Origin of the sequence: Vibrio sp. 10N.261.51.F12 (assembly GCF_041471725.1) — a bacterium.
Taxonomy (GTDB): domain Bacteria; phylum Pseudomonadota; class Gammaproteobacteria; order Enterobacterales; family Vibrionaceae; genus Vibrio.
The window spans coordinates 1-57,671 of the sequence record NZ_JBFROV010000024.1 but is presented as its reverse complement, the minus strand read 5'-3'; the positions used below and the strand labels follow the sequence as shown (position 1 = coordinate 57,671).

Below are 57,671 nucleotides of genomic sequence, written 5' to 3'. Positions count from 1 at the left end.
TACTATCTTGAGGCTGCGAGACCTGGTTGTAGCCTACATGCGGTACTTTCAATGACTTAGATGTGAATTTTTCCACACAACCATCAATAAAACACAGGCCATCGTTGTAACCACTTTCTGTACTGCTCATACCCAAGATTTGCATTCCCAAGCAGATACCCAAAATTGGCTTTTTCTGTTCAACCACTAGTGATTTTAGAGTGTCATTTAAGCCAAGCTTATCTAGCTGTAATGCTGCTTCGGCGTAATTGCCTACTCCAGGCAAAATCAGCTTGTCTGCTTGCTGCAATACCTTATAGTCATAACTGATTTCAACGTTATCATAGCCAAGGTAGTTAAGTGCACTTATTAAGGATGAAATATTTCCCATCCCATAATCGATGATTCCTATCTTCATACTTCGAAATCTTCGCCAACAACGAACTTAGGCTGCCAAATACCATCAATTTTCTCAAACAGGTCTTTATTGGCATACTTATCTAGAACAGCGTCAAACTCTTCTTTAGTCATCTCGTAGTAGTCAAGATACAAATCAATGAAATCATGAGGGTATTGGTTATCAAACGCATTAACTAGGTTTAGCGCTTGATCACGAGTCATCGCACCACGTCGGATTTCAATACCTGCATCTTGCGTTGCGCGCCCAAAACCAAACTTAAGGTACATTAGGTATGCATGCAGAGAGTATAGCGCTTGGTCGTTTTGAGCGAAGTTAGTAAATGTGCCTGCTGTACCTTCTTCTTTCTCTTTCAGCCCACAGTGTTCTTTAGCTACCACATAGTTACGGTATGAATCCCAAGCTTCAAAGTATGACCAGTGTGTAAACGCAAGTTCAGATTCTTGAACTTGTTCATCACTTGGAAACTGCCAAAACGCAAGATGCTCTTGTTTCACGCCATCTTGCTTAAGAACTTCTTCAAATACTTTGTCGTAACCACCTTCAAAGTAAACTCGCTTCATGTACTCAATATCGTATAGAGGATTATTCTTACTTTCTGTTGAACCACCATACTCTACTTCACCATCTTCACCGTAAAAAATCAGTGGAATACCAAAGTTCATAGCCGTTTGAATAACGGCTGTTTTAATTGCAATTAACCAACCATAGTAAGGGAACCCCTTCTCAATAAAGCCCAGTTTATTGAGCTTCTGCATCACATTCGCATCCGGAGAAATATGGATGTGGTTGTAGCCTGAAGCAATAAAGCTTGCCAAGTTTTCATCACCAAGCTCTAAGCTCAAAGCCGGCCTGATAGTAACGGCAAGAGGGTTCATACCGTATTTGTGTTTTAGTGTGTACGCAACGTAAGAGCCATCTTTACCACCACTTACTGGAACAATACAGTCAAAACCTTGACCATTAGATGAGCGATACTTGTCTAAAAGCTTAGTCAGCTCTTCTTGCCTCTCATCCCAGTTCAGTGTTTTCTTTTCTTCCTTCCACGTACAAGCATTACAACTGCCATTTTCATCAAACGAGATACGTGGACGAGTTGACATATTCAGACATGTCTTACACCAAAAAATTTTATTCATCATGATACCAATGTTTCTTTTAACTGCATTTTAGTTAAATAACCATGTTCATCTCAAAAAACCGGATTCACCGTTTGAGAGTGATAATTGACTTAATCCTATCACCTCACAGGGGCCAGGCATAGCATCAGTAGAGAATGAAGGATAACTACAAACTGAACCCATCATCGACAATAATATTTTGCCCAGTCACGTACCTAGATTGTTCTGACAATAAGAATAGTACGGATCCAACCACTTCTTTAACATCGAGCATACCTGCACCGTGCGTTTTCGACTTGTATGCATCCAAGAATGGTTCAGGTTGGTGATCAAAAATACCACCAGGACTCACGCAGTTGATGCGGAAACGGCTGTCATTCACATAAGAAGCGGCATACTTGCTTAGGTGCTGAATCGCAGCTTTAATTGCAGCGTATTCAACTGGCATCGTCATCGGCGTGTTGTCATATATCTCAAATCTTGGTGCTACTACACCATAGATTGACGATATGTTAACTAGCGATAGCGGCTGTTCCGTACGTTTAAAATAAGCGGCCGCTTGCTGCACAAATAAGAAAGCACTACCTAGATGTAGGGACATGTTTTCATTGAAACTAGTCCCCGAGACATCGAAGAAGTGTTTACCGTACGTTTTGTTTCTTGGGTATGTCGTATTCACTGCTCCATCAATGATTCTGTGACTTTTATCGAATAGCGCCTTTACGGATTCTTCTTTCGTAATATCAAGCTCAACGAGTGACAGAGCGCTGTTGGTTGTATCAACACCAACCCCTTCCAAACTCTGCTTCATACCTTCTAAATTTAGGTCGGCAGCAATCACAGTTGCACCTTGTTCAAGAGCTGCAGGGACAATTCGTGAACCAAGTAAGCCACCAGCACCAGCAATTAAAATCGTTTTACCCATTAATAGCGCATTCATTATTCGTCACCCATCACAATGGCTTCTGCCAGCTTGAAATCATAAATATCATCAATGTCGACTGCTCGGTGCTTTGGCACCTCGATGCTTGTCACCCTTCCACTAAAGATACCGTAATTTTGCAATACAAACTGAGGTGTTGTCGTGTAAACAACAGTGGTAATATCGAATACTTCCGGCGCATCTTGGCGACGAGCTACTTCACCCTCAGGCTTATTAACCAACTCAACAGTGCCTTGCTTTGTTCTCGTTACCATATTAAAAAACGGGCTGCGATTCGCTGGGGTTACTGAAATGCAGATATCTGCCCTATCTTGCTCTAAGCGTACTAATGATAATTCGACGTCTTCTACACTGCGTAAAGGACTTGTCGCTGGTAAGCTAATAAAATGGTCGAAATCACCATATTGGCCTTGTACCCAACTAATCGCATGACGCCAAGAGTGCCACTCTGCACTTGTATCTGTAGCTAGTTCGCCCGGTCGTTCGATCAACTCTGCACCTGCGGCAACGGAGACGTTTGCGATATTGCTGTCGTCGGTAGAGACAAATACCTTAGAGATAGATGGGCACGCTTTCGCTGTTTCAATTGAATACTCAAGTAACGGTTTGCCGGCCAGTGGTTTGATGTTTTTCCCTGGTAACCCTTTAGAGCCACCACGTACAAAAATAAAGGCATAATTTTTCAAAAAAACTCCAGTTTCTTATCGGTGGTTTGCACCACTTTTAATAGTTTCAATCAGCTCGATGGTTTTTGCCGCCTGATGAAGGTCTACACAAGCGCTTTCTTTGCCTCTAGTTTTAGCGATAAAATCCAACACCATATTGAGGTACATTTGATTTTTATCCCAATCAGGCTCGCTGTAGATGACAGAGAGATCAGTCAACAGCGTTTGTTTGACTTCATTTTTGATCAAATCCCATTCAATCGTCCCTTGCGAACCGACAAAACGGCATCGGCGGTATGCCTGACGCTGCAAAAAGTCGAGATGAATACTTACAACCGTACCATTGTCAGTTGTGGCAATGGTGTCCACCAAATCTTCAACTTCAAGACCGAGCTGAGTCGACGAGCGTAAATGGGCAAATTGGATACCTAAATCACCCAGTAGCCACTGGGTATAATCTAGCTCATGACTGAGTTCTAGCAGAGCTCCACCTCCAAGGCTTTCTTTAGCCGAAACCGTTTCTCTATAGTCCTTTGTAGGTCGCCAATCTGGAAGATACTGGCCGATTTCAACTTGTGCGTTCAGCAATTTGCCAATGCTCTGTGATTCGAGTAATTGCTTCACGACTTGGCTTGATGGTAAGTATCGTAAACAGTAGCCTACAGCTACGGGCGTCTGAGTATGTTCAGCTATTGCGATGAGTTTTTTTGAATCTTCAAAACCAGCGGTCACTGGCTTCTCAATCAACGTAGGTATGCCAGCCTCAAGAAAAGGAATGGCATGCTGGGCATGAAAAGGAGCAGGAGATGCAATAATCACCAATTCAACATCTTGTCGAACTACCTCTTCAATACTAGAGAGGACCTCATCGCAATCTGACACGCTTTCATCAGGAATGCGTCCACTTGCAGACATCGCGAGTAATCGGCTTTCAGGGAAAAGATGTTTTAGGTTTCTTCGGTGCCGGGTTGCAATATTACCCAGCCCAATAACAGCAACAGTCTTCACAATTAATCCATACCTAACGTGTGAATATCGGCTTGAGCTCGGTTAAAGTCATCCAGACGACCAATATCTAACCAATACTCATGTATCGGAAACATTAACACATTGTCTCGCTCATGCATGTGTTGCTCTAAAAGCGTCGGCATGTCGATATGGTGGTTCATAGGAACGGAGGAAATGACGCTCGGAGAGACCACATAGATACCTGCGTTGACGAAGAAGCGCTGGATTGGTTTTTCAACCATACTGCTTATCTTGTTCCCTGTACCATTGATCACACCGTAAGGAATTTGGTAATCGTACTCACGGACGCACATGGTCGCATCTGCGCCGCTTTCTACATGGAAGTCAAGTAAACGTTGAAAGTCGACTTTAGTCAGAACATCACCATTCATCATGATAAGCGGTAAACCTTCTGGTAGATCTTTAGGAAGTAAACCTAACGCCCCACCAGTACCAAGCGGGTGTTCTTCATGAACATAGTTAATATTGACGCCCAATTCACTCCCATCACCAAAGTGAGCTTGGATTTGCTCTGGCATGTAGTGAGTGGAGATGTAGAAGTTCACAAAGCCTGCTTTGATAAAGCTGCGGATTACCGTCTCTAGAATAGGTTTATTGCCAATGTGAAGCATCGGTTTGGGGCAAGTATCAGTAAGAGGTTTTAAGCGAGTGCCAAAGCCACCAGCCATAATAAATACTGGGGTTTGCTGTTTGGGTTGATGAAGTGCCTCATGTAATGTTTCTAAGCCAACAAGTTTTCCGTCTGAGTCCAACAAAGGAACAGAGAGGATGTCTTGGCTATCCATCAATCTGATTAGCTCTTCACGTGATGTCGCTTTAAGTGCAGTTGTGGGCTGGGTATTCATAACTCTCACCACTGACTCAGTTAGTGGTAAGTTGTTCAATAAGCCACGGCGAATGTCTCCATCCGTCACGACACCAATTAAGTTCTGTTGTTCATCGACAACAAGAGCTACCTTTAAAGCCTCTGTATTAATTATCTCTAAAGCATCACGAATCGTGTTTTGAGGTTTAATTAACACGTTTTTCCAACAGTGAATCATTACTCACCTTTATGTTTTTATTTCTCTATCTAATTTAAAGTTAGGTATTAATACAGCTTAACCACACTTCTTACAGGATAACATATGCTACGAGCATCGAGCGATTGTGTCACTATAGTACCAGCCCCCACAATCACATCTTCCCCTAAATCAATAGACTGTATTACAGTCGCATTAGCCCCAATATAGGTTCCTTTGCCAGTAGTTACTTGCCCACATAACGTTGCCATGGGAGCAATATGGTTATAAGCGCCTATTTTACAATCATGCTCAACCAAAGCACCCGTGTTGATTGTACTATGGCTACCAACTATTGACCCAGGCTGAATAACCGCCATAGGTAAGACCTGGGCGCCGGTTTCGATTTTGGAATAAGGTGAGACGAATGCACTATCGGCAATAACCGACTCAAATTGGTAGCCTAAAGAAAGAAAATATTCATTAATTTTTTGCTTGAAGACCGATTTGGGCATCATCCCAATACCGTTGATCAAAAGTACCTTGTCTTTGTCAAAATTGAGAATATCTTCGTCCTTTTCAAGGATGGTAACTCCCTTAAATACAGAACGCTGACTGACATCTTCAGGACTTATCACGGCAAGAATTTCTCTTCCCTGAGTAAGCAATATTTCAGCAAGAACAGAGGCGTGACCGCCTCCACCAATCATTACAATAGGAAGCATAGTCTCATCACTCAATGATCAGCTCTCCGGCTTTATATCCTTTGCTTGCCTTACTGCCAATAAGCTCCCAATAGCGATAAGGGGACAAACCAGTACCAGGACGCTTAATGGTAAAGTTTGATGTTGTTAATTCTTCACCCTCTTCAATATCCACTGCTGCGACTAAGCTCTTTCGCGCGACTGATTTATTCTTCACTTCAGACACGGTTGGGGTTTTTACGCTTGAGCCCAAGGCAACTTCAATCTGACGGATGGCTTTAACCATTGCCTCTAGCTCTTGTGGCTCAAGTGAGGCTTTGTGATCTGGGCCTTCCATGCTTTTATCTAATGTAAAATGCTTCTCGATCAAAACAGCGCCACGAGCAACAGCTGCAATTGGAATCGTTATTCCTTCACTGTGATCCGAATAGCCTGCCGTTAAATCAAATGCTTGCCCTAGCGTATCCATTGCTCTCAGGTTAATTTCTTCCATTGGTGCGGGATACTCCGTCGTACAATGAAGAATGGTGACTTTTTCTTTTAGGACTTTTTGACCAGTTTCTGACGCATAAGCTTCTTGGAAAACTAGCATGGAGGGCTCTGCTGTTTCATTTGCTGTATAGCCGAAAGCAATCACTCCGAGAGCCGTCTCAATTTCAGAAAGTGTTGCCATACCTGTTGAGACAATAAGGTCACAACCAGTACGAGCATGAGCCAATACAAGAGGAGCATTAGTTAATTCACCGGAAGGCAGCTTCAAACGCGTTAAACCAAGATCATTGACTAAGAAGTCTAAACTTTCCAGATCGAAGGCTGTTGATAGAAACTCAATACCGATCGACTCGCAGTATTTTACGAGCTCATAGTGAGTCTCGTAAGACAACTCTAAACGGCTTAACATCGCTAACTGAGACTCTTGCTTCTGAGTATTTGTTACTTGATATTCGGCTTGTTTAGCTTCTTCGGTAACTAGGTTTTTGGCTTTAAAAGTTTGGAACTTTACTATATCCGCTCCGGCGTTGTGAGCAGCATCGACCAAAGCAAACGCTAACTCTTCTTGACCGTTATGGTTTACACCCGCTTCAGCAATAATCAAAGTCATTATTGTCTCACTCTGCTGTCTTATTAATGTCAGGTTCAATGTTTACATCATAAAAAGACTTACAAGGTTCAAAATCTAGCCCTTTAATCATATCTATGACTTGTTTGCTGCTATCGCCCTGACCATAAGGGTTAACAATATGTTCATCTTCCAATTTATACTCTCGACTCACAGCGAGAGCAATCGCGTTGCTGATGGACCCTTTCGTGGCCGCTGCGTTTAGAACACTTTTCGCAGCCAAACGTCCCTTTTGTCTCGAGCCAATATTCACTGTAGGGACATCAAAGGCTGGCGCTTCAATAATACCACTCGACGAATTACCAATGACTGCAGCCGCGTGTTTCACCGAACTCAGATAACGTACTTGCCCAAGTGATGGGATCACCAAAACACGGTTTGGTCGGATTGCCGCATAAGCTTCTAGCATCGGAATAATACGTCGTCCACCGTCATCTGCATTAGGGTAAGTCAGTATGACTTGATGATCAGGGTATTCATCCAATGCGTCTAAAAGTGATTGAAAGCTTTCTTCTGGAGACTCATCACCCAAGGTAACAGGATGATAGGTAACAATAAAATAAGGCACCTTGAGTTCAAAACTTAGTGATTCACTCAACTCAGAAACCGTCATAAAAGACGCACGATTTAGGTGGTCTAAGCCAATGGCACCAACATTTTTTACACGTGCTGGAGATTCACCGAGCTGGATGACTCGGTTTCGATATTCGTCTGTTGATGTCCCATGAAGGTAACTCAACTTAGTAATCGCATGACGGATCGCATCGTCGTAAGCGCCTTCCGTGATCTCACCACCATGAAGGTGAATAATCGGAACACGAAGTATCATGGCAGTTTGGGCTGCAGCAAGTGCTTCAAAGCGGTCCCCAAGAATAACAAGGACATCTGGTGATAGTCGCGACAATGCATCGGTAAAACCTAAAACCCCTAACCCCATACTCTTCGCGGTACCTACTGCTGAATCAGAAGACAACAAAATCTCTATTTTCTCATCGATATTGAAGCCATCTTTTTCAATTTGTTTGTAAGTATCACCAAACTCTGGTGACAGGTGCATACCGGAAACAAGCAATTGAAGTGTTAGCTGAGGATCGTTTTGTATGTCCCTTAAAAGCCAAAAGAGCAGACCATACTCTGCTCTTGTGCCAGTAAAGACCGCAACCTTTTTATGTGTCTGCGTCATGTATGTCTTGAACCTACTTAGTTTTGAATGTCCACTGGGGTACTTGGAAGGTTGATTAGGTGCGCTTCTATAAACTTAGAGTAAGTTAAGTCATCACGTATTGCACTCTCAAACATAGGTAATCTATGCATAAGCTGCCAAATGGGTCGAGTCATCACACCGGAACCATTTGTGCCTGCAAGTACCTCTTTTCGGCTTTCTTTATCCGGGCAAATGACTGCATTCAACCAATAGTTTGACTGTGCATATTCTGGCTCAGTCACAAATTTAAAATCGGTTCCGTTAAAGAAACTCTTGTAGCTTTCTGCAAGCAGCCTCTTCTTTTTCAGGTACTTCTCGATGACTTCCATCTGAGCACACCCTAGAGCCGCATTCAGGTTTGGCATACGGTAGTTGAACCCAGGCTCATCATGATAGAACTCATAAGGATGAGGTACTTTGGCAGTCGTAGTGACATGCTTAGTACGCGCCCCTAACTCTTGAGTCTTACATAGCACCATGCCACCACCACCAGTGGTAATGATCTTATTGCCATTAAAACTGACAGCACCAAAGTCACCAATTGTGCCAGTGTGTTTACCCTTATAAAACGAACCGAGGCTTTCTGCGGCGTCTTCAACCAGCGTAAGGTTCCACTTCAAACATACGGCAACCAACTCATCAAGTTCTACGGGGTGACCGAAGGTATGCATTGGTACAACTGCTTTGATTCTTGTGCCCGTTTTTTTGTGGATACACCCCGCTCCTGTGACGTCAGCATTATCCTCTAAAAATGCATCCACAGCTTTAGGGCATAACCCTAAACTCACTGGAGATACATCTAAAAAAATAGGCTTAGCGCCCATATGATAAAGTGCATTGCAGGTTGCAACAAAAGTCAAAGCTTGCGTGATAATTAGGTCGCCTCTTTGAACATCAGCCATATACAATGCAGCGTGCAATGCTGCTGTACCATTAACCGTTGCTACCGCTTTAGTCGAACCAGTATAAGTCTCGATTTTTCTTTCAAAATCATCAACAAACTTACCGACGCTAGAAACAAATGTACTTTCAATCGTTTCCGTTACATACGTTTTTTCGTTGCCGTCAAACGTTGGTGCGTGTAAGGGAATAAACTCGTCGGTTTTGTAAGTCTCTCTCACAAATTCAACAATAGATGTCGCTTTCATTGAATGCTCCACTTACATCTTGCTATCGAGGTATTTACCCGTCTCTTTGTGTCCAAAGTCAGGGATCATGGTAAAGAACAGTTCTACAATTTGCTCTTTCGTCCACGCTCGCTGATCTTTCATCTCAGAAATGCTGTTTTCGAACAAGGTAAGAAGCTCTTGCTCATAAAGAGGAGCATTTTTGATGATGCCTAGATTTTCGAATCGAGACATATCCAACTCTTCTTTATCTGTGAAGAACTCTTCAAAGTCTTTTTCACCCGTTGTATCGCTTACAGTGAACAAGCTCGGCCATTTACCTTGCTCTGGCAGGGTATGTGCAAGTTGACGAGCCTCCTCTTCCGAATCACACAAGTGAGGCTCGTAACCACGTTGTTCTAGGTACTTCACTGCAATATCTGCAAAAGAAATAAGGTGCAAAGCTTCGCTCAGTTTCGGGAAGAAAATGTCGCGATTTTCACCGAAAATACACGACATTAAACATAGCTCACCTGATTCTTGAGGTGTAACAAAATATCGTTTGATATCATTTGGAGCCACAATAGGTTGACGCTTTTGAATGCGTTGGTTAAACCCATGCAACAATGAACCGTCCGAAAAGGCCACATTAGCAAATCGAGCGGTTGAAATAGTGATATGCTCGCTTTTTCTCATCAGAAACATTTCCATGATTCGCTTTGAAGCCCCCATCATATTGACAGGGTTAGCCGCTTTATCAGTGGAAACGCAAAAATACTTCTTAACGCCAGCATCAATCGATTGCTGAATGGTTTTATCAGTATTGAACACATTCACGTCAATCATTCGCATCAAGGTAAAAGGATCTTTTTCACTGCGAACATGTTTAAGAGCCGAGAGATTTAACACATAATCATAATGCCCATCAGATTGGATAAATGCATCATACTCAACTGAACCAATATCAAGTGCAAGAGTTTGAAAATCTCCCTCAATGTACCCGTGTGAACTTCTTAGATCACGTACTAGTTCAACCAAATTATTTTCACTAATGTCTACGACATGTAATTTCTTAGGCTGACGCTTAAAGATCTCTTTTGTGACAGCTTGACCAATAGAACCAGCGCCCCCTAAAACGAGAAAGCGCGATTTTGATACAGTTTTGCGTAATGTAACTTCATGCTCAGCAATATCATAGCTAAAAAGCTCTTTATCACGGCCTATTAATGGAAGAGTCTGGTTCATAAGTACATTCCTAGCTTAATTTACTTATTACTGCATGTTTGGAATCATGAAGCCAAACATGCAGGTAGCGATATTGTATATCTCTATAATTTACAACTTACATCGAATTTTTTTTGCTGGTATTCCAGCCCATACTTCGCCTGCTGGGATATCACTTCTTACAACACTGTTAGCACCAATTATACTGCCATTTCCAATGCTCACCCCACCAAGAATACGTGCACCCACGCCGACTATAACTTCATCGCCAACCGTTGGCATTACATCTTGTCCGCCCACACTTGCATTACCAAATGTCACATTATTAAGGAAATAACAACTATTTCCTATTGTAACCTCTGGTCCGATAACAATGCCCATATGATGGCCGACTTTGAAAGGTACTCCTATTGTCGCCTTTGGGTGCATATCGGTACTATATTTCTTCTTTGAAAAACAATATAACACCGTGGATAATCGCTCGAAGCCAGCTCGATAAAGATATGAATTAATACGATAGCTCATTACTACCCTGAATTCGGGAGAAATGAGCATTAGAAAGATAGTTTTAATACTCAGTTTTTTTTCTTTGACATTCAATTTCTTCGCTGAAAAAGCCATGTCTTGCACGATTGTTCTAAAGAGTGAATGATTAGACATTAGACTTGACCACTTTATTTGACTCCTTAATCACATAGATGACCATAATAACGTTAGCCATGATCGTTGCGTATGGAACATACAATATACTTACATTGGTCAATACAAAAAGTAAGAACACATATACTAACATTGACAAGACATTGATAATCATCAGTACTTTAGTTTTACCAAAGAAGCTCAAAAAGGGTACATATAAAAAGTATATTGCATTCACACCAAAAGCAAAAAGGAATAACGATACGTAACTAGGAACTCCATTATACCCATCACCAATTATGAACGTATAAAAACCTTCAGAAAGAACAAGAGACAGTAAAAATGGTAAAAAGCATAAAGGAGAGTATTTTAAACTTTTCTTCTTAAATGAATGAAAATCAAAATTACTTTTTTTCAAAAGACCATAAACATATGGTTCATATGCTCTATAACCAGCAATTGTTAGGACCAAAAGAATTGAAGCAAATTGATAACCTACAGAGTACACCCCTAACTCAGCACTATTGTAACTTCCAGAAAGTAATACTCTATCGAACTGCCCCTTAATAAAAGAAGATAGATTATTAAATATTAAAGGAGAGCAAAAGACCACAATGTAATTAACATAAACAAAAGCCTTTCGTAATGAAAAACGATTTTTTTTCGAATTTTTTGTAGAAGCACATATTGAGCGGGATAATGTAAAACTAAAGAATAACGCCAGCATATTTGCCAATATAATAGCTACCACTCGCACTTCTGGGTTTTGAGCTAAAAGTTCAAATAGCATCAAAGTAACAATTACAGAAAATAAGCTAAACGATACTTGGACTAGCATGTAGTCACGTGCTCGTTGCAAGCCCTGCATCTCGGTTAAACGTACTTTCAAAAAAGCTTGTGAACTAGAACATAACACAACATAAAGTAAAAAATCGTCTTTCAACATTAGTGCAATGATTGAAAGAACAACTGTCATTAAACCAATGTAAATGTATCCTACGCTTAATAGGTGCTTTAAGCCTCTCTTACCGTAATAAAATATGTACCTTATTATCGCAGCTTCCTGTGCATAAGAGATAAACACTAAAGCTAGAACACTCCATGCGTGATAAAGCGCTAAGTCACCATACCCGTCAGCACCAAGCTGGCGAGTTAAATATGGCATGAAAGCAAATGGCACTACTTTTGCTATCATCTCACCTAGAATGTAATACAACGTATTTTTCTTGTTCATTACTTAACTTTTGTTAGTAAATACGAATCGATTCCTACTTTCTTAACACTGACACTTTCGAAATCAAATAGCTCTTTAAGCTCCTGAATTTGTTCGTATATTTCTTTCTTTGATAGAGACGTAAACTTGGTTCGATGATAGTACTCTCTGAGATTTAGTTTATGCAAATAGAAGCGTATTAGTTCCTTTAAATCAAACGATACTTTATCATCAATAGCAGTCCCTTTAGAGTTAGACTTTGCCAATTCCAATATTTCTTTAGCGATAAGATTAAAAGAGTACTCTTCATCCGAGAAAAACACCACTTCATTGAGGCGACTAATCCGTTGATGATTGTCAAATAAACTAATATCTCCAGCTAACAAATTAATAACTTCAGACGTATTTTTGACTTTGACGCCAATATTGTTGGCATAAATAAGATCGAACGTATCATTTTCTACTGGGACAAAACTAATCACCGGTTTACCAATTGCCGTCGCCTCAATGGCAGTCGTACAGCCATTGTGAATCATTACTTCGCAGGCATGTAGCCATGACGCAATCTCAAAATCAGAGTTTACAATGACATTTTCCATACTACTCGTTAATTCTTGCCATAGTTCATGCCCCTCAGACGGGTGAGGTCTGATAACCACAATATGATCATCCAGATTTTCAGACAATATTTTAGGAACATCTAACAGTGCATCAAATATCAATTTTGAATGGTCGTAAAATCCATAGAAAAATTTTTCCGACTCTTCATCATCAATATAGCCGTTGTCATTCAACAGTTTCAAGTAGTCAAGGCCTTTTGCTGGGTTAACATCTCCAAACCTAGACACTATTAGTATTATTTTCTTACCCGCTACTAATTCATTAATTTTTGCTATGCTATCCTTATACAGTGAACTTGTGTTGCTCTTGTAAAAATCAAATCTGGGATTTCCTGTATAGACAAGTTTAGGCGAATTTCTAAACTCTTCTGGCATAGCCTTCAATTCTAGTGGTCCATTAATGAAAATGCGGTCTAACATTTCCAATAATTTGGAGGAAAATCTCGTGTTCACGGATGGGTCATTAAGCGGAGGCAGCACGCCTTCTTCGTCAAGTGAGAGTACAATATTACCTTTCTGCTTTAACTCCCCAACCAAGCGGCTTTCGAATGATGCTGCACTTTTTAGTAATATTACTCCTGGGGCGTGTAAGGCTCTTTTGATTATTTCCTGGTCTCTACCAATACATACACCATTAATTTCTTCTTGCAAGCAAGCGAGTCCAACCGCCAACCTAGATTTATACTCTCTTTTCTTGACCTCAACTGGTAAATATAAAACCGTCAATTATGCCACCTCAACTATAAAAACTATAAAAACTATAAAAATGAAACCCATATCAAACGAAACTATACAATACTGAATTTAAATTTATAAATCATCATAAGGCAAGGAAATAGACTGACTTAGTAATAGCCCATTTTCATCCTTTTGAGACAGTTTAGGTTTTAAATTATTTGGCCATTCAATCCCAATATCAGGGTCATTCCAGGCAATCGAGTGCTCTGCTAACGGGTTGTAGTAATCCGTACACTTATAAACAAACTGGGCCTCATCACTGGTCACATAAAATCCATGCGCGAACCCTTCCGGCACCCATAATTGACGCTTGTTATCCGCCGATAGATACACACCAACCCATTGCCCAAAGGTCGGCGAATCTTTACGAACATCCACTGCCACATCAAACACCTCACCAGACACAACACGCACTAGCTTGCCTTGCGTATTGTCAGTTTGATAATGCAAACCACGCAGAATGCCTTTGCTTGATTTAGAGTGATTATCTTGCACAAACGTCGTTGCTTTTCCTGTAACAAGCTCTTCAAATTTCTTTTGTTGCCACGTTTCCATAAAGAAACCACGCTCATCGCCAAAGACTTGAGGCTCAATAATTTTAACTTCTGGGATATTGGTATCGATAACTTTCATGATGACTTACACCTAGCAATACGCTTTTATATTTTTTAGAGCCTGACTCCAATCACTCGGTTCTACACCAAACACCGATCCAATTTTACTGCAGTCGAGGCGGGAATTTGTAGGACGTGGCGCTGGCAACGGATATTGGTCTGCGGTAATTTCATTCACTGTCGGAAGCGCGTTTAAAGCACCATGTTCACCGGCCGCAGTAAAGATCGCCTTCGCAAATTCATACCAGCTCACATGTGGCGAACCTGAGAAGTGATAAATACCAGAAATATCAGGTGTACCGCATTGAAACTCATCCATCATCGTTACTAATGCCGTCGCGATATCACCCGCATACGTTGGGCCACCAAATTGATCGCCAATAATGCCCAGTTCAGGACGCTCATGGCCTAATCTAAGCATCGTCTTCACAAAGTTATTGCCATGCTCACCAAACACCCAAGCGGTACGTAGAATCGCATAGCGTGAACATGTCTCCGCCACGGCTTGCTCGCCAGCCAGTTTACTTTGTCCGTAAACACTCGGTGGGTTCGTCAAATCACTCTCAACGTAGGGCTCTGACTTAGTACCATCAAACACATAATCTGTGGATATGTGCAGCAACGCCGCGCCACAATTTTCAGCAGCTTGTGCCAGATATAACGGACCATCGCGATTAATCGCATAACTGAGTTCGACTTCGCTTTCGGCTTTATCGACGGCAGTGTGGGCAGCAGCATTGATGATCACATCGGGTTTAACGGCTTGGACAACGGCGTTAACTTGCTCTGAACTCGTGATATCAAGCTCAGCTCGATCGTAGGCAACCACTTCAACATCCGTTCTTTGTGACAATTGTTCAACTAAACAATGCCCAACTTGACCATAAGCACCAGTAATTAAAGCCTTTTTCATCTTCACGGTCATTGTGACGCCTTCTTACGTTTCTCTTCAACCAAGCGAGCTAGATACTGGCCATATTCATTTTTCATCATTGGCGACGCAATGCTGATAACTTCATCATCACTTAGCCAACCATTACGCCAAGCGATTTCCTCAAGACAGGCTATTTTCAAGCCTTGAATATTTTCGATGGTCTGCACAAAAGACGAGGCTTCATGCAAGCTTTCATGGGTCCCCGTATCTAACCACGCAAAACCACGGCCTAGCAGTTCAACATTAAGAGAGCCATCTTCAAGATACATTTGATTTAATGTGGTAATTTCTAGCTCGCCACGCTCTGAAGGTTGAACCTGCTTTGCCCACTCCACGACACGGTTGTCATAAAAATACAATCCAGTCACGGCATAATCAGATTTAGGCTGTACCGGCTTTTCTTCAATCGAAATAGCTTTCATGTTGTCATCAAACTCAACGACACCAAATCGTTCCGGATCCTTCACTTGGTACCCAAACACACTGGCACCATACTCACGACTTGCCGCATTTTTTAGTGTTTTCGAGAACGATTGACCGTAATAAATATTGTCGCCTAGCACCAAACAAACCGAGTCATCGCCAATAAAATCTTCACCAATAATAAAAGCCTGCGCTAGACCATCAGGGCTTGGTTGGGTCTTATATTGCAAATTAATGCCATAATCCGAACCATCACCTAATAACCGTTGAAATCCAGCCTGGTCTTCAGGTGTGGTGATCACTAGAATATCGCGAATCCCCGCTAACATTAGCGTCGATATTGGATAATACACCATCGGTTTATCGTAGATAGGAAGTAGCTGCTTAGAGGTACCACGAGTCAAAGGATACAAACGAGTACCTGAGCCACCAGCGAGGACAATGCCTTTCATGGAAAATTCGATCCTTGGTTCTTGGTGCTAGGTCCTAGGTCCTAGGTCCTAGGTCCTAGGGACGAACCTTAATACATAGCACTTAAATGAGTGAAGTTAGTTTATTGTATTCCTAGGCGCTCGCCAGAATAAGAACCGTCTAGAACACGACTCCACCATTCACGGTTGTTCAAATACCATTGCACCGTTTTGCGGATGCCAGATTCGAATGTTTCTTCTGGCGTCCAACCAAGCTCACGCTCAATTTTAGAAGCATCAATCGCATAGCGCACATCGTGCCCAGGGCGGTCTGTCACATAGGTGATCAAATCTTGATATTTAACAATGCCTTCAGGTTTATTCGGAACCAACTCTTCCAGTAGCGCACAAATGGTTTTCACAACATCAATATTAGCTTTTTCATTATGGCCACCGATGTTGTAGGTCTCACCTATCACGCCTTCCGTCACTACCTTATAGAGCGCACGCGCATGATCTTCCACAAACAACCAATCACGGATTTGCATGCCATCACCGTAAACGGGTAATGGTTTACCTTCCAATGCATTTAAAATCATTAAAGGGATCAGTTTTTCAGGAAAATGGTATGGACCGTAATTATTGGAGCAGTTAGTCACCAGTACAGGGAAGCCGTATGTTCGTCCCCAAGCGCGAACTAAGTGATCGGAACCTGCTTTACTTGCCGAGTACGGACTGCTTGGTTCGTAAGACGTCTCTTCTGTAAATAAATCATCGGTACCTTCTAGGTCACCATAAACTTCATCTGTCGAGATGTGGTGGAATCGAAAGGCGGCTTGCTTCTCGCTAGCCAAGGTTTTCCAATATTGGCGAGAGACTTCCAACAAGTTAAACGTCCCAACCAAGTTAGTTTGAATGAACGCGGCTGGGCCATCAATAGAGCGGTCAACATGAGATTCTGCCGCCAAGTGCATGACAGCATCTGGTCGATGTGTTGTGAACACACGCTCTAATGCGGCGAAATCACAAATATCCACATGCTCGAAGTCATAACGATCATTTTCCTGACGCTGCGGTATCGATTCATTGTTACCGGCATAAGTAAGCGCATCTACATTCACGACATTGTCTGTTGTATTGTCAAGAATATGCCTAATTACCGCACTACCAATGAAGCCGGAGCCACCTGTTACCAATATTTTCATGACCCACCTTGCGCTTAACTTATATAGTTATTTAAACACGCTACCGCCCTTAGGTCACACCCCCAAAGGCAACTAATCCAGCTATGTTATAAACCGTACACTCTGTATTACCCAGCGCCAAAGTACTCGACAGCACTAGCACCTTCAAACTCAGAGAAAATAGTGGAAATTGTACCTGAGATAGCGGCCAAGCGCGAACCCTTCTCACGCTGACTAATGACAAGCTTAATCAAGCATCTAACTGGTAAGTTTAGTCGATGGAAGAATGCGAGTCACTTCCTTAATCAGTGCTTGCTTACTCCTCTCTTCACCATGAATCAAATGCAATTGCTTTAGCCCCATATCCAAACCTTTGACAAAGTTAACCAAATCACTCTGACCAGCGTGCGCAGAGTAGCCCGACATCGTATGGATACTCGCATTAACCGTTATTTCGCTTTCATCAATCAAGACCGTTGAAGCGCTTTGTTGTAATGATCTTCCCAACGTTCCCTTCGCCTGATAACCAGTAAATATGACGTCCGTTCTCGCGTCTGGTAACAGCGCTTGCAAGTAGTTCATCACTCGTCCGCCTTGGCACATACCCGATGCAGCAATGATAATGGCTGGCTCCCCGGTTGAGGCCAGTCGATTAACCAGTTTTAGGTGTGCTCGATGGTCATCAATAACTACGTGTTGTTTAAAATTAAGAGGGTGACGTCCCTGCGCATGCTTTCTTTTGGCTTCTTTGCTCCACAGTTTCCGATACTGTTTGTACGCGTTGGTAACTTTGGCAGCCATGGGAGAATCGATAATAATAGGCAGCTGTGCATTCAAGTTGTGAGAATGCAGCAAAGACTCAATATCAAACAGCAATTCTTGCGTACGACCGACACTAAAAGCAGGAATAATAATCACACCGCCGTTCTGCAAGCTTTTGTTAATCAAAGTAAGTAATCGCTCACTTCGAGTGGCAATGCTTTCATGGTCTTTGTCACCATAAGTACTTTCCAAAAACAGGTAGTCGGCTCGCTTGGGCGGTACTGGGTCCGGTAACAAAGGCGTATTACTTGGCCCCAAATCACCTGAAAATACCGCAATCTCATGGTTTGGGAGTTTGACCTCTACGTACGCACTCCCAAGAATATGGCCTGCTGGGTTAAAGCGAAGATAAGTGAAATACGCACGGTTTGGGGCTTTCACTGGTATCCATGTGCCATAACTCACTGGGTATAAGTGCTTACTAACAAGATCGAGAATGCGCGTTCTTTGATAGCGGTTTAGCCCTAATTGAAGTTTTAGGCCATCCTCTAGCATTAAAGGCACCAAGTGAGCCGTTGCTTGAGTGCAATAAATCGGACCACGAAACCCAGCGGCCAATAACCATGGCAGCCGCCCGATATGGTCAATGTGGGCGTGAGTAAGCACTAACGCTCTCACCTTTTTTATGCTGAACTCAATGTCTAAACGTTTTCCACCAGCGTCTTCACCTTGAAATAAACCACAATCAATCAGTATGGAATCTTGCCCTATCATCAGCTCATGACAAGAGCCCGTCACGGTGTTTTTTCCGCCATGGTGAACCACGTAAACATCGGGAGCTAACTGAATAGGTTTGTCTGTTTTTTGCATCGGTGTCCCTTTCATCGGCTTAACATTAGTTGGTACTTTCTCGCATATTCAAATCAACTCAATCCAAGGCACAACGCTATACGTACTCGATCGCAGTTCCTCATACTAAAATTCAACTTTCCCACGCAATGATCAAAGCTCCAACTGATCTCCACAACCTCATCCCTCCTACAACACAGCCATTCACCACACCCTCGTCATTCCTGCGCAGGGATAACAATAAAAAGAGAGGTGAGCGTTGATATAGAAATGAACATTGATATAAAAACGAGCATTGAGCTAGAAGTGGCGGCTGATATGCAAGCAACCAGCTTTAGATAGGTCACGGTCAGTACATAGATAGCTAAGCGATAAGCAATAAGCGATAAGTAAGAGTACCAACTAGCAAGGGTGAGTAAGACGACGGAAGTAATATGCAAAATCACTATAGCTAGACAACACGAAACAAACACGATAAATTAACAAAATAGCAACATCACATTATAACCACAATATTGCACTGATGACTTGCTTGTCACAGATGCTTTTAAGTTACTGCTATCAAGGAAGATTTATGGACTGCAGCTCTCTGACACTTTGGCTAGAATTGCCTGACACTCGCTTTGCACTCGCTTTGCCCTCGCTTGGGGACCAATACAAACGTTGGCCGCTTCAAAAAATCAATGGCAACACACCACCGCTGCAAAAGCTCAAGGGCAATATTCACTAGAGTTAAAAACCAAGAATAAAGTCATCAGTAAAGCTGTCGACGATTTAGAAGTCAGGCAAATTTTAGCAAACTGGCAGACGATACCTGAACACGAACAAAGCACATTAATCGGTCAGGACCTCGACTTGCATTGGTAACAAACAGCCTAACAACTCAAATAGAAATTGGGCACTTATCCGCCCTTTTCTGTAATGACCACATAAAGTCAGGCTTCACTTTAGCGTTCATCCGATGAAGCACGTTATCTTCCGCGTAACTGAGGTGCTTCCGTTCTTTTCGTATATCCCAAACTTATTAATAAGTTTTATTATGCGCACTCACACTTATTGATAGCCTTGTAAATTAGAGCTTCATTCCACTTTTAAAATCCGCATTTAATAAAATTATACTCCCTGCCGTATCCTTATAATGTTCATTATGAATAACCAAGTAACTTGATCAAAGATTAAAATAGACAGACCTCAAGGATAAGCGGTCGTCATCAATATTGGGAATGTAACTAATATGGGATTGTCACTCACACTTCGCTACGCTTCATTTCGCCATAAAAACAAAGGTGCTGGCCGCTTTGTTGAATTTATCGTCATAGCCTTGGCCCTCGCTGCCATTGCCATGCTATTGGTCACGGAAAATATCCAAATTATCCTAGCTTCGCTTTGCACACTTTTCTTTTGCTTAGGATCATTTTGGTTTTTTAAGAATGCAGATCAAATGCGACGAGCGATGCCAGACTAACGGCGCCTTTCAAGGTAGCCAAAACCACTTAAAAAACCAGACATTAACCCATCGGTGAACAATGCATGGTTAGGGGTAAATGACTAGGACGCGAATAAGGTCCTAGTCAATCATCAAGTCGCTGGCTTTTATCACCACTGACTCGACCGGTTTTTATCGCCTCAAACATCGTCTGAATAATTAGGCTGATATTGCCTTTCTTATCGGTTAAAAAGTAGCTATGCCCAGCAGGGAAATCAAAGCGATTATTAAAACCATCGCAGTCAAACTCGTACACCTTTTTCGGCAATAGCGATAAATTTTCTGGCCCTGTCATACCCAAACGGCGTGAGGCAGTGATATTTTTCAGGTTAGCCACTTTCGATGCCGACATCGCCAAGTCATCACTGGCATAAAATACGAGTACATTTTTGCTCGCATCGACAATGTGCCGACCAGGTTCCTCTTCTTGCAAGCAGTGGTTTTCCACATCCGCTGCGACCATAAATACATTTCTAAACAATTGTGGCATCCCCCCTAATCGCTCATCCTCTACCCATGACGCCATGGCGTTTTTTAATACGCGATTACCCATAGAGTGCGCCAATACATTCATGCGCTTCAAACAGGGAAACTGTTGCTGCACACTGCTTCGGCGCCACGCATCAAATTTATAAAATAAACGCGCAAAAGCAACACCTGAATGATCGGCCGCTTTTTGGTCATCCCAATAATCATCCACTATGGCAACGCCATGATCATCGTCACACGGCCAAATAATCGGCACGACCAAGACTAAGCCTTTTTTCTGCTTATCGAATACCGCTTGCAGTTCGGTTGCTCGCTCAAAAACTTCCGGCTCCATGTTGTTATTAAACCCATGTAAGTAAAATAATATCTGAGTCTCATTGGGTAGTGCCTTGAGCTTGGCAAACAAGGTTTCTGATAATACTTCCACATAGTCCCCGCTGCCGCGACGCTCACAAAAGTAGAGCCATTTAGAGATGTCGGTATTTTGATAATTAAAAGAAATGGCACGATTCTTTTTAGAACGTGCAGATTGATTGGGGATTCGATTGGTAATAAATAGCATAGGGTTCCTCTCACAATGGTATTCATCAAAGGTTAGTTAGGAAAACCGCTTTAACATGAGAGAACTCGCTAGCTGCGAGTGAAGAAGCATTTTGCTGTTACCACCGCATTTAAAGTTGCAGGGTTCTGCCTTATCGTCCCGCCGCCCCATAACAAAGTTGTACTTAAACAAGTACGTAATATATTGAAGTGTGTTTTAGCAAAAGAGAAGACCAGTATGATGTGTAATGAATTACTCAGAGGTACGCTCAAACCTTAAGAATGTTTGCGATTAAGTCATTAATGACTGCGATACCAACTGTACTAGAAAATCTATCTGAAAGTAGAAGTTAATTACGTGGGTGGGTCAGTTTTACTTCGGCGATAACGTCGATAAGTGGGTCAATTTTAAACTGGCGTTGACACTGGATTTAAATCGACATATGCCATACAGCTAAGCAACGCTTTTTCATCCAGCAAGGCTTGAGACTTAAAGCGCCCTTCCCAGAACCGGCCTTTACAGCCCTCTTCTTTATTGGTCTCACGTGCGACATACTCATTAAGATTACGCATAAACCAAGAGATATCGCTCAATCGGTCACGCCACTCATCTATGAGTTCGAGCGTTTTGCGCGTTTCAGCTTTGGACTTTAACTCGCCTTTGAGCCAGCGAGTAACTAGCATGGGTGCTTTATATAACGTAGTCCAACGCTGAGCCACCTCTTCATCACTCCAAGACTTTGCGGTAGCGGTATCGACATGCCGTACTAAATGGTAGCGTCAATTATATGGGTATCCAATTTATTCTCGTTTATTCTGCTCTTCTAATAAGGCTTAATAATGGTAACGACAGGAAATTATTGTTACTGCGTTATCATCGATTGCGTACACAAGCCGATTAGTGTCATCAATACGGCGAGACCAAAAACCAGATAAGTTCTCTTTTAACGGCTCTGGTTTACCAATACCCTCAAATGGAGAGCGCTTAACATCATTGATGAGTGTATTGATGCGCTTAAGCGTTTTCTTGTCTTGCGTTTGCCAATACAGGTCATCATCCCAAGCGTCGTCAGTCCACGACAGTATACGCTGCCTACTACTCATCAATTAACCCTCGTGCTGTTGTTGCACCTGCACGGTACTGTTCTATCGAGCGGTTTAGATGCTCAGCGTTTTTAGGAGAGCGTAGTAAGTGCACAGTCTCCATAAGGCTATTGTAGTAGTCTAAAGACATCACCACTGCATCTTCAGAGTCACGACGTGTAATAACTGTTGTATCAGCATCGTTAACGACACCGTCTAAAACGGCTTTGAGACCATTTCTAGCTTCAGTAAAAGATACGATTCTCATAAGAACCTCCACATGTACATTTAATGGAACAAGTGTAGTCTTTATCACTCTACTTGTACAGTGAGTTGAACATACGATTTTTTTGGAAAATTGGGAAATCTATGGCTGTCCTGTATTTTTTTTTCTCTCAATCAACTTTGAAAAACAGAATGTCGCTTAACCGAGTGTCCAGTGTTGCAGGGGCAGAGCAAGCATGACTAAATATCGAGGGAAGGATAGCAAGTTTGGTGATAGAAGCTAAAGTAAAAGCCACAAACAAAAAAGGCAACCTGATGAGAGGCTGCCTTTGGGTTTTATGATGCTTTCGCTAGTTTTATAACACTAGGTTAATAACGCTATGTTTATAACACTAGGCTTTTTGCACTATCACACTATCATCAAAGTCGATCACATTATCTTGTCGCTCAACTTGCCTTGATACCCAAACTTTATCGCTAATGCCATCTGACGGGGCAAAACCCGTGGGGGCATCTAACAATAATTGGCGAATTAGCTCGTGGTTCATATCATGGCAAGCGTTGTCTAGGCGCTCTAACAGGCAATCATACTCAGCAAGCGGTAAGCGCACCTCTTTTGCAGTCATAATCCGTGTGTGCGCGGTTTGGCTAACGTTGTCGCCAATCAGCAACTCTTCATACAGTTTTTCACCAGGCCTTAACCCTGTGTACTGAATCTCTATGTCGCCGTCCGGGTTAGCCTCATCTTTCACTTCCATCCCCGACAGGCTAACTAGGTTTTTCGCTAAATCGGTAATTTTAACTGACTCACCCATATCAAGCACAAACACGTCGCCACCTTTCCCCATGGCACCGGCTTGTATCACTAACTGCGCCGCTTCAGGGATGGTCATAAAGAAGCGGGTAATATCTGCGTGAGTCACCGTGAGCGGGCCACCGTTGGCGATTTGCTTTTTAAACAAAGGAATCACTGAGCCAGATGAACCCAGTACATTACCAAAGCGCACCATACAAAAACGGGTACCGTTTTCTTTTTTCGCTTCTTCTTCCGCCAAGGCTTGCAGGCCAAGTTCCGCCATGCGTTTCGTTGTGCCCATCACATTGGTTGGACGCACGGCTTTGTCGGTTGAAATGAGCACGAATGATTTCACATTAGCGGCAATCGCTGCTTTTGCGGTGTTGTACGTGCCGTAGATGTTATTACGCACGCCTTCTATCACATTGTATTCGACCAACGGGACATGCTTGTACGCTGCGGCATGATAAACCGTGTCGACTTTAAAGGCTTCTAGTGAGGTTTGCAGGCGATGAAAACGTTGAACCGAGCCCAATAATGGAATAATCGCCACGCCGAGATCTTCACTGTCGTTAATTTGCGTGAGCTCACGATCGATTTGATACAAGCAAAATTCAGACAGCTCAAACAAAATAAGCGACTTCGGTTTTTGCAATAAAATCTGTCGACAAAGTTCAGACCCAATCGAGCCCCCTGCGCCAGTGACCATTACCACCTGATCACGAATATTTTGCTCCATTAACACCGACTGAGGCGCAACGGCGTCTCGCCCTAGCAAGTCTTCAATCGGCACGTCTTTTAGCTCATCAATGGTCGCTTTACCCGACACGATGTCTAACATGTCTGGCACGGTTAATACTTCTGCTGGTAACGGCGCCAACTTTTCAATAATAACCTTACGACGTGCGCGCGACGCACTAGGTACCGCCAGCAATATCTGTTGCACTTCGTGTTTTAAGATTAAGCGGTGCGCATCATCCATAGGGATTACGGGCAAGCCTAGTATGACGGTATTGGTGAGGGTTCTGTCGTCATCAATGAACGCGCGCACTCGGTATTGCTCGGAGCTTCTTAGCGCCAGCGCTAACTGCCTACCGCCAGAGCCTGCACCGTAAATCACCACTTCTTTGCTGCTGCGGGTATTTCTGGTGGCAAACAGTGAACGCACCATAAGCCGTGGCGCACCGCAAAAGAGTGCTAAGAATGCGCCGTAGATAATAGGGACGGTTCTTGGGACTTGTTCTTGGAAATAGAACGCAAGCACCGCTAGCACTATAGCTGACAAGGTTGCGCCTAATGTCACCACAAAGAGGGCATGAAAGGTAAGATAACGCAGCACCGCTCTGTATAAACCCAGTTTAGTGAAAATAATGATCGTCGATACAATAACCAGTACAGATATTAGGTCATAGTCGGTATTTTCGAGGTAACTGAATTCGCCTAATCGTGTCCACATTGCTAGGTGCAAGGATATAAAGATTAATACGGCATCAATGAAAACACTGATCAGTCGTTTCTGCCCGCGCGATAGTTGCCATATAAAATGGATATGCTGCATAAGTTTTCTCTTCGCCAACGAATGTTTATTTTATAATAATGAGCATCGTCAGCCGCGATTGGTTAACGATGGGATTATAGAGTAGAAAGTACCAGAAAGGTACAGCGGCTCTGATGTTAAGCCGACATCAGAGCCGATATAAAAAACTGCTCACGCTATTGTTAACGCTGTGCTTGTTGTAAGACGCTCTTAATGGCGTGACACATTTTTTCTACTTCTTGCGACGTTAACGTCGGGTGAACTAAAAACATTAAACTGGTTTCTCCTAGCGCCACTGCATTAGCTAAACGCTGCTTTGGTCGCCACGGCGTGCCATCAAAGGCTTTTTCTAAATACACTTCTGAGCAGCTACCTTGAAAAGCCGGTACGCCTAGTTCCACAATAGCATCCACAATTTTGTCGCGTGTCCAGTCCTCTGCAAGCTGTTGCGGCTCAACGAACAGGTAATGCTTATATTCCGCATGCTCACTGTACTCCGGCACCTGAACGCGACGTACCACTTGTAAATCAGCCACCGCATCATCAATTGCTTTGCCATTCGCTTGGCGCGATGCTGTCCATTCAGCCATACGAGTAAGCTGTATGCGACCAATCACGGCTTGCATTTCGGTCATGCGCCAGTTGGTGCCAAAGCTTTCATGTAGCCAACGAAAACCCGGTTCGTGTTCACGGTTATAAATAGCGTCATAGCTCTTGCCATGATCTTTGTAAGACCACATAAACGACCATAAGTCTTTATCATTGGTGGTGACCATGCCACCTTCACCACCTGTAGTCATGATCTTATCTTGGCAGAAAGACCACGCACCAATGTGTCCGATAGACCCGACACTGCGGCCCTTGTACTTTGCGCCATGTGCTTGGGCGCAATCTTCGATCACGTAGAAACCGTACTGTTCAGACAGCGCCATAATGGCATCCATCTCTGCTGGCATTCCTGCAAGGTGAACCACGATTACCGCTTTGGTTTTTGGCGTTAACACCGCTTCAATGGTTTCTGCGGTAATGACCTGGCTATTTAAATCCACATCCGCAAACACAGGGCTTGCACCCGAGGTGACAATGGACGAAGCAGACGCTAGGAAAGTACGTGATGTAGTGATCACTTCATCACCCACACCAACACCTAGCGCTTTAAGCGCGACATCTAACGCAAGTGTGCCATTACCTAATGCAATGGCATATTCACAGCCTGCCCAAGCCGCGAATTCTTTTTCGAACTCACGACCTTCTTGGCCGGTCCAATAGTTTACTTTATTTGAAAGTACAACCTTACTTACGGCGTCCGCTTCTTCTTGAGTAAAGCTAGGCCATGGAGAAAAATTTGTATTTAGCATGAATATTCCAAAGAGAATAAGTTCTGGGTTTGGATCCAGAAAGACAATTTATGACTATTTATGTAACGGTTTTGCGGGAGTACCCACAACCATTTGATTATCAGGTATATCGTTTATTACTGTACCGCCAGCCCCCACAACAACGTGAACGCCAATATTAATCAGCTGTTTTACCTGGCTACCAATACCAATCCAACTGCATTGCCCTATTGAAACTGCACCAGCTAAGTTAGCTCCAGGGCTAATATGTACCGCGTCTCTAAGAACACAGTCGTGGTCAATGGATGAGTTAGTGTTAATAATGCAAGCATTCCCAATAGATGCAAACGGGTTTATTGAGGCGTTAGCCATTACCACAACGCCCTTTCCTAGCTTAGCAAGCTCGCTTACTGCAGCTGAAGGGTGAATTAAGTTTACTAGCTGCGCTCCTAATGCGCTTAGCTGAGCAAACTTTTCAAGGCGAATGGCATTGTTGCCTATAGCTATCGCAACACCATCATAGTCACCTAATTGTCTTATCAGCGATTCGGTATTACCGACAACTTGCCAATGCTCGAGTTGAGCAATATTTGGCCATGCATCATCAAAAAAATGGATATGGTGAAATCCATTTAATACTGCAAGCTCTGCAATTACCTTACCGTGACCGCTGGAGCCTAAGATGGCTATATTAGTCATTAGGTTTACTCGGCTCTGGCGTACCTTTGAATGGCTCTATGGTTACATGCCCGTCCGCTGAAATGTCTGCTTTAAATAATACTTTTTTTACCGTTAAAAGCAGTATTTTCATATCAAGCCAAAGGGATTGGTTTTCTACATACCAAGCATCGTATTCAAACTTTTGCTCCCAGCTAATGGCGTTACGTCCATTCACCTGAGCCCAGCCAGTAATACCAGGGCGAACATGGTGGCGAGTAGCTTGGCGTTTGTTATATAAAGGTAGATATTGCATTAACAGGGGACGAGGTCCTACTAGGCTCATATCCCCTTTCAGTACTGACAGTAACCCCGGAAGCTCATCCAAACTTGTTGCACGAAGTTTTTGACCAAATGGCGTTAAGCGGTCTTCATCGGGGAGTGAATTACCGTTGCTATCCACTCCATCTTTCATACTGCGGAATTTAAGCATGTTAAATGGCTTTCCATTTAGACCTGGTCTCTGCTGCTTAAACAATACTGGGCTACCTAGTTTCTTTTTTATCTGCCAAGCGGTAATAAGCATAATTGGCGATAATAAGATAAGGGCTAGTAGTGAGGCGGAAAAATCGATTAAGCGTTTCATTACAGCATATCCATTGTTGCTAGCATTTTATGGTTAACGTTATGTACATCAAACTTCTGCTCTGCCATCTGTCTTGATTTAGCGCCCATTTTTATTATTAGTTCTTTATTTTCAACAAACTCAACCATACATTTATAAATGGCATCGCTATTTTGTACAGGGACTAAATAGCCATTCTCTCCATCTTTAACGGTTTCTCTACAACCTGGTGCATCAGTGGTTATAATTGGTCTGCCCATTGCCATTGCTTCTAGAACAGTTCGTGGTGTCCCCTCACGATAAGAAGGCAATACATAGACATTACATTGCTCGATAGCAGGCTTCACATCGCATTTTCTGCCCAAAAAATCGATATAGCCACCATCAACCCACTCATCAAGCTCAGTCTGCTTGATAGCATCTGGATTATCATCAATCCAACCCACTAAGCGACAGGTTGCCTGTGGGTGAGATAGCTTTAACTGTTTGGCAGCTTGTGCATATTCCCGAACGCCTTTATCGCCAAGTAAACGTGCTATCAGTAAAAAATCACAAGTATCACTGAACGGAGCAGTACTAAAACTGCACACATCAACTCCTGAACCATTCACGACTGTTGGGTTAAGTGTTTTTGGACTCAAACCGAGCTTTTTAAACAGCGCTTTATCATCACTATTTTGGAAAAACACTTGTTTATTCGTACTTAATGCCACTTTATACATGCCATGTAGAACCTTCTGAATAATTTTACGTTTACCAGTAGCCTCACCAGTAAAGGCATATCCGAGACCCGTAATTAACGAATATATTGAGGGTACGTTAGCCAGTTTGGCAGCGATGGATCCGTAAATTACCGGTTTGATAGTATAAGAAAGCACCTTTTCTGGTTTGATTTTGTTAAGCAATGTTGCAATAGAAAAAAGGGAGGCTAAATCTTTTAAAGGGTTTAGCCCAGTTCGCTGTAACTCAATTTGATGTACAACCACAGATTCTACTTCTAGGCCATTAAGTAACTCAAGTTCCATGTGAGGAGCTATTACATGGACTTCATAGCCTTCCTTTTGGATTGCTGTAATTAATGCCCCCCTGAATGAGAGAATGGAACCTGGGAAGCTAGCAATTAATACAAATTTCTTATTTTTCATTAGAATTAATTTTCTCTCTTGCTGCTATATAGCTTAGTAATAAATAAACCAACATAGGCGTGAACATCCATTTTTGTCTAACTGATATTCCTAAATTAGCGGTAGTCATAGAGAGGATCAACCACGCTAACAACACATAAAACCACATAAAATGACGGTTACCTTCTAATACGATATTACGCACCACACTGCGGCTCTTAAAACCCAAATAAGCTAAATAAAGTAAAAAAACGTTGTCTAAAGATGCCAAAAGTTGGGTAATGCTTCGGGCTTCTATTGGCAATGGTCGAAACAAGTAAGTAAACATTTGCAATGGCAATGGCATAGAAGCAATGTCCACTGCACCACCTCCATGTAAATTAGCTTGTGCTCTACCTTTAACATATTCACCTAAATTGGATGCATCCTCGTTTACCCCTGCATAATTAAGCGCAAACGGTATCAAGATTGCAGCAACACCAAGTCCTAACCCACCGATAGTCAAGCGTGTAAGTAATGGAATTTCTTTTTGTAAAACAGAAGATAAAACGATAGCAATAATGAACATTCCTGCCATATGTGGCCTTACAAACAGCATTAATAGTATCGCTATTATCATCAAATGTATTCGTTTAGAAAAATATATAGCTGAGTATAAAGCCAAAGCCATAGCTAAAAACGAGATAGCATCTTTTCCAACCCCTGCGCTCCAAAAGCTTAATGATGGCAAAAATAGAAATACTAATGCTATTCGCCTAGAAAACGATTTTTTCGATGTTATAGAATACAAAGAACCTGCAACATAAATTAACCCTATCGCTCCCATAAGATTAAATAAAATCCATATACCTAAATTAGATATGCCGATGTCTTGAAGCAAACGGCACAATTGAACTAGACCGACGGTGCCGAGAGCAAATCCTCTGCCATCAAACACTCCACCTTTAATGAGATAATGACCAACATCTCCTCCATAATTGCTTACAAAACCAAAGTACACAACACTAAACAGTGAATGATATAGGTATAATATCGTCCCAAGTTTTGTGCCTACAAGGACTTGCTTGGATATATTAAAGATCAACCAGAAGGATAATAAAAATAGTGCAAACGCTATGTATACATCATAATGGGTATTAATTAAGGTAAGTTCCAACTAAACAACCTCGCTTTCCAACCATTGTTGAAACATCAACACACACCATAGCTCTTGGGTAAACGTAGAGTTACCAGACAAATGCTGATGCCAAGTTTTAGTTACAAGCTTCTCGTTAAAATAGCCTTCACGCTGTAAGCGAATTGGATTAAGTAACTCTTCGGCCCAATCTTTTAAAGGGCCTCTTAACCAATTATCAAGGGGGATCCCAAAGCCCATTTTAGGGCGTTCGATTAATTCTTTAGGTACATATTTATACAACAACTCACGCAATGGCCACTTGGTAATTCCATCTTTTAACTTGATATTTAAGGGTAGACTCCATGCGAATTCGACTACAGAGTGATCTAACATGGGCACCCTGGTTTCTAATGATACAGCCATAGCGGCTCTGTCTACTTTAGTCAAAATATCATCCGGCATGTAAGTCATCATATCTAATGCCATCATCTTATGTGTCGTGCCTAAATTTGAACTTAAGTTATTACTTGTAATAATCGTGTCTGGTTCTTGCCCCCCTAACACAACATCCGATGGAGACTTCCACTGCGAAACAAGCCCTAAGTAAAGGCTCATATCATCTTTGGCTCCAATTACATTTGCAGCTTTATGTAACTTATCACCTAGTAAGCGCATTTTCCTGTGACTGGGTAAAATAGCATTTAGCTTATCAAGTTGCCTAGGGCTGTAACAATGAAGAGCAGCACTTAACCCTCGTCTTAAACTGTAAGGTAACTTTGATACTTTCGGCCACACGTTACTACTGAGTTGATGCCTGTTATAACCCGCAAAAAGCTCATCACCGCCATCACCAGATAAAGCTACAGTAACCTTCGACTTTGCAAGTTTTGAGACTAAAAAGGTAGGTATTTGCGACGAATCAGCAAAAGGTTCATCATAGTAATGATGCAAATCAGGGATAACGTCCATAGCATCTTTAGGAGTAACATATAGTTCTGTATGCTCTGTACCTAAATGATTAGCAACAACTTTAGCATGCTCAGCTTCGTTATAATCTTTACTCTCAAAACCCATGGTGAAGGTTTTAACTTTAGAATTGGTATTAGCCTGCATCAAAGCAACGATACTAGTCGAATCTATACCACCCGATAAAAAAGCACCTAAAGGTACATCCGCCAATACTTGACGTGTGATGGCTTTAGTTAACACTTTATCGAGTTGCTCAACAGCTTCCTGAGGGCTTCCTTCAAATCGGTTACGTGCATTATTATTGATAACGTTCGTTGCCGACCAATAAACGTCCTCTACAATATTTAACGATGAATCTATACAAACAAATGAACCCGGCATTAATTTAAACGTATCTTTGTATATTGAATATGGGGCAGGAATACAATTATGCCTCATATATAAAGCTAATACATTACGATCAATATCGCTCTTGAAATTAGGGTGTTGCTTGAGTGCTTTTAACTCCGAACCAAAAATAAGCGTATCATTATGTACTGCATAGTATAAGGGCTTTTCCCCAAGCCTATCTCTGGCCAGAGACAATTTGTTAGTCTGCTTGTCCCAAAGAGCGATAGCAAACATACCCGTTAACTTTTCTAATGTTTGCTTAAAACCCCAAGAATCAATACAAGCAAGAATAGTTTCTGTATCAGAGTGCCCGCGCCATTGTGTACCAGGTAATTCTGCACGTAAGTCAAGGTGGTTATATACTTCACCGTTAAATACCATGACATAACGTTCAGAGTTAGACATCATGGGTTGATGACCAGCGGGAGATAAGTCTTGGATAGCTAAACGTCTATGCCCTAACGCAATACCAATATTAGAATCCGACCAAATACCATCACTATCTGGGCCTCTGTTATATAATATATTGTTCATATTAATAATAGTAGCATCTAGAAAATCAATCTTAGTTGATGAGTAGGAAATAAAACCCGTAAAACCACACATAATTACTTCCTCTGAATTGTTGAGCGAAACATCTCGATTAATTTCGGGGCTTGTTCCTGCAATGAATAATGCTCTACTACAGCCTTGCGACCATAATCCCCCATACTCTTTCGCATATTGCTATCGTTTATTAAATCTATTAAATGTTGGTAAAACTCTTCGTTATTTGCAGCTAAGCGTCCACATTTGTTGTTGTTAACAATATTGGTATTTACCCCTATTGGGGATGCAATTACTGGCACCCCACATGCCATGTATTGAATAAGCTTATAACCACATTTCCCTTTCTCCCAAGGGCCATCAACAAGCGGCATCAAGCCGATATCAAAAGACTGGATATAGCTAGCCTCTAACTCTTCTGACCATGGTAGGATCTCTGCATCCAAGTTACCGAACACATTATGAATATCCGCACTAGCCCCTACCAACGAAATTTTTATACTATGTTTAGCTGCTAGCTCAAGAAAAACAGGAGCTAACTGAACAATATACTTCTGCGTTGATGGTGAGCCTATCCAACCGATATTAATGGTAGAATTATCAACAATATCGATGGGTTGGTAGCGATGATAGTCAACAACTGTGGGAATATACACCACATCGTTTGCACCCGAATTTCGAGCACGGCTCATAAGGTATTCATTGCCACATACAACTAAAGATGCATGTTTCATAGCTACATCTATTTTTCTACTGAGAGTATTTTTAATAACAGGGTTATTAGACAAATCGTAATTGTGGAATATAGCATCATCGTAATCGACTATATACTTAACATTGAACAGCTTTAAAATACGTTCAAAAACAGCAGGGAAGTAAGGAAAAATCTCATATTCAACCCATATAACATCGTACTTATAACTGCTTAATAATGCTTTAAATCTGTATAAGAACAGTTTTATTAACTTTAGCTTTGATTGTTGTTTTTTTGCATACAAGCAGGTGAGGTAATCATCATCAAATAGCGCCTGAATATCTATACTGAAACCTTCAGCCTCTAAATAAGAGATATACTGCATAGTTCGTAAACGAGAGCTAGCACCTTTACGAGTGTACTTAGAAAGTAATAATATTTTTTTCATTTTATAAACTGTATCGCTGCTGCGTATTGCTCTACCGTGTTTTCCAAAGAAAAATGTTTAACGCCAATAGTAGCAATATAATCCTCGTCAGGCTTTGCTTTAAAGCAGTGCGTAAACCACTCAGCAGCTTTTTTCAATTGGAGTTCACTATTTTCCCGTAGTAAAAATCCAGCTTTATCAGTGATCATTTTTGTATCGCCCACACCTTCAGTTGCAATAACTGGCAGGCCACACATTAGGTACTCACCAAGTTTAATTGGGGCTACGCCTTGCATAGAAAATCTTGGCTCTCGGATTGCTAGCCCAATATCACTGGCACTTAAATACTTTGGGATTTCAGAGGGATTTAAGGCTTTATAAATAACAGATTTATCGGATTTAGCTATATCTTTAAAAGCTGAAAACTCAGAAGATAAGATTAGCAACTTAGTATCGGGCAGCATTATTTTTATTTTATTGTAAAAAGAGAACATTTGCTGCATACAGTACTGTGGGCCTAGTGAGCCAGCATAAACAATTATCGGTGCTGAGTCGGAAATATTTAAGGCTTTCCTTATAGCATTGCGATTATCATGACCAAGCGGTTTAAATACCTCTTTGGACCGGCCATTGCTTACTTCAAAATACTTATCTACTGAAACCCCTGCACCAGCTCTATGCCTAAGTATATTACTAGCAACAGAAGAACGTGTAATGACAGCATCGGCCCTAACAATCGCTTGCTGCTCTATATCACGCATGACTCTATGAACTATCGAAGTAGGGTTAGAGCCTGCAAAATCGACCCTTTCATCAAGCGGTAAACCATCTGCATCAAATAACAGTTTAAACTCAGTTTTTTTTGTCGCTAACATACTAGCTAAAGCAGGTAATGTGCTTCTTGGCATGACTATATCTATATTATACTGCTTTACCATATCGGCTATATGCTTTTTGCCATGCCATGCACTGATTAGTGAACCCAATGCAGCCGAAGGCTTCCTAAGTACTTTCACAGGGTTATAATTAATGTCTGACTTAGCACAGATAGCAGCATTGCTTTGGATTTTATCTTGATTATCCCAAGTAAATTGAAGTACAGAAACACTGAATCCCATCTCAACCAATCCTTTGAATATCGGCAAGAATAGGCTTGATAAATAATTTGTTTGTGGACCATCCCAAGTGACGAAAAGAATATTCAATTAATTATTACCCCTGAGTAAATCCGTATAAAAAGCATCCACAGCATTACAATAAGACTCTTCGCTAAATAATTTCGAAGCCCGTAAATAGCCGCTTTCCCTCAAATTATCCCTTAATACTGGGGATTTTATAACCGTTAATATTTTATTGTAAAAATCTACCTCATCTCCAGATTTTGCTAATAAGCCAGATACACCATCTTCAACTACAAAGGGGATACCACCAACATTTGATGCAACAATAGGTAGATTAGCAAACATAGCTTCAGCCAAGACTAATCCAAATGACTCTCTTCTAGATGGAAGACAAAACAAATCCATTGCTGCATAAAACTGGTCTGTAGTAGGTTGGTAGCCCACAAAAGTGATACACTTCAATAAAATCAGATCATTAGATAATGCCTCCAGTAATGCTCTATCTTCACCATCTCCTACTATTAATAAATGAACTTTCTTACCTTCTCTGACAAGTTTCTCAACTACCTTGATGAGTAAGCTAACTTGCTTTACGTCATCCTCTAATCGTCCAACAAAACCGATAACAAAAGTATCATCAGAAATACATAATCTCTCTCTAGTTTGCTCTCTGTTCGTAGGCATTATACGCCCATTAGCAACGCCATTTATAATGGTGACAATTTTTTTTGGATCTATCTTTAACTTAGATTTTAGGTAGTCAGAAACAAAAGGTGAGACACCAACAGCTTTATCCGCCAAACTAAAGAAAAACCTCACCAATAAATGCCCACGCCATCGCCTATTTTCGGGGTCTGAGGTCTCTTCTGCTATGATGATTTTAGCCCTAGTTAATGTCCCTGCTACAGTAGCAAGTGCATTCCCCTCAAAAACAGCACCGTGCACTATATCAGGTTTGAAGTTTTTAATTACACGTATAACCTCTATATACTTTCCAATATCAAATATATTTTTCATTAGACCAATACAAATAACTTTATTACCGTTCTCCCTAAACTCACCTGCCAATTCTCCAATCTCATCCGTACACAAGAATACTTGCTCATATTTATTTTCATCCAAATACTTAGCTAAAAGTAAACGTCTTTGCTCAACACCACCAGAGCCAATTCTCACTAAACAGTGTAATACTTTTATTTTTCTCACATATACCTACAGATCTAATTTTAAATCAGAAGAAATAACACTTAAACATTTAAATTCAAACAATAAAAACATGTACCTTCACAGCCCAAAAAACATAAAATCATCTATTAGCGCACGATGAACATAGTTACATATTTAACTCCTGTAGTGTTTACCAAAAATAAAAGCTTTTAAGAAATCGGTCAACAATATAGAATTTCTTTTGAAAAGTAATATTTTTACAAAGGTAGATAATAAAGTTCGAAAGAAAAAGTAACATGAAACAAATAAAGGCTTATAATATCTTATTAGTAAAGCATAAGCATAGGTTCTTTCTTTCATTCGAAAATATGATTTTTCTTCTGATTCCTTCTCGAGTCTAGATAGGGAGTGCTCAAAGCCTTCAATCACGTTAAATTCAACCTGAGAGATGTTGTGAGTCCGAAAGAAAAAAGTCGTGTCGACACCATATAAATAAAACTTTTCATCAAATACAGAATCATATTTATCACTAATTTTTCCAATCACCTTGCTTCCCACTATGATTCCTGTGCCTATAGCTGTAACCTTATCCTGACCAGAAATTCTTTGTGGATGTTCAATTATACCGGAATTACACAATGGTCCCACTATCTCTCCATTGAAACGAATCATTGGTATGGTTACGTCATCTTTAGAAGCCAATAAGGTTTCTTCCAGATATACAGAGTTTAACGTAGAATCATCATCTAAAAATACATATTTATGACTAAACTGCATTGCTATAAATTTGTTATATATTTTGGCTAACGACTCGTTAGTTAACGTTTCTTTAATTACAACCATGAGACCTAGGTCTTGAAATGGTTTTATATCTTTATGACATAAGGGGCTGGGCCCATTGTTCCAAATAACCAACTTACAATTTATAAACTTAACATTAGACGAGATAATCGTATTTAGTGTAACCGAATTTATCACTTCTTTATTGTAAAGAAGAACTAGAATACTAACATTGTAATAATTTTCATCAGGCATTTCAGAAGTCACCATTTAAATTTTACTTTTAACTTTAAGATCTCTACCAAAGAATACAAATTAGACGGGCGCCATTGATACTTCAAAAAACACAAACAAAATAATGTTAGATAAAACGAGACTAAATAATAACATCCGAAAAATCGCCTCCTTGAAGAATCATTAGGTTAATATCAATTAAATAATTCGATAAGAAATTAACACAACTTATTTGACGCTTCAATTTTCTTAAAAAAATATTCACTTCCCACTTTATCACCTATATCACAAACGCATTCAGAAAGGCTTGAATTGATATCGATTTCTTTAAACCCTGGGTTTCTAAATTCTTGATTATCAGTTTTAAAAAGCAACACTTTCTGTTTATATAAGGATGCCTCAAAAAGAGCAGTTGAATTAAAACCTATAACTGCTCTATATCTATACTTAAGCAATGTTTCTTTAAGACTACTATTATTATCAATTGAAATATTATTTTTATACAACTCCATTTCTTGCATATTTGAAATAATCGATGGATGAGACCTTACAATGTACTCTTCATCAAATTTTTTTAAGTATTCAATAAGTTCTACGCACTCTTTTAAGTATATTTTTCTTGGTAGTAAAACCAATATCGCTTTGGAGACCATCCTTTCTGGAATATCCTCAACTGGATAACCATAAACCTTACACCTTGAAGAACTAGGAATAATATTCTCGACCTCTCTTTTGGAGTACTCTCCCCACATTATAATTTCATTGGCGCACACATTCTCATAGTTTATCACATCAATTGGCTTTTCATTAATATAATCAAAATAAATTCCATGCTGTAAACTATACGTCTGTATTTTTCGCTTCCTAAAATAGTAAGATAAAAAAGACTCGATTAGATATGAACTGTTAAATGCTATATATCTCTTACACTTTATGTCTTTCTTCTCTATTTCATCAATTACCTTAAACGCCAGGGAAACCCCAAGAACAAGAATTATTTTGTCGTTTATTTTACACTTTACATTTCTTAAGAAAACTGTAGCCCTAAAGGTAGCCCTTATTGATTCGAACAAATTATTAACTTTTCCATTTCCAGTACTTTCAATACGAACATACTGAGGTATAATATTAGGAAAGAACCTAGACATTAACTCATAATAATCATTTCTTTTGGTTGAATATGTGAGGATTGTATCACCAGAATTTAGATTAGGAAAATCCTTCACATTAAACAAAAAATAACTAACAAATAATCGTATTGATGGTTGCCAAACCATCCTAGCCAGATAACTACCTAAAACTAAGTCTAAGGGATAATCTTTATAATCAAAAAAAAACAATTTATTTTTTAACTCTTTATACCTATTGTATTTTTTGTTTTCAATCATATTAATTTAAATCTCCTTGCATAATAAACTCTAACCAACATACCTAAAAAGTCCGCAACCAAAACACAATAGATCATTGACTGAATAGTTACAACACCTAAAGAATATGTAGTGTAGTATGCTATAAAATACCCTATTGATGAAACAAAAATACCTATGTGCGCATAATTTTCTTTCCCTATTGCTGATAGAGCCGGATACCCCCAATAAGAAGAAACAATTACCATTAGTAAAGAAAAGTAGAGGAACACACTTAAGTCAACAAGAGTTGTTACGTCAAATGAAAATATTAATTTAAAGATTACTTCACCGTAAAACCAAACTATAGGGAAAGCAGCCAGATGTATGACAAAGCTTTTAATCGTTATATTTTTTATCAGCCGAAAATCTTTTGTTTTTACAGTAGATGTATATAAAACTCTCGCGACAGCGCCGATTATAGACTGCCCAATTTTGTATAATTGAATAGCAATGGAATAAATTGCGACCAATTCAACTGATAAGACCAGTGAAACAAAGTATGTACTTGACTGTTGGTATAGATTAACAAACAGCTTGGCACTATAAAAAGGAAAACCACCTCTCAATACAATTAAAATTTTTGAAAAGTTAATTTTGCATCTAACAAACTTGTAGTTACTAATAAAATAGCATATCAAAATAAAGCTAGATAGTATCGCAACAATAACTTGTATGAAAATCGCCTTTTCCAAACCATGAATTTCAAAGTTACAAAATAGCACCATTGAAACCATTATTATTTTAGTTAATAACTGAGCTTTGGTTAAAAACTTATAATCTTCTAACCCGCTTAGTATAGGGGTGATATTTATAAACTGAAATAAAATGAAAGCACAAAGTAGGACTTCTACAAAGCCAAACTCTTTTGAAAAATTAACTAAAATAATCGACGCGATAATGAAAACAATGAATTTTACAAATAAAAAGATGCAAAACAGAGATGATACCTTACTGGCATCATCCCTATGTACAGAAATTTCCTTTGCCAAATACATACCAAAACCAAGTTCTGCGAACACAACAAACAAGGCAGTTTTTGCTAATAGGGCAACATACACACCATATTCGGCCATCCCCAGCTCTGAAGTTAAAATCGGAATAGTAATCAATGGCGCTAAAATATTGAGGAGTGTTGCAAATATATTATTAAATATATTTGTTCTGACTATTTTTGACAATGAGATAATCCATAAAACGAAGTTGTTTATTAAACCTGAGCTACAGGCATAGTTATACTAAGAGTTAGATGCACCGAATAGCTTCCTATCTTTCGAGTATACGTATATATACGTTATCACGAATAAACTTTACCATTAGCACTTTAATAAATTACGCACCATAGTACACTAGGGTCAGTTCCTTAATTTCAATCCTTCATAATAAAAAATAATTAACAATTCCAATAAACATAATGTTGGTTTATCCCTATAGTACTCTCAGATTTAGAGTACGTATCATTTCATCTTCCTATATGATAGATGAAGCGATAATTTACCGACTCCCTCTCCAATTAAGTACGGAGCCTATACAATCGAAGAATAAGAGTAAATTCCAATAGCGGATTTATAATGGACTAATTTCACATACTATTTATATCAAAATAAATTAACTATTTTAACACTAGAATCCCGCTTGCTATCCTAGTAAGACCCCACTGTTAGAATAGGCCAAAACTACTTTTTCAACATCCTCTGGAATATCAATAGCTAATGAACCCGCTTCAACTTCGACCATATCAACTATATAATCGGTTTCTAAGAAGCGTAGTATCTCAATATCTTCTACTTGCTCATGACGTGTTTTTACTTTATTGCTGTAAAAAAATTCCAGCTGATCTTTTGAAAAGGCATAAATACAAACTTGCTTATAACCAAACTTATATTCTCCTGCCTTACTTTGAGGTATACCGGCTCGGCTCATGTAAAGTAGTTTACCTGATCGACTAAATGTAACTTTTGGCACGCTAAACGAACGAAATTCTTGCTCAGAAGTAATAGGACACATGGCATTTGTTACATTGCCGCTTTTTAAGAAAGCTTCAATGACGGTATTAATGTCAGCTGGATTGATGAGTGGTTCGTCACCTTGAACATTAACAATAAAATCACAGTTAAGTTGTAAGTTCGCTTCGGCAAGACGATCTGTACCAGTTAGACACTCAGAGCTTGTCATGACGACTTGTCCACCAAAATGCTCAACAGTGCTTTGGATACGCGTATCGTCAGTTGCCACATACACTTTTTCTTGCCCTACAGCTAAACAGCAACGTTCCCAAACGTGTTGTATCATTGGTTTACCACACAGATCTACTAATGGCTTACCAGGAAATCGGCTTGATTCATAGCGGGCTGGAATAACGACAGCGAAGGTTTTCTCATTGCTCATGATTAGAATCTCGTGGTTGAAAAATCATCGATAATCAAGTGCTGTTGCAACTGACATTGCTCAATCATTTTCTCTTTAACATTGGAGTAAGGTGCGTAGAACACAAATTCTATTTGGTTCCGTTTGGCTGATAACATATCTGATTCAGCGTCACCAAACATGATTGCATTTGTATTATTTTCTTGCTCAAGAATATAACGGATAAGCTCTGCTTTTGGCGTTGGTGAGCCGAACACACCATTAAAGTGAACATCTAAACCTCTCTGTACAAAAACATCTCTTAGTTCATTTTGTTCAGAGCCGCTTGCAACATATCGCTTGCCTTTACATTGATCCATAAATGCCATAAAGCCAGGTGTTATATCTGCTTTTAAATACAAAACTCGGCATTGTGTGGAGAAACTTGCCAGAATCAACTGCTCAAGTTCGTCTCTTTGCGCCTCTTCAACATCGAGGATACTATCGAGAAAGTGCCCGACATGGTGGAAACGAGATTTACCAAAGTTGTTACGAAAATAATTGACGCAATCATTGATAAGTTCATGGTTTGAGTAATGCGCCTCCAGCGCATTTCTCATTGCTTTAATTTTTAATTGGTTGGAATCTAAAATGACACCATCACAATCAAAAATGTATATATCATAATCACTTAATTGGGGCATATACAGAGCCTTTAGCAACCGGGTAGCTGGTTGGAGTCAAAGATGTTATTTCTAGGCTTTTCTCATGCGCATGGTAAAGATTCAAGATATCCACCATCTCTTGTTGACGAACATCATCTTGAGCGTAACCATCAAAACCAACCACTGAAATGGCGTTGACTTGTGATTCCAACAAAGCACCAAGGATGTAAGCTGTAGTAATATCGTATGGTGTCGTTGTATGAGTGCCTTGCGTTGCAAATGTCTCGTTTACAACCTCCAATCCATAATCAATTAAATTTAAACCTTCAAGTTCTGCCAACTCAGAAGCTGTAAAACGACATTTTGGGAGGATGATGGGTTTATCTAACCCTTTGTAGAGTTTCGATTCTGATAAAAACTTAGAATTGTGAGAAATAACATGGTAGTCAATTAATTCAGGTGCAATGTGTGCCGTAGTATTAATTGAGATAACCACAGGTTTAATGTTTTTAATGTACATCTCAATTGCGGATGCATATTTTGCTGTATTTGGAGCATTTGCGATAACAAGTACATCTTTCCCGTCAAAGAGGCCTTGCATATCTTGGCTTCCAGTCACTTCAGCTTTATTGTCAGAAAAGCTCAAAGCAGTGTTCAGCACCGCTCCATTGTATGATGTTGTGCCTTCTAGTTTGCTGAGGTAATCTATCGCTCCGATGATTTCATCGGTACCGTAGTGGGTATTTGAAAGTAGGTTTTGAATATAGGTTGGGTGTACATCATTTTGAGCACCTAGGAAGTACAATAAGCTACTCCCCCAACCGTATTCTTTTTGCATCGCTTCAAAATGACGAATAACGAGTTCATAGATTGGTTTTGGTTGATACTTAGATTCACTCTTATCTAGGTAAGCTAGCAAGCTTTCGGTTTGAGTGTTACCTGCACCACGACCCATACCTGTCACTGTCGTATCTAGCCAAGACACACTCGCTTCCATTGCTGAAAGAGTATTGTCTAAGCCTTTCCCCATGTTGTTATGAGTGTGGATACCCATAGGACCAGTCCAATGCGTACGAAGCGCAGCTACAATACGTTGAACTTCTTGGCCATCCATATTGCCGAGTGAATCAGCAAAATATAGGACATCTAATCCTTCCCAGCTCGCTGCTTGGCGAGCTTTATCGGCAATCACCTCATCAGGTTTACCACCGGCTTGCATAAGGTTGAAGCCGATTATGTAGCCTAGTTTCTTTAGGTGGGCAACGATCGGTGCTGAAAACTCGACTTCGTTAAAGTGTGCCGCAACACGAACCAAGTCAACTTTACTATTAGCGGCTGGTATGAATAAGGCGTCAATGGCTGCTTCAACTTGCATACCAGATTCTAAGATGGTCTTTGCATCGACCATCACGCCATAGGTAGGGCCTTCAGGTAGAGTCAAGGTATTAATGAAATCTTCCGTAGTATAAGCGAATGCGCCTAAGAACCCGGATTTAGCGAAGTTGCGTAAACCTAGTTCAACGTAGTCGATGTTCGCGTTTGCGACGCTGTTGAGGTATTGGGTAATGACTTCAGGTGAAAAGTCCCAGTTGTTGTAGTAACCACCATCACGAAGGGTACAATCCAAAATGGAAAAGTTCATATTTCTTCTCATTGTTAAAATTTAATTATTGCGTATCAGAGTTTATACCCCCTGATGCGCGGGAAAAACCCACGATCACACGGAAACCGCATGAACATCGCCGTCACGTAGGGCTTTCAAGAACCTTACTTAGGTAGTTTTCGTCCATTGCGCAGTTCATGCGCCTGCGTTTAATACCACCTTTAAAGGTGGTTTCGCTCTTTAATAGGTTCAAACACATCTGCCTGATCCTTGCAAAAGCCTCTGCCCAATCGTCCGCTCTAATACGTGAATTGTCCTCACAAAATGCGGTATCAAGCGACCAATGCATCGACTCAACCAACCAATGTGAACGCGTTGCATTTAACAATTTATTAGCATTTAAATTCTTCGAGCTAATGTAGTATCTCACCGTGATTTCTGACTCTTTCGCCACGGCCTCTTCTTGTCTCACAGAAACAACGATACCCATTGTTTTTAACTCTGGCCAATCAAACGCTAAATCACCTAAAACGCTTAAGCCTGTGTTGGTTAATGCCAACCTGGTTTCTTGTCTGCCGCGTGATTTTTCTTGCGTGCTATAAGAATCACCATCGTGTTTTTGTAGCATGCTCATATCGAAATAATTATCGAACGCTTGCTCCAAACGACCTTGATTTCCTTTCACCGCCAATAAGTAATCTGCGTTTTTGTTTAGTATTTTTTGAGCAATCTTCTTCTGACACCCATGGCATCAATAGTGACCAAACTACCTGACATATCAAGAAGTTGGAGCAACTCTTGGATAGCGGTGATCTCGTTGCTTTTTTCGTAAACTTTATGCTGTCCGAGACTAACCCCATTTTCTGTCGCAAAGGCGTTCACCATGTGAATAGCACCAAGGCTGCGAGAGTCATCATAAGAGCCTCTGACAGTCTTACCATCAGTAGCAATGACTTCACCTTTAGTTAGCTCACAGCAATCTTTCATCCACTCGATAAAGCATTTTTGCAGTCGAGTCGCATTAATCATTCCCATCGCTCTGGCTACCGTCGATGTTGAAGGTACACCATGGCTAAAATCACCAAATCGCTTCAAGAAATCTAACCGAGCCTCTCCGTATAAGCTAATCGCTTTCCAGTCATCTTGACCCGAAAGCACAGCACAAATTGTTAACAGAATGATATCAGTTAACTTGTGCTCGACTTTGCCTTGTTGTCGGTAATCTGGAATGACATCGAAATGCATAAATGGGTGCTGGTTACTCATCGTTGGACCTCCAATTTGTCTATGGAGGTATTAGAAAACACTGAAAATGATCTACAAATCGATCATCGGACAATTGATTGTTATACGATAACGCGTGCTAGTGAGGTTCAAAAATTGAGAACTCAATACGCCACGAACCCTTAAACATGGGAATATTCGTAATTTTCCCTTGCATCACAATCGCAAGCCTCTTATAGAAATTCATGTTCAGAAAAAGGTTTCGCATCACAATCTTTTTGAGATAAGGATAGTGGAATCAAAGGATCTATCGGCCACTCAATCTGAAGTTCAGGATCATTCCAAGCGATAGAATGCTCCGCAGACGGTGTGTAATAATCTGTACACTTATATACAAACTCAGCCTCAACACTTGTTACATAGAATCCATGTGCAAAGCCTTCTGGTACCCAAAGCTGGCGTTTATTCTCTGCCGATAGGTATACACCAACCCATTGCCCAAACGTTGGGGAGTCTCTGCGGATATCTACCGCAACATCAAATACCTCACCTGATACCACTCGTACTAACTTCCCTTGAGTATTTTCGGTTTGATAATGTAAGCCACGTAGAATGCCTTTTTTGGACTTTGAGTGGTTGTCTTGTACAAACTGCGCCAGTCTACCCGTTACCAGCTCTTCGAATTGCGTTTGATTCCAAGTTTCCATAAAAAAACCACGCTCATCACCGAACACTTGTGGTTCGATAATTTTCACATCAGGGATAATTGTTTCAATAACTTTCATGATTCTTGGTTCCTAGCTGTACGCTTTAATATTTTCTAATGCCGACAACCAATCACTTGGTTTTATGTCAAATACACTCAGTATTTTGAAACAGTTCAAACGCGAATTTGTTGGCCTAGGAGCTGGCAGTGGATATTGGTCAGCAGTAATCTCGTTGAGCTGTGGTTGTTTGTCTAGCACACCGTTTTTCTCAGCGGCCTCAAAAATGGCTTTGGAAAATTGATACCAACTTACATGCGGCTGCCCGGAAAAATGATAAACGCCAGATTGGTCTTTACCGCTATACTGGTCCATCATCATCACTAGCGCGTTGGCAATGTCACCCGCATAGGTTGGCCCGCCAAACTGGTCACCAATAACTCCGAGCTCGGGACGTTCTTTCCCAAGACGAAGCATGGTTTTTACAAAGTTATTACCGTGCTCTCCAAAGACCCAGGCTGTACGTAAAATCGCATAACGAGAACAATGCTCACCCACCGCCTCTTCACCAGCAAGCTTGCTTTGGCCATAAACACCTTTTGGGTTTGGAGTGTCGGTTTCCACATAAGGCTCTAGCCTCTCACCATCAAAAACATAGTCGGTTGAAATATGCAGAAGCAATGTATCTAATGATTGCGCCCCTTTCGCTAAGTAGAGTGGACCATCGCGGTTGATGGCATAACTCATCTCGATGTCTGTTTCCGCTTTATCAACCGCGGTATGGGCCGCGGCATTGATAATGACATCGGGCTTAAGTTCTGTCAGTGTGGTTTGTACCTGTTGTTCATTCGTAATATCAAGTTGGTCGCGATCATAAGCTACTACCTCAACATCCTTACGCTCAGACAATTGATTCACCAAGCATTGCCCTACCTGACCCTGGCTTCCGGTTATCAATACTTTCATCACGACACTGCCTTGTTACTTTTCTCACTAACCAATCGAGTCAAATATTGGCCATACTCGTTTTTCATCATTGGCTTTGCGATCTCTAGCAATACTTCATCACTTAACCAATGGTTACGCCATGCAATTTCTTCAAGGCAAGCAACTTTCAACCCTTGAACATTTTCAATGGTTTGAACAAATGATGAAGCCTCATGCAAACTTTCGTGAGTTCCTGTATCAAGCCATGCGAAGCCACGACCTAACAACTCTACATTTAAAGAGCCATCTTTTAGGTACATCTCATTAAGTGTTGTGATTTCAAGCTCACCACGGTGAGAAGGCTTGACTTGCTTGGCCATTTCGACAACACGATTATCGTAAAAATAGAGTCCCGTTACCGCATAGTTTGATTTAGGCTTTTCAGGCTTTTCTTCAATCGAAATGGCCTTCATGTTTTCATCAAATTCCACCACTCCAAAGCGTTCAGGATCTTTGACTTGATAGCCAAACACGGTGGCAAGCCCCTGCTTAGTTAACTCACCTGCACGTTTAAGCTGTTCACTAAACGACTGTCCATAATAAATGTTGTCGCCGAGCACTAAACACACTGAATCATCACCAATGAACTCTTCACCAATGATAAAGGCTTGTGCTAAACCATCTGGGCTTGGCTGTACTTTGTACTCAAAGTTAACACCGTAGTCTGCCCCATCACCCAGCAATCTCTTAAAGCCAGCTTGATCTTCTGGTGTTGTAATAATTAAAATATCACGAATACCCGCCAACATGAGCGTAGAGATTGGGTAAAAAATCATTGGCTTGTCGTAGATTGGTAGCATCTGTTTTGATGTACCACGAGTAAGCGGATAAAGACGCGTGCCTGAGCCACCCGCTAAAACAATCCCTTTCATTATTTGCTTTCCTTAGCTTCTGTTGACTCTACACCTAAACGTTCACGTTGATAACTGCCATCTTGTACATGTTGACACCACTCGCTGTTGTCCAGGTACCATTGAACGGTTTTCTTTAACCCGGTTTCAAAGGTCTCTTCTGGCGTCCAATTTAACTCTCGTTGCATCTTGCTAGAATCAATCGCATAGCGCCTGTCATGTCCAGGCCTGTCTTGCACATAAGTGATTTGCTCTGAGTACGCGGTATCTTTCGGCACTAATGTATCTAGAATCGAACAAATGGTTTGCACCACTTCTAGGTTTTGTTTTTCGTTATGACCGCCAATATTGTAGGTTTCGCCTACCTTACCTTCGGTCACTACTTTGTATAATGCACGTGCATGATCTTCTACATATAACCAATCACGGATTTGGTCACCTTTGCCATAAATTGGCAACTCTTTACCATCCAATGCATTTAGAATTACTAATGGAATTAACTTCTCTGGGAAGTGATACGGGCCGTAGTTGTTTGAACAGTTAGTGACGATAGTTGGTAAGCCGTAAGTACGAAGCCATGCGCGAACTAAATGGTCGCTCGATGCTTTAGATGAAGAATATGGGCTTGATGGCGAATATGGCGTTGTTTCGATGAACATTGGCAAAGTCGCACCTTCAGGCGCTTCATCTGGGTGCGTTAAATCACCATATACTTCGTCTGTTGAGATGTGATGGAAACGGAACGCTGCTTTAGCATCAGCATCAGCATCAGCATCAGCATCAGCATCAAGGGTATTCCAGTATTCACGAGTTGCTTCTAATAACGTATAGGTGCCAACAATGTTGGTTTCGATAAATGCTGCTGGGCCAGTAATAGATCGGTCAACATGAGACTCAGCAGCTAGGTGCATAACTACATCTGGTTTATGCTGTGCAAGTACTCGGTCAAGTTCTGCACGGTTACAAATGTTTACTTGCTCAAATGCATAACGTTCATTTGAATCAATTGAAGTAAGTGACTCTAAGTTGCCTGCATAGGTTAGGCAGTCCACATTGATTACTGAGTCAGTGGTGTTTTCAATAATATGGCGAACTACTGCAGAACCAATAAAGCCTGCACCGCCTGTAACGAGTATTTTCATAAGATTAACCTATAAATCCTTTATACCAAGGCATTGCTTTGTTAATACCACCGGCAATTCTAAATTCTGGAGCGTAGCCTAACTTTTCTTTTGCTTTGGTAATATTTGCTTGTGAGTGCCTCACATCACCTGCGCGAAAATCACGGTATGTTGGTGTAGTCTCCAGACTAAGCCCTAATCCATTAAGTGCATTTTGAATTGAAGCGTAAAGCTCGTTTAGGGTTGTTCTGTCACCCAACGCCACGTTATAGACTTCATCTTTCACATCATCATTTGCCGTAGCGGCCAGAATGTTCATTTGAATCGTATTATCGATAAAGCAAAAATCTCGGCTGGTTTCGCCATCACCATTAATGAACACCTCTTCACCTTGAATCATTGATGCTGTCCACTTCGGAATCACCGCTGCATAAGCACCGTTTGGATCTTGGCGAGGACCAAATACGTTAAAGTAGCGCAAACCGATAGTTTTAAACCCATAGGTACGAGCAAACACATTCGCATAAAGCTCATTCACGTACTTGGTTACTGCATAAGGAGATAGTGGATTACCGATATTTTCTTCAACCTTGGGCAGCGCTGGGTGGTCGCCATAAGTCGAGCTGCTCGCCGCATAGGTAAAGCTTGTTACTTGCTCTTCTTTGGCAGCAGTGAGCATATTAAGAAAGCCCGTGATATTGGCAGCATTGGTAGTAATTGGATCAGCGATAGAACGTGGTACGCTGCCTAATGCAGCTTGATGCAATACGTAATCCACGCCTTTTACGGCTTCTTGGCAATCTTCATAGTTTCTGATGTCACCTTCGATAAAAGTGAAGTTACCCCATAGTGAATCTTCTACTAAGCCTTGTACTTCATCTAGGTTGCGCTGATGCCCGGTAGCAAAATTATCTAAGCCAATTACTTTTTGATTTAACTTTAATAATGTTTCAAGAAGGTTTGAACCGATAAAACCAGCGACGCCTGTAACAAGCCACGTTTTAGGAGACCCCAGTAACTCTGTTTTAATTTTTTGATATTTAGACATGCTGAACTCAGATATTTTATGCAGATAAAGAAGAGATAGCATCAAATGTTTTTGATATTTTGACGCTATTGATTGGTATTGCTCGAGAGATTTGGACTATAAGCGCATATCTACGTCTGATTTTTCCAGTACGTATTTAAGATCGTAAAGTACGTGAGATTCTTTACCTAGTGCGCGTATTTCTGCTGCGCCCATTTCCTTAAACTCATTATGACCTACTGCCATGATGATGGCATCGTAGTGGTTTGGTTTCGGCTGTGTTAACGATAATCCGTATTCATGTTGCGCTTCTTCGTTTGAGCACCACGGATCTACAACATCAACATTAATGTTGTATTCCTTTAACTCAGAAACAATATCCACCACTTTGGTATTGCGCAGATCAGGGCAGTTTTCTTTAAACGTTAAGCCCATGACTAGTACATTTGCCCCTTCAACGTGGATACGCTGTTTTAGCATCTTTTTAACCAGTTCAGATACCACGTGTTTGCCCATGTTATCGTTTAGACGACGACCGGCCAGAATCATCTCTGGGTGGTAACCTACCGTTTGCGCTTTATGAGTTAGGTAGTAAGGATCCACGCCAATACAATGGCCGCCTACTAGGCCTGGGCGGAACGGGAGGAAGTTCCATTTGGTGCCGGCCGCTTCTAATACTTCTAATGTATCAATGCCCAACTTGCCAAAAATAATCGATAACTCGTTAATTAGGGCAATGTTTACGTCACGTTGCGTGTTTTCAATAACTTTGGCCGCTTCTGCCACTTTAATGCTAGAAGCTTTGTGGGTACCCGCTGTGATAATGGTTTTATAAAGTTGGTCAACAAACTCCGCCACTTCATCATTAGAGCCACTAGTGACTTTTAAAATGTTGGTTACTCGGTGCTCTTTATCGCCCGGGTTAATACGCTCTGGTGAGTAACCAGCAAAAAAGTCTTTATTAAACGTTAAGCCAGAAACACGCTCTACCACTGGTAAACACGCTTCTTCGGTCGCGCCAGGGTAAACCGTTGATTCATAGATAATCACATCGTCTGGACGGACAATAGTACCCAGCATTTCGGACGCTTTAATCAGTGGGGTAAGATCCGGCTGTTTATGTTGGTCAATGGGCGTTGGCACGGTGACAATGTATACATTACAGTGAATAAGATCATTCACTTCCGCACTATACGTTAAGTGTGTCGCTTGCTTCAGCTCTTCTGAAGAGCACTCTAACGTCGCATCCACCCCATTATCAAGTTCCGCTACTCTGCCTTGGTTTATATCAAAACCAATAGTGGGAATGTTTTTGCCAAATTCGACTGCTAGCGGTAAGCCGACATACCCTAACCCAATAATGCCAACTCGGGCATCTTCTAACGATAGTTTCATTATTATTAACCTAGATTTTTCAAACTGAAATTGGAATACCTTGAGGTTATTAACCATCAAGGCATTATTATTTTTATAAAATAAAAGAGAGCAATGGGGGCATTATTTAGAATCGCTTGAATATGAATAATTATAATAACCGTATCCATATGAGGTTGAGGCTTTTCTTTCTATAGCATTGAAAATTACCCCTTTGACTTCTATTCCTGCCTGTTGGAAGCGACCGCGCGCCACTTCTATCTCTTTAATGGTATTTTGCCCAAAGCGGGTAACCATGAGTGTTGTGCCAGCAAACGCACCTACAATACTTGGGTCCGTGACAGCAAGAACTGGTGGTGTATCAATGATAACCAGATCATAGTTTTCAGAACTCCACTCAATGAATTCTTTGAAGCGAGGGTGCATTAATAACTCAGACGGGTTGGGTGGAACCTGGCCTCGAGTGATGACATCTAGGTTTTCAATACTTGAAGCCTTAATGACTTGCTCAGTTGTGAGCTTTCCACTTAGTAACTCAGATAGCCCGTCATCCCACTTTAATCCAAACTGGCTTTGTAAATACCCTTTACGCATGTCGGCATCCACTAACAGCACTTTTTGTCCTGTTTTCGCTGCGACAGCAGCAAAGTTGGTGGAAATAAAGGATTTACCAATACCTGGCGCAGGACCCGAGATCATCAATATATTATTTTTTGCTTCCATCATGGCAAAATGAAGGCTGGTTCGAAGACCACGCAGCGCTTCAATAGACAAATCAGCGGGGTTCGACTCAGCCAAAAGTTGTACACTTGTTGAAGGTGAGCCTTTTGTGAGCATCGCGCTTAGTTTAAGTTGCAAGTCAGAACGCGGTACGCTGGCATAAACTGGAAGACCAATGGCTTCTATCTCATCTGGTGCTTCTATTCCTTTATGAAGCAGCGCACGGACAAGAACAATGCCAATCGCCAACATTAGGCCTGCCAGCATGGCTATCGCGACAATAACTTGTTTCTTAGGTTTGACCGCATGTGTATAAGACTGCGCCGTATCGAGAATTCTTACATTCCCTACCGTTCCTGCTTTAATAATTTGCAGCTCTTGTGCTTTATTAAGCAACTGGAGGTAAATTTGTTGATTCACCTCTACGTCGCGGGTTAAGCGTAGTACTTCTCTTTGGGTTTGAGGCAACGTTTGAATCTGCTTTTCAAGCCTCGCTCTCTCATTTAAAAGCGTTTTTCGCTTATCAAGTAATGATAAGTAGGCTGGGTGGTCTGGGGTAAAACGCTGGCTAATCTCGCTTTCTTTAAATGTTAATTCATTTAACTGAGCTTCAAGGCCAATCATTCCTTGCAGTGTTGTACTGGCTTCTAGCGTTAAATCAACTGAACCGTTTTCAAGTCTGTAGTTATTCAGTAGATCTTCAGTTTCAGTAAGTTTCGCTTTGATACTAGGCAATTGATTTTGAAGAAATGTTAGGCTTTTTTCAGCTTCTGCCGATTGGCGAGCCACATTTTGCAGGAAGTAATTTTGGCTAATATCATTTAAAAGACGTACAAGCTCTGCTTTGTCTTCCCCTTCCATAGAAAGTTTCAGTATTCCAGTTTGGCGACCTTCCTCTGTCACATGAAGCATGGCTTTTAAGCGATTAATGGCGTCTATTCTAGCCACTTGACCAATGATAAACTCTTGCCCTTCTTCTCCGGAGATCACAGAAACAAATAATTCAACACCATTATTATTTGCGACTTCACCCGCTTTGCCCGACAGAATCAGCTTTTTGTTATCACCGCCCGTATATAAATCATACTCTTGAGCTTCCCGGTCGGTAAGCACAAGTGTCATTGCACCATTAGTATTAAACGCCCCATCCTGATCGACTTCAATACGGTTAATTTGTATGTTCGCTTGGTACCCAGAAAGTCGTGCTAGCCCTTTCCCAATAACAGCGGTATGAGAGGGGGACACCACTGTGGTTAAATTTAGCTTATCGACGGTTTCACCCAACACAAGACGTGAACGAATAATCGCAATTTCTGTTGATGATGACGAGTCCTGAGAAAATGCATCCCCAAACCCTTCTCCGATCATAGAAGAAATGCCACCACTTTTTTTCTCAATTTGTACCAGTGCGTCAGCTTGATAGATAGGCGTCGATAGAACCGCATACGCCGTACCAAGCAACGTAAATAAGAACACACAGCCTATAATTATCCATTTGGAATCGAGTAAAATGCCGACGAGTTTCCCTAAATCAATGTTATCTGGGTGGGTTGAACCTTGTTGTTGATGTGTTTGCATGTTTTTTCCTGAGGGACTGCTAAGCAATTTGGTGATGTTGAGGGCTAGGTAGAAGGCATTACATAAGAGAGCGCTACGCTAATTTTTTGTGCCATTCTTTTGCTGCAAGATCTATTAATTCAAAGGCATAATCAAATGCCTCTTTGCTCTGCCGGTACGGGTCTGGAATGTCCTTTTGCCCAATCCATTGCCCAAATAGCATGGTTTTACCCCGAGCTTCTGGCGCGATGCTCGTTAGCGCTTCAAGGTGGCCTTTTTCCATCACTAGAATCAAATCATATTCCATGCACAACTCGCTCGTTAGCTGTTGCGATTGGTGATTAGCTAAAGTGACTCCATGCTCTAGAGCAACAGCAGACGCCTTTTCATCGGCTGGCTTACCCACCAAACCACTTTTTTCAGAGGCCAATCCCGCGGACGCTACTTTTTTATTCGGTAACATTTCCGCCAACATACGCTCCCCTATAGGAGAGCGACAAATATTCCCCACACACACAACCAACACTTTATCAAACATAACGTTTACTCATGACTCTACTTCTGCTTCGCTTTGTATTACGACTCGTCTTAATCCCAATTTCTGATTGATAGACCAGTATCACTTAACAATTTAACCCCTTGGACCGTTGGTAATATCTGCTGTATCACTCGGTTCCAACGTGCAACTGGCGCTGCGGTTACATATACTACGTCGTAAGACTCTAATTTAAATTCTGTTCCTAACACTAATGCACTCGAATCAGAGATATCTAACTGATAAATATCGGCAACCTTTTCAGATTCACCAATTTGTCGATTAGAACGGATAACAAAAATACCCGTTGGATTGGCGGTTGCTTCATTAATTCCGCCAGATTCAGATAAGGCTTCGGTTAAGCTCATGCCTGCACGATCAATTTTGAGTACTTGAGGACTGGCCACTTCGCCTAACACAAACACTTTTTGAGCGTCATTTCGCGGAATATGAACAATATCACCATTTTGCAGTAAACGGTTTTGAGTTAGGTCCCCTCTTTGCATTAAAGCGTAAAGAGAAAGGCGTTCTTCTACACCATTTCTAGTTAAGGTCACGTTACGCCAATCAGCATCCGTTTCAATTCCGCCGGCTTTATTTACGGCATCCAACAATGTCATCGGTATGTTGGTTACCGCTTGGTAATCGGCGGTATCCACCTCTCCCGTCACATAAACTCGCTGAGAGCGGAATGCCGCAACATTCACATCTACTTGAGGGCTTTCAATATACCTTGCTAATCGTTTAGCGACATCTTGACGAATTTCCCTCACCGTTTTGTCGGCAACCTGAACAATACCAATGTATGGGTAAAATATGGAACCATCAGAGTGAACACGGTTACCTGATTCACTTGCACTTCGATAAGAACCGGCAGGAATGGTTAGCTCAGGGTGGTCCCAGACTGTGATGTTAAGAATATCACCAACCCCCACTTTGTATTCATAACGAGCCACTTCTAAGGCCAGCTCTGGATTAGGGCGACTTGTCGGTTCTTGAACTTTGAATTCCGCAACACGGGCAGGGGTTAAAGGGTAAACATCAACAAGGTTTGCTATATTTGTATCTTTGTCGGCAGCTTGTTGTACGTTTTTATCATCCAATGACAAGTTTCCACCAGGCACCGTACAACCGGCAAGCAACAATGGAAAGAGTGCCGTAATGGTGAGTTTTTTAACGTTATTCATGAGGTGTTATTAGTTCCTGGGATTGGGTTCCTAGTTCCTGGAGTAGAGGAAAAGCTCTTTGTTCCTGGAAATATTGTCCTTTGGGGTCTATTGTTCTGGGGATGGCTTTTATTATCAAGGGTTACGTGATATTTGCTTACGAATTTGAGCAGCAGATCGTCATGCGTTGAAAGACGCTACCGCCCGAAGGTGTTAAGCATATAACCCTATTATGCATCCGTTCTCATTGGTCACTTCCTCCAAGGAAGTGCGTGCCCTACTAGCATAATGAGCTAGTATGACGATGTTGTGTCATGTGTTTAGGTATCTAAGCCCTGAAATCGATACTACACGAATAGTCATGCGATCTAGGTTCAATTTCTTGGGCTGTATTATCCACACTCATCTATCTATTACAATGAATAAGTTACTTGTTGTATATCTTGTTTTTATATGCACTTAATGACACCTTTGAGCCAGTCTTAAAAAACGCTACCGCCCTTCGGTGTTTTGCACATAACCGCATGGTGCTTTTTTAGGGGATTGTATGTGAACACGTAGAAACATCCAGTTACATGCTATGCATAAAACGGATAGTTGAACTTTTTACTGACATAGGGAGGTAGTGTTAAGGCAATATTTTTATTTATTTTAAGCCATGTTGCTCATTAACACTTACTATCTAATATGAACGTCACTGTTCTACATCGATGCTTTTGCATTCTTATGTGTTGTCTATCCTTACCGCTTCTATTATTTATAAATCACTCAAAAATAGAAGCGTTATTTTGACACAAAATAGAACTAAGATCACACTGTTATTATCTTCAATCCGTCCCTTTTTATTCCACCTTAATATACCCGTGTTTAGCCTCTCCAAGTAAGCAGATAAAGACGATTTCCACACATATTTCACACCGATATTTATTTTTTGTGGATCCGTGGTATCTCGAAAAAGCCATGTATCCCTGACAAGAGCTCATACATGGCTTACAATTTTCGACTCAATCAAAGCAACTACAACTAGGAAATACAACCAGGAAATACAACCAGGAAATACAACCAGGAACTAAGAACCTAGACTGCCCTTCCCTAAAAGCCGCTTTTTCTATTCAACCTCACTCGGCCTCTGCAACCAAGGCGATCTCGCATCCGTCAAATTAAACAACTGATACTTACGGCTTAGCATCTGGCCTCCGTCTCGGGTAATTGGTTGCCATGAAATATTGGCACGGTTAGCGCTAGGTTTGACTGTCATGATATCAAAAGGAATAGAGACATAGACTCCTTTCGTGAAACTGCCCTCGCCAAAATCTTCAGTGCTCATATTCGTGAAACTGGCGTAGGCCCCTGCAATCACACCACTATCAAACTGCTTGGAGAAGTCGACACGCGTACCTAAATCACCGGCGAGAAATTTACCTACTCCAACCTTCAACAAAGTATTGTCAATGAAATTCCATTCTGGCATGTAGTAGCCTGTTAAGAAACCGGTTGTTCCTTTAGGTAGCACTTTATAATATCGGCCGTCGCGTTCACTGTATTGTTGCTCTTCAGTAAATACACCAAACCAACTATCGGGGTCACGTTGCGATACTAAATTAACATCGGCTCCTATGGCCCAGTTTTGGTTAAGCGGTCGGTACAAGACTTCGCCACCCGCACCGGCAAACATGCTTTCTAAATAGCCACCATAGGCTTGACTGTAAAAGCCATTGCCCAGTTCATCTAACCAAGTTAATTGTAGGTTGTTCATACGAACTGGGTTGTCTGTCACGTATGAGCGAAACAAGGTTCGCACTCTAGGTACGTCGGTGCCATCGGGTGGCACTTCGTACGTGAAGCTGTCGTAGTTATCAACAACACTAAAATGTATCCCACCAGACACGTTAAAATTACGGGTCAGCCAATATTCAGCCCCTACATCCACACCGATTTCAAATAAGTAGAAGTTTTCTGCTGAACCAAATGATTGTGCCAACGTAGGGGAGATATAATAATCAAAAGCATTAAAACCGTCATAGACCGTTCTTTTGTTTGTGCTGTCACTTAAATTAATCTCTTCTCGCCCGGTTGCGGCATCGTCAAAATTTTCATCAATGCTTTGATTTAGTGCGATGGTTTGATACGTTTTCGCATCAATAGTAGTCGACATCATCGGTATATTTTCTGCCGTTTCGACAATTTCATACGTCTTGATATTAGCTGGCAGCGTGCTGCTTAAGATCGCTGCTGCACGCTCTTGCGCTTGAGCGCGATCACGGTATTTGTTTTGGCTCGCGGAAATAATCGCTTTATCACCTTCTACCGCAATAGTTGCGTCTTTGTAGCCGGCATTACTTTCTAACTGATTCGCTAACGTTGGCCAATCGACGTCTTGTAATTTTGTTACGGCATCATTGGGTCTTGGTTGTACTTCCGGCTCATCTAACCAGACCGCTTTCATATCATTAAAGTTGGTACGCAGGGTGACACCAAGCGCTAATGTGTTGCCACGCTCATAGCTCGCTCGGGCATCTCCCCAGTTCCCTAACCGATACAACACGCCCACATTCCATGGCGTCGCAGGTGTCATATCACTATGCCCTTGGACATGAGGGGCGTCTTGCGAGTAATCGTTACTGTCGTACTCTAGTTTAAAACGTAGTGGTTGCCATGGGGTTTGGTACTCGATCCCGCCAAACAATGCGGCAGGCCCTCGGAACCAGCGGTCATAATTAGCTTGCCCCCCCCCGCTTTTTCCATCGGTTGGTCGTTCACAAAAACCATCACTCACTTGACAAAATGGGTTGGGTATATTGTCTCTTGTGCCTAGGTAACCCCACCCCATTCCGAGCGTAAAATCGAAATTTTCATATCGTTTCGTCGCAGCAACAAACTCGCCGTCAAACAAACCGGTGCCACCAAAATCACGGAACCCGACCGATGTTTCAGGTAAATAATCTGTTTCTTGCCAAAGTCGAACCTTAAAGTCGATACCTTTATCAGCCCAATCTGTATCTCCACTAAAGCTTGGATCATTACTGTACGGGATCCCTTGAACGATGGTGTAGCGAATGGTGGTTTCAAGCCAAGGCATTAGCTGCAAGCTCACATTATATTTATGATAATCGTTGTTCCAATTACCATTAATGCTGAATTCGCCTTCGCGTGCCATTCGCCCAGTTGGCATTTGCATCAAACCCACGCCACCAAAGTCAGACTGAGAAGGTGTCAGTGTGGCGGGTTCAAACGGGTCTGCCGATACTGAGCTGCTTAATACCGCACTGATTGATAACGAAAGAACTGCGAGTGCCGGTAAGGAAGCCGTGATCTTATTCATTGTTGTGGGTTACCTTATGGCGGTATAGCTGAGTGAGGTCGTCATTGAGCGTAGACAATTCAGATGGTACTGAATCAAAAGGAATAAAGACTAATGCGCCAGGCGCAAGAAAATGAGGTGTGAAATTCCAATGCCCGTAAGCTGCAGTTTGTGCTTCACCATCAGGCTGAATCACTATGGCTTCACTATCACTGGCTGAATTAAGACGAACATCCCCTAGCACTCGGAAGTAGTCGGCAAGAAACCATTGTGCTCGATGAGGGCGAGACTCCACATGCTTGATCGCCCCAACAAAATTCACGTTGTCGTTTCTTACCCCAATATTCAGTTGATATTGCCCATTGAGTAACGGGTTTTCTTTCAGCTGCGACTGCACAACATCGTAGTCAAGCGAGGTAAATTCACGGTAGCGAAATTCAGCAGCGTTAATTTGCTCAGCAACGAGATTCGCTTGTTGTTCTGGGTCTTCTTCTTGAAGCATCGCGAGTTGTGACAATACATTTTGCTTGAGTGCCTCTACCTTGGCTTGCTTTTCAAGATCAAACAATTGCGCTTGTAACGGCTCAAAATTTACGCCCTGGTTTGCTGCTTGTAATTGAACATCTTTCAGCACGGTTTCTAGACGCGCTGGTTGGTCGTAATCCAAACGAACGCCTTGTTCGGGAAGCAATACTGACAGCTCTGACTGTGTTGAAGAGTCAGACGCGATGGCAGAGTAAGCAAACAGGGATAGTGAGATTGCTATTAGTTGTTTTTTACATCCTTGGAGCATGGGGCTTCCTTGGTGGTTTAGGGATGGTCCTGTGGTCCTGTGGTCCT

General features: G+C 41.4%; 52 protein-coding genes and 1 pseudogene (1 of these 53 running past the window's edge). 2 read left to right on the top strand and 51 right to left on the bottom strand.

What is annotated here, in order from left to right; translation table 11 throughout:
- From hisH to AB4405_RS15165, 19 genes are all read right to left on the bottom strand, one after another.
- Positions 1 to 397 carry the 5' portion of an imidazole glycerol phosphate synthase subunit HisH gene (hisH, locus tag AB4405_RS15255; protein WP_372061651.1) on the bottom strand. It extends 215 nt beyond the left edge of the window, so the window shows 397 of its 612 coding nt (coding positions 1–397); the start codon lies at positions 395 to 397; the stop codon falls past the left edge of the window.
- Complete coding sequence (locus AB4405_RS15250) at positions 394 to 1,536, bottom strand: N-acetyl sugar amidotransferase (protein WP_372061667.1); 1,143 nt, start codon at positions 1,534 to 1,536, stop codon at positions 394 to 396. Before AB4405_RS15250 ends, hisH begins: the two co-directional genes overlap by 4 nt.
- A gap of 148 nt (positions 1,537 to 1,684) precedes the next feature.
- Positions 1,685 to 2,458 carry an oxidoreductase gene (locus AB4405_RS15245; RefSeq protein ID WP_372061650.1) on the bottom strand — a complete coding sequence of 258 codons (774 nt, stop codon included), beginning with the start codon at positions 2,456 to 2,458 and terminating at the stop codon, positions 1,685 to 1,687.
- A complete protein-coding gene (locus tag AB4405_RS15240) occupies positions 2,458 to 3,147 on the bottom strand; it encodes a cytidylyltransferase domain-containing protein (protein ID WP_372061649.1) in 690 nt (229 codons plus the stop codon). The genes AB4405_RS15245 and AB4405_RS15240 overlap by 1 nt, the downstream gene beginning before the upstream one ends.
- A gap of 15 nt (positions 3,148 to 3,162) precedes the next feature.
- Positions 3,163 to 4,134, bottom strand: coding sequence for a Gfo/Idh/MocA family protein (locus AB4405_RS15235; protein WP_372061648.1), 972 nt, complete (start codon positions 4,132 to 4,134; stop codon positions 3,163 to 3,165).
- 2 nt (positions 4,135 to 4,136) lie between these two features.
- Entirely contained in the window at positions 4,137 to 5,198 is a 1,062-nt protein-coding gene (locus AB4405_RS15230) for a nucleotidyltransferase family protein (RefSeq protein ID WP_372061647.1), read from the bottom strand.
- Between the two features lie 47 nt (positions 5,199 to 5,245).
- Positions 5,246 to 5,896 carry an acetyltransferase gene (locus AB4405_RS15225; RefSeq protein ID WP_372061645.1) on the bottom strand — a complete coding sequence of 217 codons (651 nt, stop codon included), beginning with the start codon at positions 5,894 to 5,896 and terminating at the stop codon, positions 5,246 to 5,248.
- On the bottom strand, positions 5,889 to 6,962 hold the full coding sequence (neuB, locus tag AB4405_RS15220; protein WP_372061643.1) for an N-acetylneuraminate synthase: 1,074 nt from the start codon (positions 6,960 to 6,962) through the stop codon (positions 5,889 to 5,891). Before neuB ends, AB4405_RS15225 begins: the two co-directional genes overlap by 8 nt.
- 7 nt (positions 6,963 to 6,969) lie before the next feature.
- Positions 6,970 to 8,163: a UDP-N-acetylglucosamine 2-epimerase gene (neuC, locus tag AB4405_RS15215; RefSeq protein ID WP_372061641.1), complete on the bottom strand. Its 1,194-nt coding sequence runs from the start codon at positions 8,161 to 8,163 to the stop codon at positions 6,970 to 6,972.
- A 17-nt stretch (positions 8,164 to 8,180) separates the two neighbouring features.
- On the bottom strand, positions 8,181 to 9,332 hold the full coding sequence (locus tag AB4405_RS15210) for a LegC family aminotransferase (protein ID WP_372061640.1): 1,152 nt from the start codon (positions 9,330 to 9,332) through the stop codon (positions 8,181 to 8,183).
- 12 nt (positions 9,333 to 9,344) lie between these two features.
- Positions 9,345 to 10,535: a UDP-N-acetylglucosamine 4,6-dehydratase gene (locus AB4405_RS15205; RefSeq protein ID WP_372061638.1), complete on the bottom strand. Its 1,191-nt coding sequence runs from the start codon at positions 10,533 to 10,535 to the stop codon at positions 9,345 to 9,347.
- A 90-nt stretch (positions 10,536 to 10,625) separates the two neighbouring features.
- Positions 10,626 to 11,174, bottom strand: a complete 549-nt coding sequence (locus AB4405_RS15200) for a serine O-acetyltransferase (protein WP_372061637.1) — start codon at positions 11,172 to 11,174, stop codon at positions 10,626 to 10,628.
- Positions 11,167 to 12,387, bottom strand: a complete 1,221-nt coding sequence (locus AB4405_RS15195; RefSeq protein WP_372061635.1) for an oligosaccharide flippase family protein — start codon at positions 12,385 to 12,387, stop codon at positions 11,167 to 11,169. Before AB4405_RS15195 ends, AB4405_RS15200 begins: the two co-directional genes overlap by 8 nt.
- Positions 12,387 to 13,712: a surface carbohydrate biosynthesis protein gene (locus tag AB4405_RS15190; RefSeq protein WP_372061634.1), complete on the bottom strand. Its 1,326-nt coding sequence runs from the start codon at positions 13,710 to 13,712 to the stop codon at positions 12,387 to 12,389. The genes AB4405_RS15195 and AB4405_RS15190 overlap by 1 nt, the downstream gene beginning before the upstream one ends.
- Positions 13,713 to 13,796: 84 nt before the next feature.
- Complete coding sequence (gene rfbC, locus AB4405_RS15185) at positions 13,797 to 14,357, bottom strand: dTDP-4-dehydrorhamnose 3,5-epimerase (protein ID WP_372061632.1); 561 nt, start codon at positions 14,355 to 14,357, stop codon at positions 13,797 to 13,799.
- A gap of 12 nt (positions 14,358 to 14,369) precedes the next feature.
- Positions 14,370 to 15,251 (bottom strand): dTDP-4-dehydrorhamnose reductase, encoded by an 882-nt coding sequence (gene rfbD, locus AB4405_RS15180; protein WP_372061631.1) that lies wholly within the window; start codon positions 15,249 to 15,251, stop codon positions 14,370 to 14,372.
- Positions 15,252 to 15,259: 8 nt separating this feature from the next.
- Positions 15,260 to 16,147: a glucose-1-phosphate thymidylyltransferase RfbA gene (gene rfbA / locus AB4405_RS15175; protein WP_372061629.1), complete on the bottom strand. Its 888-nt coding sequence runs from the start codon at positions 16,145 to 16,147 to the stop codon at positions 15,260 to 15,262.
- 101 nt (positions 16,148 to 16,248) lie between these two features.
- Positions 16,249 to 17,310, bottom strand: a complete 1,062-nt coding sequence (gene rfbB / locus AB4405_RS15170) for a dTDP-glucose 4,6-dehydratase (protein WP_372061628.1) — start codon at positions 17,308 to 17,310, stop codon at positions 16,249 to 16,251.
- 237 nt (positions 17,311 to 17,547) lie between these two features.
- On the bottom strand, positions 17,548 to 18,921 hold the full coding sequence (locus AB4405_RS15165) for an MBL fold metallo-hydrolase (RefSeq protein WP_372061626.1): 1,374 nt from the start codon (positions 18,919 to 18,921) through the stop codon (positions 17,548 to 17,550).
- A 553-nt stretch (positions 18,922 to 19,474) separates the two neighbouring features.
- Between AB4405_RS15165 and AB4405_RS15160 the strand changes: the two genes are divergently transcribed.
- Together AB4405_RS15160 and AB4405_RS15155 are read left to right on the top strand one after the other, a co-directional pair.
- On the top strand, positions 19,475 to 19,630 hold the full coding sequence (locus AB4405_RS15160) for a hypothetical protein (RefSeq protein WP_372061625.1): 156 nt from the start codon (positions 19,475 to 19,477) through the stop codon (positions 19,628 to 19,630).
- Between the two features lie 504 nt (positions 19,631 to 20,134).
- A complete protein-coding gene (locus tag AB4405_RS15155) occupies positions 20,135 to 20,365 on the top strand; it encodes a hypothetical protein (RefSeq protein ID WP_102467747.1) in 231 nt (76 codons plus the stop codon).
- Positions 20,366 to 20,471: 106 nt separating this feature from the next.
- Here AB4405_RS15155 and AB4405_RS15150 read toward each other — a convergent pair whose 3' ends face one another.
- The 32 genes and pseudogenes from AB4405_RS15150 to AB4405_RS14995 form a co-directional block, all read right to left on the bottom strand.
- Positions 20,472 to 21,437: an alpha/beta hydrolase gene (locus AB4405_RS15150; RefSeq protein WP_372061623.1), complete on the bottom strand. Its 966-nt coding sequence runs from the start codon at positions 21,435 to 21,437 to the stop codon at positions 20,472 to 20,474.
- Between the two features lie 386 nt (positions 21,438 to 21,823).
- Positions 21,824 to 22,135, bottom strand: coding sequence for a hypothetical protein (locus tag AB4405_RS15145; protein ID WP_372061622.1), 312 nt, complete (start codon positions 22,133 to 22,135; stop codon positions 21,824 to 21,826).
- A 114-nt stretch (positions 22,136 to 22,249) separates the two neighbouring features.
- Positions 22,250 to 22,519 (bottom strand): Txe/YoeB family addiction module toxin, encoded by a 270-nt coding sequence (locus AB4405_RS15140; RefSeq protein ID WP_372061621.1) that lies wholly within the window; start codon positions 22,517 to 22,519, stop codon positions 22,250 to 22,252.
- On the bottom strand, positions 22,512 to 22,766 hold the full coding sequence (locus AB4405_RS15135; RefSeq protein WP_372061620.1) for a type II toxin-antitoxin system Phd/YefM family antitoxin: 255 nt from the start codon (positions 22,764 to 22,766) through the stop codon (positions 22,512 to 22,514). The genes AB4405_RS15140 and AB4405_RS15135 overlap by 8 nt, the downstream gene beginning before the upstream one ends.
- 349 nt (positions 22,767 to 23,115) lie before the next feature.
- Positions 23,116 to 25,077, bottom strand: a complete 1,962-nt coding sequence (locus tag AB4405_RS15130; RefSeq protein ID WP_372061618.1) for a polysaccharide biosynthesis protein — start codon at positions 25,075 to 25,077, stop codon at positions 23,116 to 23,118.
- 161 nt (positions 25,078 to 25,238) lie between these two features.
- Positions 25,239 to 26,414 carry a DegT/DnrJ/EryC1/StrS family aminotransferase gene (locus tag AB4405_RS15125; protein ID WP_372061617.1) on the bottom strand — a complete coding sequence of 392 codons (1,176 nt, stop codon included), beginning with the start codon at positions 26,412 to 26,414 and terminating at the stop codon, positions 25,239 to 25,241.
- Positions 26,415 to 26,468: 54 nt separating this feature from the next.
- Positions 26,469 to 27,092, bottom strand: a complete 624-nt coding sequence (locus AB4405_RS15120; protein ID WP_372061616.1) for an acetyltransferase — start codon at positions 27,090 to 27,092, stop codon at positions 26,469 to 26,471.
- Entirely contained in the window at positions 27,085 to 27,696 is a 612-nt protein-coding gene (locus AB4405_RS15115) for a sugar transferase (protein WP_372061615.1), read from the bottom strand. Before AB4405_RS15115 ends, AB4405_RS15120 begins: the two co-directional genes overlap by 8 nt.
- Positions 27,696 to 28,820 (bottom strand): glycosyltransferase family 4 protein, encoded by a 1,125-nt coding sequence (locus AB4405_RS15110; RefSeq protein WP_372061613.1) that lies wholly within the window; start codon positions 28,818 to 28,820, stop codon positions 27,696 to 27,698. Before AB4405_RS15110 ends, AB4405_RS15115 begins: the two co-directional genes overlap by 1 nt.
- Positions 28,810 to 29,955 (bottom strand): hypothetical protein, encoded by a 1,146-nt coding sequence (locus tag AB4405_RS15105; RefSeq protein WP_372061612.1) that lies wholly within the window; start codon positions 29,953 to 29,955, stop codon positions 28,810 to 28,812. Before AB4405_RS15105 ends, AB4405_RS15110 begins: the two co-directional genes overlap by 11 nt.
- On the bottom strand, positions 29,956 to 31,881 hold the full coding sequence (gene asnB / locus AB4405_RS15100; protein WP_372061610.1) for an asparagine synthase (glutamine-hydrolyzing): 1,926 nt from the start codon (positions 31,879 to 31,881) through the stop codon (positions 29,956 to 29,958).
- Positions 31,882 to 31,883: 2 nt separating this feature from the next.
- A complete protein-coding gene (locus AB4405_RS15095) occupies positions 31,884 to 32,963 on the bottom strand; it encodes a glycosyltransferase family 4 protein (protein WP_372061609.1) in 1,080 nt (359 codons plus the stop codon).
- A complete protein-coding gene (locus AB4405_RS15090; RefSeq protein ID WP_372061608.1) occupies positions 32,960 to 34,147 on the bottom strand; it encodes a glycosyltransferase in 1,188 nt (395 codons plus the stop codon). The genes AB4405_RS15095 and AB4405_RS15090 overlap by 4 nt, the downstream gene beginning before the upstream one ends.
- Positions 34,148 to 35,269 carry a glycosyltransferase gene (locus AB4405_RS15085; RefSeq protein ID WP_372061607.1) on the bottom strand — a complete coding sequence of 374 codons (1,122 nt, stop codon included), beginning with the start codon at positions 35,267 to 35,269 and terminating at the stop codon, positions 34,148 to 34,150.
- 135 nt (positions 35,270 to 35,404) lie between these two features.
- Positions 35,405 to 36,280, bottom strand: a complete 876-nt coding sequence (locus tag AB4405_RS15080) for a hypothetical protein (protein ID WP_372061606.1) — start codon at positions 36,278 to 36,280, stop codon at positions 35,405 to 35,407.
- Positions 36,281 to 36,462: 182 nt separating this feature from the next.
- Positions 36,463 to 37,632, bottom strand: a complete 1,170-nt coding sequence (locus AB4405_RS15075; RefSeq protein ID WP_372061605.1) for a hypothetical protein — start codon at positions 37,630 to 37,632, stop codon at positions 36,463 to 36,465.
- Positions 37,629 to 38,831 carry an oligosaccharide flippase family protein gene (locus tag AB4405_RS15070; RefSeq protein ID WP_372061604.1) on the bottom strand — a complete coding sequence of 401 codons (1,203 nt, stop codon included), beginning with the start codon at positions 38,829 to 38,831 and terminating at the stop codon, positions 37,629 to 37,631. Before AB4405_RS15070 ends, AB4405_RS15075 begins: the two co-directional genes overlap by 4 nt.
- A gap of 457 nt (positions 38,832 to 39,288) precedes the next feature.
- Positions 39,289 to 40,038 (bottom strand): 3-deoxy-manno-octulosonate cytidylyltransferase, encoded by a 750-nt coding sequence (locus AB4405_RS15065; RefSeq protein ID WP_372061603.1) that lies wholly within the window; start codon positions 40,036 to 40,038, stop codon positions 39,289 to 39,291.
- A 2-nt stretch (positions 40,039 to 40,040) separates the two neighbouring features.
- Positions 40,041 to 40,700: an HAD family hydrolase gene (locus tag AB4405_RS15060; RefSeq protein WP_372061602.1), complete on the bottom strand. Its 660-nt coding sequence runs from the start codon at positions 40,698 to 40,700 to the stop codon at positions 40,041 to 40,043.
- Positions 40,684 to 42,303 carry an aldolase catalytic domain-containing protein gene (locus AB4405_RS15055; protein ID WP_372061601.1) on the bottom strand — a complete coding sequence of 540 codons (1,620 nt, stop codon included), beginning with the start codon at positions 42,301 to 42,303 and terminating at the stop codon, positions 40,684 to 40,686. The genes AB4405_RS15060 and AB4405_RS15055 overlap by 17 nt, the downstream gene beginning before the upstream one ends.
- Positions 42,304 to 42,406: 103 nt before the next feature.
- A pseudogene (locus AB4405_RS15050) lies at positions 42,407 to 43,530 on the bottom strand (ISAs1 family transposase).
- A 191-nt stretch (positions 43,531 to 43,721) separates the two neighbouring features.
- On the bottom strand, positions 43,722 to 44,273 hold the full coding sequence (gene rfbC / locus AB4405_RS15045; protein WP_372061599.1) for a dTDP-4-dehydrorhamnose 3,5-epimerase: 552 nt from the start codon (positions 44,271 to 44,273) through the stop codon (positions 43,722 to 43,724).
- A 12-nt stretch (positions 44,274 to 44,285) separates the two neighbouring features.
- A complete protein-coding gene (gene rfbD, locus AB4405_RS15040) occupies positions 44,286 to 45,158 on the bottom strand; it encodes a dTDP-4-dehydrorhamnose reductase (protein WP_372061597.1) in 873 nt (290 codons plus the stop codon).
- Positions 45,158 to 46,051 (bottom strand): glucose-1-phosphate thymidylyltransferase RfbA, encoded by an 894-nt coding sequence (gene rfbA / locus AB4405_RS15035; protein WP_372061596.1) that lies wholly within the window; start codon positions 46,049 to 46,051, stop codon positions 45,158 to 45,160. The genes rfbD (AB4405_RS15040) and rfbA (AB4405_RS15035) overlap by 1 nt, the downstream gene beginning before the upstream one ends.
- Positions 46,051 to 47,172 (bottom strand): dTDP-glucose 4,6-dehydratase, encoded by a 1,122-nt coding sequence (gene rfbB / locus AB4405_RS15030; protein WP_372061595.1) that lies wholly within the window; start codon positions 47,170 to 47,172, stop codon positions 46,051 to 46,053. The genes rfbA (AB4405_RS15035) and rfbB (AB4405_RS15030) overlap by 1 nt, the downstream gene beginning before the upstream one ends.
- A gap of 4 nt (positions 47,173 to 47,176) precedes the next feature.
- On the bottom strand, positions 47,177 to 48,199 hold the full coding sequence (locus tag AB4405_RS15025) for an NAD-dependent epimerase/dehydratase family protein (RefSeq protein ID WP_372061593.1): 1,023 nt from the start codon (positions 48,197 to 48,199) through the stop codon (positions 47,177 to 47,179).
- A gap of 96 nt (positions 48,200 to 48,295) precedes the next feature.
- Positions 48,296 to 49,573 carry a Vi polysaccharide biosynthesis UDP-N-acetylglucosamine C-6 dehydrogenase TviB gene (gene tviB / locus AB4405_RS15020; protein WP_372061592.1) on the bottom strand — a complete coding sequence of 426 codons (1,278 nt, stop codon included), beginning with the start codon at positions 49,571 to 49,573 and terminating at the stop codon, positions 48,296 to 48,298.
- A 102-nt stretch (positions 49,574 to 49,675) separates the two neighbouring features.
- Positions 49,676 to 51,850, bottom strand: coding sequence for a polysaccharide biosynthesis tyrosine autokinase (locus tag AB4405_RS15015; RefSeq protein ID WP_372061591.1), 2,175 nt, complete (start codon positions 51,848 to 51,850; stop codon positions 49,676 to 49,678).
- A 73-nt stretch (positions 51,851 to 51,923) separates the two neighbouring features.
- Complete coding sequence (locus AB4405_RS15010; RefSeq protein WP_372061590.1) at positions 51,924 to 52,367, bottom strand: low molecular weight phosphotyrosine protein phosphatase; 444 nt, start codon at positions 52,365 to 52,367, stop codon at positions 51,924 to 51,926.
- Between the two features lie 50 nt (positions 52,368 to 52,417).
- Positions 52,418 to 53,551, bottom strand: a complete 1,134-nt coding sequence (locus AB4405_RS15005) for a polysaccharide export protein (RefSeq protein ID WP_372061589.1) — start codon at positions 53,549 to 53,551, stop codon at positions 52,418 to 52,420.
- A gap of 1,087 nt (positions 53,552 to 54,638) precedes the next feature.
- The gene (locus tag AB4405_RS15000; RefSeq protein WP_372061588.1) at positions 54,639 to 56,852 is read right to left on the bottom strand and encodes a YjbH domain-containing protein; all 2,214 of its coding nucleotides are present in this window, start codon (positions 56,850 to 56,852) and stop codon (positions 54,639 to 54,641) included.
- Positions 56,845 to 57,671 (bottom strand): capsule biosynthesis GfcC D2 domain-containing protein (locus tag AB4405_RS14995; protein ID WP_372061586.1); only part of this gene is annotated, 827 nt, incomplete at its 5' end. The genes AB4405_RS14995 and AB4405_RS15000, both read right to left, overlap by 8 nt.

What these genes read in the sequence shown, in the direction of transcription:
- AB4405_RS15250 (WP_372061667.1), bottom strand. Translation starts at nt 1,536, where the DNA reads ATGAATAAAATTTTTTGGTGTAAGACATGTCTGAATATGTCAACTCGT.
- AB4405_RS15245 (WP_372061650.1), bottom strand. Translation starts at nt 2,458, where the DNA reads ATGAATGCGCTATTAATGGGTAAAACGATTTTAATTGCTGGTGCTGGT.
- AB4405_RS15230 (WP_372061647.1), bottom strand. Translation starts at nt 5,198, where the DNA reads ATGATTCACTGTTGGAAAAACGTGTTAATTAAACCTCAAAACACGATT.
- neuB (WP_372061643.1), bottom strand. Translation starts at nt 6,962, where the DNA reads ATGACTTTGATTATTGCTGAAGCGGGTGTAAACCATAACGGTCAAGAA.
- neuC (WP_372061641.1), bottom strand. Translation starts at nt 8,163, where the DNA reads ATGACGCAGACACATAAAAAGGTTGCGGTCTTTACTGGCACAAGAGCA.
- AB4405_RS15210 (WP_372061640.1), bottom strand. Translation starts at nt 9,332, where the DNA reads ATGAAAGCGACATCTATTGTTGAATTTGTGAGAGAGACTTACAAAACC.
- AB4405_RS15205 (WP_372061638.1), bottom strand. Translation starts at nt 10,535, where the DNA reads ATGAACCAGACTCTTCCATTAATAGGCCGTGATAAAGAGCTTTTTAGC.
- AB4405_RS15200 (WP_372061637.1), bottom strand. Translation starts at nt 11,174, where the DNA reads ATGTCTAATCATTCACTCTTTAGAACAATCGTGCAAGACATGGCTTTT.
- AB4405_RS15195 (WP_372061635.1), bottom strand. Translation starts at nt 12,387, where the DNA reads ATGAACAAGAAAAATACGTTGTATTACATTCTAGGTGAGATGATAGCA.
- rfbC (WP_372061632.1), bottom strand. Translation starts at nt 14,357, where the DNA reads ATGAAAGTTATCGATACCAATATCCCAGAAGTTAAAATTATTGAGCCT.
- rfbD (WP_372061631.1), bottom strand. Translation starts at nt 15,251, where the DNA reads ATGAAAAAGGCTTTAATTACTGGTGCTTATGGTCAAGTTGGGCATTGT.
- rfbA (WP_372061629.1), bottom strand. Translation starts at nt 16,147, where the DNA reads ATGAAAGGCATTGTCCTCGCTGGTGGCTCAGGTACTCGTTTGTATCCT.
- rfbB (WP_372061628.1), bottom strand. Translation starts at nt 17,310, where the DNA reads ATGAAAATATTGGTAACAGGTGGCTCCGGCTTCATTGGTAGTGCGGTA.
- AB4405_RS15165 (WP_372061626.1), bottom strand. Translation starts at nt 18,921, where the DNA reads ATGCAAAAAACAGACAAACCTATTCAGTTAGCTCCCGATGTTTACGTG.
- AB4405_RS15160 (WP_372061625.1), top strand. Translation starts at nt 19,475, where the DNA reads ATGGACTGCAGCTCTCTGACACTTTGGCTAGAATTGCCTGACACTCGC.
- AB4405_RS15155 (WP_102467747.1), top strand. Translation starts at nt 20,135, where the DNA reads ATGGGATTGTCACTCACACTTCGCTACGCTTCATTTCGCCATAAAAAC.
- AB4405_RS15150 (WP_372061623.1), bottom strand. Translation starts at nt 21,437, where the DNA reads ATGCTATTTATTACCAATCGAATCCCCAATCAATCTGCACGTTCTAAA.
- AB4405_RS15140 (WP_372061621.1), bottom strand. Translation starts at nt 22,519, where the DNA reads ATGAGTAGTAGGCAGCGTATACTGTCGTGGACTGACGACGCTTGGGAT.
- AB4405_RS15135 (WP_372061620.1), bottom strand. Translation starts at nt 22,766, where the DNA reads ATGAGAATCGTATCTTTTACTGAAGCTAGAAATGGTCTCAAAGCCGTT.
- AB4405_RS15130 (WP_372061618.1), bottom strand. Translation starts at nt 25,077, where the DNA reads ATGCAGCATATCCATTTTATATGGCAACTATCGCGCGGGCAGAAACGA.
- AB4405_RS15125 (WP_372061617.1), bottom strand. Translation starts at nt 26,414, where the DNA reads ATGCTAAATACAAATTTTTCTCCATGGCCTAGCTTTACTCAAGAAGAA.
- AB4405_RS15120 (WP_372061616.1), bottom strand. Translation starts at nt 27,092, where the DNA reads ATGACTAATATAGCCATCTTAGGCTCCAGCGGTCACGGTAAGGTAATT.
- AB4405_RS15115 (WP_372061615.1), bottom strand. Translation starts at nt 27,696, where the DNA reads ATGAAACGCTTAATCGATTTTTCCGCCTCACTACTAGCCCTTATCTTA.
- AB4405_RS15110 (WP_372061613.1), bottom strand. Translation starts at nt 28,820, where the DNA reads ATGAAAAATAAGAAATTTGTATTAATTGCTAGCTTCCCAGGTTCCATT.
- asnB (WP_372061610.1), bottom strand. Translation starts at nt 31,881, where the DNA reads ATGTGTGGTTTTACGGGTTTTATTTCCTACTCATCAACTAAGATTGAT.
- AB4405_RS15095 (WP_372061609.1), bottom strand. Translation starts at nt 32,963, where the DNA reads ATGAAAAAAATATTATTACTTTCTAAGTACACTCGTAAAGGTGCTAGC.
- AB4405_RS15080 (WP_372061606.1), bottom strand. Translation starts at nt 36,280, where the DNA reads ATGGTGACTTCTGAAATGCCTGATGAAAATTATTACAATGTTAGTATT.
- AB4405_RS15075 (WP_372061605.1), bottom strand. Translation starts at nt 37,632, where the DNA reads ATGATTGAAAACAAAAAATACAATAGGTATAAAGAGTTAAAAAATAAA.
- AB4405_RS15065 (WP_372061603.1), bottom strand. Translation starts at nt 40,038, where the DNA reads ATGAGCAATGAGAAAACCTTCGCTGTCGTTATTCCAGCCCGCTATGAA.
- AB4405_RS15060 (WP_372061602.1), bottom strand. Translation starts at nt 40,700, where the DNA reads ATGCCCCAATTAAGTGATTATGATATATACATTTTTGATTGTGATGGT.
- AB4405_RS15055 (WP_372061601.1), bottom strand. Translation starts at nt 42,303, where the DNA reads ATGAACTTTTCCATTTTGGATTGTACCCTTCGTGATGGTGGTTACTAC.
- rfbC (WP_372061599.1), bottom strand. Translation starts at nt 44,273, where the DNA reads ATGAAAGTTATTGAAACAATTATCCCTGATGTGAAAATTATCGAACCA.
- rfbD (WP_372061597.1), bottom strand. Translation starts at nt 45,158, where the DNA reads ATGAAAGTATTGATAACCGGAAGCCAGGGTCAGGTAGGGCAATGCTTG.
- rfbA (WP_372061596.1), bottom strand. Translation starts at nt 46,051, where the DNA reads ATGAAAGGGATTGTTTTAGCGGGTGGCTCAGGCACGCGTCTTTATCCG.
- rfbB (WP_372061595.1), bottom strand. Translation starts at nt 47,172, where the DNA reads ATGAAAATACTCGTTACAGGCGGTGCAGGCTTTATTGGTTCTGCAGTA.
- AB4405_RS15025 (WP_372061593.1), bottom strand. Translation starts at nt 48,199, where the DNA reads ATGTCTAAATATCAAAAAATTAAAACAGAGTTACTGGGGTCTCCTAAA.
- tviB (WP_372061592.1), bottom strand. Translation starts at nt 49,573, where the DNA reads ATGAAACTATCGTTAGAAGATGCCCGAGTTGGCATTATTGGGTTAGGG.
- AB4405_RS15015 (WP_372061591.1), bottom strand. Translation starts at nt 51,850, where the DNA reads ATGCAAACACATCAACAACAAGGTTCAACCCACCCAGATAACATTGAT.
- AB4405_RS15010 (WP_372061590.1), bottom strand. Translation starts at nt 52,367, where the DNA reads ATGTTTGATAAAGTGTTGGTTGTGTGTGTGGGGAATATTTGTCGCTCT.
- AB4405_RS15005 (WP_372061589.1), bottom strand. Translation starts at nt 53,551, where the DNA reads ATGAATAACGTTAAAAAACTCACCATTACGGCACTCTTTCCATTGTTG.
- AB4405_RS15000 (WP_372061588.1), bottom strand. Translation starts at nt 56,852, where the DNA reads ATGAATAAGATCACGGCTTCCTTACCGGCACTCGCAGTTCTTTCGTTA.